The sequence below is a fragment of the Streptomyces sp. NPDC096136 genome (genome assembly GCF_044763325.1).
Taxonomy (GTDB): domain Bacteria; phylum Actinomycetota; class Actinomycetes; order Streptomycetales; family Streptomycetaceae; genus Streptomyces.
In genome coordinates this window covers 503,437-558,336 of record NZ_JBIWFZ010000003.1, presented here as the reverse complement: position 1 = coordinate 558,336, position 54,900 = coordinate 503,437, and the positions used below count along the sequence as shown (strand labels likewise).

54 protein-coding genes, 2 tRNA genes and 1 riboswitch (2 of these 57 cut by a window edge) are annotated in these 54,900 nt (G+C 72.6%); of the genes, 22 read left to right on the top strand and 34 right to left on the bottom strand.

The genetic code is table 11. The features are described 5' to 3' along the window. Nucleotides 1-5 carry the 5' portion of a TetR/AcrR family transcriptional regulator gene (locus ACIRBY_RS08895; protein ID WP_403898051.1) on the bottom strand. It extends 634 nt beyond the left edge of the window, so only the first 5 of its 639 coding nucleotides appear in the window; it begins with the start codon at nt 3-5; the stop codon falls past the left edge of the window. Between the two features lie 86 nt (nt 6-91). Between ACIRBY_RS08895 and ACIRBY_RS08890 the strand changes: the two genes are divergently transcribed. Then, complete coding sequence (locus ACIRBY_RS08890; RefSeq protein WP_403898048.1) at nt 92-853, top strand: SDR family oxidoreductase; 762 nt, start codon at nt 92-94, stop codon at nt 851-853. Nucleotides 854-1,012: 159 nt separating this feature from the next. Then, the gene (gene nagB / locus ACIRBY_RS08885; RefSeq protein WP_403898045.1) at nt 1,013-1,798 is read left to right on the top strand and encodes a glucosamine-6-phosphate deaminase; all 786 of its coding nucleotides are present in this window, start codon (nt 1,013-1,015) and stop codon (nt 1,796-1,798) included. 65 nt (nt 1,799-1,863) lie between these two features. Here nagB and ACIRBY_RS08880 read toward each other — a convergent pair whose 3' ends face one another. The 4 genes from ACIRBY_RS08880 to ACIRBY_RS08865 form a co-directional block, all read right to left on the bottom strand. Next, the gene (locus ACIRBY_RS08880) at nt 1,864-3,348 is read right to left on the bottom strand and encodes a glycoside hydrolase family 3 protein (protein WP_403898042.1); all 1,485 of its coding nucleotides are present in this window, start codon (nt 3,346-3,348) and stop codon (nt 1,864-1,866) included. A 5-nt stretch (nt 3,349-3,353) separates the two neighbouring features. Next, nucleotides 3,354-4,190: a carbohydrate ABC transporter permease gene (locus tag ACIRBY_RS08875; RefSeq protein WP_403898270.1), complete on the bottom strand. Its 837-nt coding sequence runs from the start codon at nt 4,188-4,190 to the stop codon at nt 3,354-3,356. A 35-nt stretch (nt 4,191-4,225) separates the two neighbouring features. Continuing rightward, nucleotides 4,226-5,245 carry a carbohydrate ABC transporter permease gene (locus ACIRBY_RS08870; protein ID WP_403898038.1) on the bottom strand — a complete coding sequence of 340 codons (1,020 nt, stop codon included), beginning with the start codon at nt 5,243-5,245 and terminating at the stop codon, nt 4,226-4,228. A 129-nt stretch (nt 5,246-5,374) separates the two neighbouring features. After that, the gene (locus ACIRBY_RS08865; protein ID WP_403898035.1) at nt 5,375-6,661 is read right to left on the bottom strand and encodes an extracellular solute-binding protein; all 1,287 of its coding nucleotides are present in this window, start codon (nt 6,659-6,661) and stop codon (nt 5,375-5,377) included. Between the two features lie 297 nt (nt 6,662-6,958). On the opposite strand from ACIRBY_RS08865, the gene ACIRBY_RS08860 reads away from it, so the two are divergent. The 6 genes from ACIRBY_RS08860 (at nt 6,959) to ACIRBY_RS08835 (ending at nt 14,718) form a co-directional block, all read left to right on the top strand. Next, on the top strand, nt 6,959-7,723 hold the full coding sequence (locus tag ACIRBY_RS08860; RefSeq protein WP_045945891.1) for a GntR family transcriptional regulator: 765 nt from the start codon (nt 6,959-6,961) through the stop codon (nt 7,721-7,723). Between the two features lie 129 nt (nt 7,724-7,852). After that, complete coding sequence (locus ACIRBY_RS08855; protein WP_403898266.1) at nt 7,853-10,054, top strand: carbon starvation CstA family protein; 2,202 nt, start codon at nt 7,853-7,855, stop codon at nt 10,052-10,054. After that, nucleotides 10,051-10,251, top strand: coding sequence for a CstA-like transporter-associated (seleno)protein (locus ACIRBY_RS08850; protein ID WP_403898032.1), 201 nt, complete (start codon nt 10,051-10,053; stop codon nt 10,249-10,251). Before ACIRBY_RS08855 ends, ACIRBY_RS08850 begins: the two co-directional genes overlap by 4 nt. Nucleotides 10,252-10,475: 224 nt before the next feature. After that, complete coding sequence (locus ACIRBY_RS08845; protein ID WP_403898029.1) at nt 10,476-10,973, top strand: GNAT family N-acetyltransferase; 498 nt, start codon at nt 10,476-10,478, stop codon at nt 10,971-10,973. 55 nt (nt 10,974-11,028) lie between these two features. Beyond that, a riboswitch (cobalamin riboswitch) is annotated at nt 11,029-11,163 on the top strand. A gap of 145 nt (nt 11,164-11,308) precedes the next feature. Further along, a complete protein-coding gene (locus tag ACIRBY_RS08840) occupies nt 11,309-13,702 on the top strand; it encodes a ribonucleoside-diphosphate reductase subunit alpha (protein ID WP_403898026.1) in 2,394 nt (797 codons plus the stop codon). Continuing rightward, nucleotides 13,702-14,718, top strand: coding sequence for a ribonucleotide-diphosphate reductase subunit beta (locus ACIRBY_RS08835; RefSeq protein WP_185117181.1), 1,017 nt, complete (start codon nt 13,702-13,704; stop codon nt 14,716-14,718). Before ACIRBY_RS08840 ends, ACIRBY_RS08835 begins: the two co-directional genes overlap by 1 nt. On the opposite strand, the gene ACIRBY_RS08830 is transcribed toward ACIRBY_RS08835, so the two are convergent. Next, on the bottom strand, nt 14,715-14,969 hold the full coding sequence (locus ACIRBY_RS08830; RefSeq protein ID WP_403898022.1) for a hypothetical protein: 255 nt from the start codon (nt 14,967-14,969) through the stop codon (nt 14,715-14,717). The two genes, ACIRBY_RS08835 and ACIRBY_RS08830, sit on opposite strands and share 4 nt — an antisense overlap. Nucleotides 14,970-15,050: 81 nt before the next feature. Between ACIRBY_RS08830 and ACIRBY_RS08825 the strand changes: the two genes are divergently transcribed. Continuing rightward, on the top strand, nt 15,051-16,019 hold the full coding sequence (locus ACIRBY_RS08825) for a helix-turn-helix domain-containing protein (RefSeq protein WP_403898019.1): 969 nt from the start codon (nt 15,051-15,053) through the stop codon (nt 16,017-16,019). A 194-nt stretch (nt 16,020-16,213) separates the two neighbouring features. Here ACIRBY_RS08825 and def read toward each other — a convergent pair whose 3' ends face one another. The 8 genes from def to ACIRBY_RS08785 all read right to left on the bottom strand — a co-directional run bounded on the left by def (nt 16,214) and on the right by ACIRBY_RS08785 (nt 23,709). Continuing rightward, nucleotides 16,214-16,849 (bottom strand): peptide deformylase, encoded by a 636-nt coding sequence (gene def, locus ACIRBY_RS08820; RefSeq protein ID WP_403898016.1) that lies wholly within the window; start codon nt 16,847-16,849, stop codon nt 16,214-16,216. 58 nt (nt 16,850-16,907) lie between these two features. After that, nucleotides 16,908-17,903 carry a tetratricopeptide repeat protein gene (locus ACIRBY_RS08815; protein WP_403898015.1) on the bottom strand — a complete coding sequence of 332 codons (996 nt, stop codon included), beginning with the start codon at nt 17,901-17,903 and terminating at the stop codon, nt 16,908-16,910. Nucleotides 17,904-18,008: 105 nt separating this feature from the next. Next, complete coding sequence (locus ACIRBY_RS08810; RefSeq protein WP_403898013.1) at nt 18,009-19,265, bottom strand: HD-GYP domain-containing protein; 1,257 nt, start codon at nt 19,263-19,265, stop codon at nt 18,009-18,011. Then, nucleotides 19,262-20,698 (bottom strand): HD-GYP domain-containing protein, encoded by a 1,437-nt coding sequence (locus ACIRBY_RS08805; RefSeq protein WP_403898011.1) that lies wholly within the window; start codon nt 20,696-20,698, stop codon nt 19,262-19,264. Before ACIRBY_RS08805 ends, ACIRBY_RS08810 begins: the two co-directional genes overlap by 4 nt. A 215-nt stretch (nt 20,699-20,913) precedes the next feature. After that, nucleotides 20,914-21,216 (bottom strand): mycothiol system anti-sigma-R factor, encoded by a 303-nt coding sequence (gene rsrA, locus ACIRBY_RS08800; protein WP_042811900.1) that lies wholly within the window; start codon nt 21,214-21,216, stop codon nt 20,914-20,916. Beyond that, complete coding sequence (locus ACIRBY_RS08795; protein ID WP_007266438.1) at nt 21,213-21,857, bottom strand: sigma-70 family RNA polymerase sigma factor; 645 nt, start codon at nt 21,855-21,857, stop codon at nt 21,213-21,215. The genes rsrA and ACIRBY_RS08795 overlap by 4 nt, the downstream gene beginning before the upstream one ends. A gap of 300 nt (nt 21,858-22,157) precedes the next feature. After that, nucleotides 22,158-22,841 (bottom strand): alpha/beta family hydrolase, encoded by a 684-nt coding sequence (locus tag ACIRBY_RS08790; RefSeq protein WP_403898007.1) that lies wholly within the window; start codon nt 22,839-22,841, stop codon nt 22,158-22,160. 52 nt (nt 22,842-22,893) lie between these two features. Beyond that, on the bottom strand, nt 22,894-23,709 hold the full coding sequence (locus ACIRBY_RS08785) for an SOS response-associated peptidase (protein WP_403898004.1): 816 nt from the start codon (nt 23,707-23,709) through the stop codon (nt 22,894-22,896). Between the two features lie 80 nt (nt 23,710-23,789). On the opposite strand from ACIRBY_RS08785, the gene ACIRBY_RS08780 reads away from it, so the two are divergent. The 4 genes from ACIRBY_RS08780 (at nt 23,790) to ACIRBY_RS08765 (ending at nt 27,345) form a co-directional block, all read left to right on the top strand. Further along, on the top strand, nt 23,790-24,503 hold the full coding sequence (locus ACIRBY_RS08780) for a M50 family metallopeptidase (RefSeq protein ID WP_403898002.1): 714 nt from the start codon (nt 23,790-23,792) through the stop codon (nt 24,501-24,503). Nucleotides 24,504-24,556: 53 nt separating this feature from the next. Next, nucleotides 24,557-25,909, top strand: a complete 1,353-nt coding sequence (aroA, locus tag ACIRBY_RS08775; RefSeq protein WP_403897999.1) for a 3-phosphoshikimate 1-carboxyvinyltransferase — start codon at nt 24,557-24,559, stop codon at nt 25,907-25,909. A gap of 10 nt (nt 25,910-25,919) precedes the next feature. After that, nucleotides 25,920-26,930 carry a ribosome small subunit-dependent GTPase A gene (rsgA, locus tag ACIRBY_RS08770; RefSeq protein WP_403897996.1) on the top strand — a complete coding sequence of 337 codons (1,011 nt, stop codon included), beginning with the start codon at nt 25,920-25,922 and terminating at the stop codon, nt 26,928-26,930. Nucleotides 26,931-27,021: 91 nt separating this feature from the next. Continuing rightward, nucleotides 27,022-27,345, top strand: a complete 324-nt coding sequence (locus ACIRBY_RS08765) for a multidrug efflux SMR transporter (protein WP_007266432.1) — start codon at nt 27,022-27,024, stop codon at nt 27,343-27,345. Here ACIRBY_RS08765 and ACIRBY_RS08760 read toward each other — a convergent pair. Next, a complete protein-coding gene (locus ACIRBY_RS08760) occupies nt 27,311-27,871 on the bottom strand; it encodes a TetR/AcrR family transcriptional regulator (protein ID WP_403897993.1) in 561 nt (186 codons plus the stop codon). The genes ACIRBY_RS08765 and ACIRBY_RS08760 overlap by 35 nt on opposite strands. A gap of 151 nt (nt 27,872-28,022) precedes the next feature. On the opposite strand from ACIRBY_RS08760, the gene hisN reads away from it, so the two are divergent. Both hisN and ACIRBY_RS08750 read left to right on the top strand, forming a co-directional pair. Then, nucleotides 28,023-28,829 carry a histidinol-phosphatase gene (hisN, locus tag ACIRBY_RS08755; RefSeq protein ID WP_403897991.1) on the top strand — a complete coding sequence of 269 codons (807 nt, stop codon included), beginning with the start codon at nt 28,023-28,025 and terminating at the stop codon, nt 28,827-28,829. 135 nt (nt 28,830-28,964) lie between these two features. Further along, entirely contained in the window at nt 28,965-29,357 is a 393-nt protein-coding gene (locus tag ACIRBY_RS08750) for a cyclic nucleotide-binding/CBS domain-containing protein (RefSeq protein WP_403897989.1), read from the top strand. Nucleotides 29,358-29,422: 65 nt separating this feature from the next. Here the strand turns inward: ACIRBY_RS08750 and ACIRBY_RS08745 are convergent, their stop codons facing one another. Continuing rightward, nucleotides 29,423-30,892, bottom strand: coding sequence for a catalase (locus tag ACIRBY_RS08745; protein WP_403897986.1), 1,470 nt, complete (start codon nt 30,890-30,892; stop codon nt 29,423-29,425). A 128-nt stretch (nt 30,893-31,020) separates the two neighbouring features. Between ACIRBY_RS08745 and ACIRBY_RS08740 the strand changes: the two genes are divergently transcribed. Beyond that, nucleotides 31,021-31,437 carry a Fur family transcriptional regulator gene (locus ACIRBY_RS08740; protein WP_366452575.1) on the top strand — a complete coding sequence of 139 codons (417 nt, stop codon included), beginning with the start codon at nt 31,021-31,023 and terminating at the stop codon, nt 31,435-31,437. Nucleotides 31,438-31,572: 135 nt separating this feature from the next. Here ACIRBY_RS08740 and ACIRBY_RS08735 read toward each other — a convergent pair. From ACIRBY_RS08735 to ACIRBY_RS08720, 4 genes are all read right to left on the bottom strand, one after another. Further along, nucleotides 31,573-31,646, bottom strand: a tRNA-Met gene (locus tag ACIRBY_RS08735). Nucleotides 31,647-31,733: 87 nt separating this feature from the next. Continuing rightward, nucleotides 31,734-33,590: a tetratricopeptide repeat protein gene (locus tag ACIRBY_RS08730; RefSeq protein WP_403897982.1), complete on the bottom strand. Its 1,857-nt coding sequence runs from the start codon at nt 33,588-33,590 to the stop codon at nt 31,734-31,736. Between the two features lie 236 nt (nt 33,591-33,826). After that, nucleotides 33,827-33,900, bottom strand: a tRNA-Met gene (locus ACIRBY_RS08725). 79 nt (nt 33,901-33,979) lie between these two features. Beyond that, nucleotides 33,980-36,829: a UPF0182 family protein gene (locus tag ACIRBY_RS08720; protein WP_403897979.1), complete on the bottom strand. Its 2,850-nt coding sequence runs from the start codon at nt 36,827-36,829 to the stop codon at nt 33,980-33,982. A 160-nt stretch (nt 36,830-36,989) separates the two neighbouring features. Here ACIRBY_RS08720 and ACIRBY_RS08715 point away from each other — a divergent pair, with 160 nt between their 5' ends. Further along, nucleotides 36,990-37,559 carry a PPA1309 family protein gene (locus tag ACIRBY_RS08715; protein ID WP_403897976.1) on the top strand — a complete coding sequence of 190 codons (570 nt, stop codon included), beginning with the start codon at nt 36,990-36,992 and terminating at the stop codon, nt 37,557-37,559. A gap of 44 nt (nt 37,560-37,603) precedes the next feature. Here the strand turns inward: ACIRBY_RS08715 and ACIRBY_RS08710 are convergent, their stop codons facing one another. The 4 genes from ACIRBY_RS08710 to ACIRBY_RS08695 all read right to left on the bottom strand — a co-directional run bounded on the left by ACIRBY_RS08710 (nt 37,604) and on the right by ACIRBY_RS08695 (nt 41,078). Continuing rightward, nucleotides 37,604-38,692 (bottom strand): PDZ domain-containing protein, encoded by a 1,089-nt coding sequence (locus tag ACIRBY_RS08710; RefSeq protein ID WP_403897973.1) that lies wholly within the window; start codon nt 38,690-38,692, stop codon nt 37,604-37,606. Nucleotides 38,693-38,823: 131 nt separating this feature from the next. Then, nucleotides 38,824-39,021, bottom strand: coding sequence for a hypothetical protein (locus ACIRBY_RS08705; RefSeq protein ID WP_403897970.1), 198 nt, complete (start codon nt 39,019-39,021; stop codon nt 38,824-38,826). 236 nt (nt 39,022-39,257) lie between these two features. Then, the gene (locus tag ACIRBY_RS08700) at nt 39,258-39,719 is read right to left on the bottom strand and encodes a molybdenum cofactor biosynthesis protein MoaE (protein ID WP_403897967.1); all 462 of its coding nucleotides are present in this window, start codon (nt 39,717-39,719) and stop codon (nt 39,258-39,260) included. A 192-nt stretch (nt 39,720-39,911) separates the two neighbouring features. Continuing rightward, nucleotides 39,912-41,078 (bottom strand): SDR family oxidoreductase, encoded by a 1,167-nt coding sequence (locus ACIRBY_RS08695; RefSeq protein WP_403897964.1) that lies wholly within the window; start codon nt 41,076-41,078, stop codon nt 39,912-39,914. 192 nt (nt 41,079-41,270) lie between these two features. Here ACIRBY_RS08695 and ACIRBY_RS08690 point away from each other — a divergent pair, with 192 nt between their 5' ends. Both ACIRBY_RS08690 and ACIRBY_RS08685 read left to right on the top strand, forming a co-directional pair. Continuing rightward, on the top strand, nt 41,271-42,653 hold the full coding sequence (locus ACIRBY_RS08690; RefSeq protein ID WP_403897962.1) for a zinc-dependent metalloprotease: 1,383 nt from the start codon (nt 41,271-41,273) through the stop codon (nt 42,651-42,653). After that, on the top strand, nt 42,650-43,192 hold the full coding sequence (locus tag ACIRBY_RS08685) for an NUDIX hydrolase (RefSeq protein ID WP_403897959.1): 543 nt from the start codon (nt 42,650-42,652) through the stop codon (nt 43,190-43,192). The genes ACIRBY_RS08690 and ACIRBY_RS08685 overlap by 4 nt, the downstream gene beginning before the upstream one ends. 63 nt (nt 43,193-43,255) lie before the next feature. Here the strand turns inward: ACIRBY_RS08685 and ACIRBY_RS08680 are convergent, their stop codons facing one another. The 4 genes from ACIRBY_RS08680 to ACIRBY_RS08665 form a co-directional block, all read right to left on the bottom strand. Further along, nucleotides 43,256-44,011 (bottom strand): AIM24 family protein, encoded by a 756-nt coding sequence (locus ACIRBY_RS08680; protein ID WP_403897957.1) that lies wholly within the window; start codon nt 44,009-44,011, stop codon nt 43,256-43,258. 17 nt (nt 44,012-44,028) lie between these two features. Continuing rightward, nucleotides 44,029-44,709, bottom strand: a complete 681-nt coding sequence (locus ACIRBY_RS08675) for an AIM24 family protein (protein ID WP_403898264.1) — start codon at nt 44,707-44,709, stop codon at nt 44,029-44,031. A gap of 29 nt (nt 44,710-44,738) precedes the next feature. After that, nucleotides 44,739-46,475, bottom strand: coding sequence for a TerD family protein (locus ACIRBY_RS08670; RefSeq protein WP_403897954.1), 1,737 nt, complete (start codon nt 46,473-46,475; stop codon nt 44,739-44,741). 166 nt (nt 46,476-46,641) lie between these two features. Next, nucleotides 46,642-47,277, bottom strand: a complete 636-nt coding sequence (locus ACIRBY_RS08665; protein ID WP_403897952.1) for a M48 family metallopeptidase — start codon at nt 47,275-47,277, stop codon at nt 46,642-46,644. A gap of 140 nt (nt 47,278-47,417) precedes the next feature. On the opposite strand from ACIRBY_RS08665, the gene ACIRBY_RS08660 reads away from it, so the two are divergent. Further along, nucleotides 47,418-48,527 (top strand): ThiF family adenylyltransferase, encoded by a 1,110-nt coding sequence (locus ACIRBY_RS08660; RefSeq protein ID WP_403897949.1) that lies wholly within the window; start codon nt 47,418-47,420, stop codon nt 48,525-48,527. Nucleotides 48,528-48,663: 136 nt separating this feature from the next. Next, complete coding sequence (locus ACIRBY_RS08655; protein ID WP_403897946.1) at nt 48,664-49,992, top strand: ABC1 kinase family protein; 1,329 nt, start codon at nt 48,664-48,666, stop codon at nt 49,990-49,992. A gap of 45 nt (nt 49,993-50,037) precedes the next feature. On the opposite strand, the gene ACIRBY_RS08650 is transcribed toward ACIRBY_RS08655, so the two are convergent. The 5 genes from ACIRBY_RS08650 to ACIRBY_RS08630 all read right to left on the bottom strand — a co-directional run bounded on the left by ACIRBY_RS08650 (nt 50,038) and on the right by ACIRBY_RS08630 (nt 54,024). Beyond that, nucleotides 50,038-50,244, bottom strand: coding sequence for a hypothetical protein (locus ACIRBY_RS08650; RefSeq protein ID WP_042813622.1), 207 nt, complete (start codon nt 50,242-50,244; stop codon nt 50,038-50,040). A gap of 176 nt (nt 50,245-50,420) precedes the next feature. Then, entirely contained in the window at nt 50,421-50,753 is a 333-nt protein-coding gene (locus ACIRBY_RS08645; protein WP_403897942.1) for a hypothetical protein, read from the bottom strand. Next, entirely contained in the window at nt 50,750-51,121 is a 372-nt protein-coding gene (locus ACIRBY_RS08640) for a WhiB family transcriptional regulator (RefSeq protein ID WP_403897940.1), read from the bottom strand. Before ACIRBY_RS08640 ends, ACIRBY_RS08645 begins: the two co-directional genes overlap by 4 nt. A gap of 183 nt (nt 51,122-51,304) precedes the next feature. Further along, nucleotides 51,305-51,640 carry a hypothetical protein gene (locus ACIRBY_RS08635; protein WP_403897938.1) on the bottom strand — a complete coding sequence of 112 codons (336 nt, stop codon included), beginning with the start codon at nt 51,638-51,640 and terminating at the stop codon, nt 51,305-51,307. Nucleotides 51,641-51,807: 167 nt separating this feature from the next. Next, nucleotides 51,808-54,024 (bottom strand): ATP-dependent DNA helicase UvrD2, encoded by a 2,217-nt coding sequence (locus tag ACIRBY_RS08630; RefSeq protein ID WP_403898262.1) that lies wholly within the window; start codon nt 54,022-54,024, stop codon nt 51,808-51,810. Nucleotides 54,025-54,158: 134 nt separating this feature from the next. Between ACIRBY_RS08630 and ACIRBY_RS08625 the strand changes: the two genes are divergently transcribed. Beyond that, entirely contained in the window at nt 54,159-54,419 is a 261-nt protein-coding gene (locus ACIRBY_RS08625; RefSeq protein WP_045949161.1) for a mycoredoxin, read from the top strand. Nucleotides 54,420-54,485: 66 nt separating this feature from the next. Here ACIRBY_RS08625 and nudC read toward each other — a convergent pair whose 3' ends face one another. After that, nucleotides 54,486-54,900, bottom strand: the 3' end of a protein-coding gene (gene nudC / locus ACIRBY_RS08620; protein ID WP_403897935.1) for an NAD(+) diphosphatase. 527 nt of this gene lie beyond the right edge of the window; 415 of the gene's 942 nt are visible here — the last part of the coding sequence; its start codon lies off the right edge, out of view — the gene reads right to left on this strand; it ends in the stop codon at nt 54,486-54,488.

The window sequence follows — 54,900 nt, the reverse complement described above, 5'->3', positions numbered from 1 at the left end:
ACCATGCGGACGATTCTATAGCGGTCGCTAGGGAATCTGGTACGGTCCCTTTCTGTAGCGACCACTATCGAATGACGGAGGGGGGCGCGTCATGGGCGTGCTCAAGGGGAAGACGGCTCTGGTCACGGGCGGCAGCCGGGGCATCGGACGGGCCGTCGCGGAGCGGCTGGCACGGGACGGGGCCCTGGTCGCCGTGCACTACGGGCACAACGCGGCGGCGGCCGCGGAGACCGTCGCGGCCATCGAGGCGGCGGGCGGGCGCGCCTTCGCGATCGGGGCGGAGCTCGGGGTCCCGGGGGACGCGCAGGCCCTGTGGGCCGCGTACGGGGCCCACCCCGCGCACACCGAGCGGGTGGACGTCCTGGTGAACAACGCCGGGGCGGCCGTCTTCGCGGGCATCGGGGAGACCGACGAGGAGACTTTCCAGCGGGTCCAGGCGCTCAACGCCCAGGCGCCCTTCTTCGTGATCCGGCACGGTCTGGACCGGCTCTCGGACGGGGGGCGGATCGTCAACGTGACCGGCACCCCGGACATCGCGCTGCCGGCGATCCTCGCCACGATCATGGCCAAGGGGGCGGTGAACGCACTGACGGTCTCCCTGGCCGCCGCCCTCGCGCCGCGCGGGATCACGGTCAACTCGGTGGGCCCCGGCATCACGGAGACCGACCTGAACGCGGCCTGGCTGGCCGATCCGGCGGCCCGGGCGCACGCCGCCTCGCGGTCCGTCTTCGGCCGGGTGGGCACGGCGGAGGAGGTGGCCGACGTGGTGGCCTTCCTGGCCTCGCCGGATTCGCGCTGGGTCACCGGCCAGCACCTGGACGCGACGGGCGGGCTCCAGCTCGCCCTCCTGTAGCCCCCGCCCCCGCCCCCGCCCCCACCCCACACCGGGCGGGGCGGGGCGGACGGGACGAGCATGGAAGGGGGGCGGAGTACCGCCATCCGGGGGGCACTCTCTGCTAGATTGGTCTATACCACCAGCCCACCCCCTCCCACTCAGATCGGCAGGTCCCGCGTGGAAGTTGTCATCGTCCCGGACGCCAAGGCAGGCGGCGAGCTCATCGCGGAGGCCATGGCCGCCCTGGTCCGCCGCAAGCCCGACGCCCTGCTGGGCGTGGCGACCGGCTCTACCCCGCTGCCCGTCTACGAGGCCCTCGCCGCCAAGGTCCGGGCCGGCGAGGTCGACGCCTCCCGGGCCCGGGTCTGCCAGCTCGACGAGTACGTCGGCCTGCCGGCCGGGCACCCGGAGTCCTACCGCGCGGTCGTGCTCCGCGAGGTGGTCGAGCCCCTGGGCCTGACCGAGGACTCCTTCATGGGCCCCGACGGCTCCGCCGCCGACGTCCACGCGGCCTGCGAGGCCTACGACCAGGCCCTCGCCGACGCGGGCGGGGTGGACCTCCAGCTGCTGGGGATCGGCACCGACGGGCACATCGGCTTCAACGAGCCCTGCTCCTCGCTGGCCTCCCGCACCCGCATCAAGACGCTGACGGAGCAGACCCGCGTCGACAACGCGCGCTTCTTCGAGGACGACATGGAGCAGGTGCCGCACCACGTCATCACCCAGGGCATCGGCACCATCCTCGACGCCCGCCACCTGGTCCTGCTGGCCACCGGCGAGGGCAAGGCCGAGGCGGTCGCCCAGACCGTCGAGGGCCCGCTGTCCGCGCTGGTCCCGGCCTCCGCGCTCCAGCTGCACCGGCACGCGACCGTCGTGGTGGACGAGGCGGCCGCCTCGAAGCTGAAGCTGGCCGACTACTTCCGCCACGCCTACGCGAACAAGCCCTCCTGGCAGGGTCTGTAGGAACGGCACGCGGAAGGGCCGGGCCCCCCTCCTCGGGGGCCCGGCCCTTCCGCGTGCCCGGTGGACTACCGCAGGCCGGCGATGACCTCGGCGGCGGCCCGCCCGCAGACGCGGGAGGCGCCGTGCGTGGCGACGTACAGCGCCCCGCGCGGCTCGGCGCGCGGTACGCCCATCTCCACCACCACGGTGTCCGGCCGCGCGGCGACCAGCGCGTCCAGCGCCTCGGTCATCCACGGGTGGCGGTGCGCGTCGCGGACGACCGCGACGACCGTGCGGTCCCCCGCGGCCGCCAGCACGTCCCCGGCGGCCGAACCCTCGGGGTAGACGCCCGAGGCGGTCCCCGGGACCAGGGCGGCCAGCTCCGCGGCCACCCCCCAGGGCGTCTCGTCGCCGACCGCGATGTTCGCGACGGGCGCGAGCGTGGCGACGTACGGGGCGGCCACGGGAGCCCGTCCGCCCGACACGGCCAGCGCGCGGCGGGCCGCCTCCAGGCCGATGCCGGACGCGCGGCTCCCCTCCGGCTGCGCGTCCGGCCGGGCCTGCCGGGCCCATCCGGCGAGGGCGCGCACCCGGTCGGCGGCGTCGGCGAGCCGCTCCTCGGGCAGCGCGCCCTCGCGTACCGCGGCGACCAGCGCGTCGCGCAGACGCAGCACGGTCGCCTCGTCGGCGAGGCCCCCGCCGACGCAGATGGCGTCGGCGCCGGCCGCGATGGCGAGCACCGAGCCGCGCTCGATGCCGTACGTCCCGGCGATGGCGTTCATCTCCATGCCGTCGGTGACGATGAGGCCCTCGTAGCCGAGTTCCTTGCGCAGCAGACCGGTGAGGATCTGCGGGCTGAGGGTGGCGGGCCGGGTCGGGTCGAGGGCGGACACCAGGATGTGGGCGCTCATGACGGCCAGGGTGCCGGCCTCGATGGCCGCCTTGAAGGGGACCAGCTCGCGGGCGTGGAGGGTGTCCAGGTCCACGTCGATGCGGGGCAGCGCGTGGTGCGAGTCGACGTTGGTGTCGCCGTGGCCCGGGAAGTGCTTGGTGCAGGCGGCGACCCCGGCGGCCTGGAGGCCCTCGACGTACGCGGCCGTGTGCCGGGCGGCGAGCCGGGTGTCGGCACCGAAGGAGCGCACGCCGATGACCGGGTTGTCGGGGTTGGAGTTGACGTCGGCGGACGGGGCCCAGTTGAGGTTGACCCCGCACTCGGCGAGGCGGCGGCCGAGCTCGCGGGCGACCTCGCGGGTGAGCTCCGTGTCGTCGACGGCGCCGAGCGCCAGGTTGCCGGGGAAGGACGAGCCGCCGCGGACCTCCAGGCGGGTGACGTCGCCGCCCTCCTCGTCGATGGCGACGAGGACGTCGTCCCGCTCGCGGCGCAGCTGTGCGGTGAGCGAGGCGAGCTGCCCGGGCGAGGCGATGTTGCGGCCGAAGAGGCCGACGGCGGTGAGCCCCTCGCCGACCTGGCGCAGCAGCCAGGAGGGGGCGGTGGTGCCCTCGAAGCCGGGCTGGAGGACCGCGAGGGCGTCGCGGGTCAGAGTGTCCGTGTGGTGCGCAAGGATGGTCACGGCCGCTATCCCTTCACGGCCCCGGCGGTCATGCCGCCGACGGCCTTGCGCTGGAGGAAGACGAAGATCACCAGGACGGGGATCGCGAAGATCGAGGACGCGGCCATGGTGGCGCCCCAGTCGTTGCCGAAGGCGGTCTTGAACTGGGTCAGCCACAGCGGCAGGGTCTGGGCGGTCTTGTCCTTGTTGAGGATCAGGACCATCGCGAACTCGTTCCAGGCGGTGATGAAGCCGAAGAGCGAGGTGGACATCAGGCCGGGTGCCAGAAGCGGGAAGATCACCTTGCGGAAGGCCTGGCCGCGGGTGCAGCCGTCGATCTGCGCGGCCTCCTCCAGGGTGACCGGGACGGCGGCGATGAAGCCGCGCAGGGTCCAGATGGTGAAGGGGAGGACCATCACGAAGTAGATCGCGGTGAGCACGCCGATGCTGTTCAGCATCTCGGCGTCGCGGACGATCATGTACATCGCGATGACCATGACCTCCCAGGGGGCCATCTGGGCCATCATCACGCCCAGGACGAGGCCCTTGCGGCCCCGGAACTTCATCCGGGCGATGGCGAAGCTCGCGGCGAGGGCCACCAGCAGGGCCAGCAGGACGGCGCCGACGGTGACGACGAGGCTGTTGGTGACGTAGGTCCAGAAGTTCTCGACGCCGGTGGCCTTGGTGAAGTTGTCCAGCGTCGGGGTGAAGACGAAGACCGGGTCCTTGGTGAGGATCTCGCTGTTCGGCTTGAGGGCCGAGGAGAACATCCAGTAGACCGGGAAGACGAAGACCAGGGCCAGGAGCAGCGCGCCGAGGTTCTTGGCGACGGTCGCGGGGCGCAGCGGCGCGCGGGTGCGCAGCTGCTGGGCGGGCTTGTCCGGGGCGGTGGTGGTGCTCACTGCTCCTCCTCCTGCTTCAGGATCAGGCGGAAGTAGAAGGACATGACGACCAGCAGGATCAGGATCGTCAGGACGGAGATCGCGGCGGCGAGGCCGTAGTGGAACTGGCTCTGGCCCTCCACGTAGGCGAAGACCGGGAGGATCTCGGAGGCGCGGTCCGGGCCGCCCTTGTTCATCGCGTAGACCTGGGTGAAGGCCTTGAAGACCCAGATCACCTCGAGGAACGTGGTGACCAGGAAGAAGGGCTTCAGGTTGGGGAAGACGACCTTCCAGAAGGTCTGCCAGCCGTTGGCCCCGTCCATGCGGGCGGCCTCGTACAGCTCGGCGCCGACGGTGGTGAGGCCGGCGTACATGTTGAGGGCGACGAAGGGGATGGAGCCCCAGACCACCAGGAGGGTGACGATCGTCAGGGTGGACAGGCCGGTCTCGAACCAGTTGTGCTGCTCGTAGCCGGAGAAGCCGAGCGTGCGCATGACCCAGTTCATGACGCCGAACTGCTCGTCGAACAGCCAGTAGAAGACCTGGACCGAGGCGACGATGGGCATGGCCCAGGCCATCACCAGCGCCATCGACAGGACCAGGCGCATCCACTTGCCGAGCCGGTTGAGCAGGATGCCGATGAGGCTGCCGATCACCATGATCAGCACGACGTTGGCGAAGGTGAAGGCGAAGCTGCGGACGACGACGGTCCAGAAGCCGGAGTCGCCCAGCAGCTGGGTGTAGTTGGCGAGTCCCGCGAAGGGGTACTTCCGCTGGATGAACTCGATCTTGTTGATGTCCTGGAAGGACAGGACCACGTTCTTGATCAGCGGGTACAGCAGCAGGAGTGCCATGGCGGCCACGGCCGGCAGCACCAGCAGGTACGGAAGCCACCCCGAGGGGAGCGGCTTTCCGCCCCCGCGAGGAGGGGCGGGACGGGGGCCGGCCGCGGGGCTGGGCGCCTTCGGCCGTCCGGCGGACTTCTGTGGTGCGTCCTGTGGAGCGCTGGTCGTCGCTCCCTGGGAGTGCACGGTCATGGCTTGGCTTCCTCGCGGTTGACTGTGGAGTCAAATGCGCGACCGGGGGCGCGGCAGGCGGCCGGGGCCTGCCGCACCCCCCGGTGCGTTCACACTGCTGGGTCGTGCGGGTACTGCGGGGTGCGGCGGCTACTTGTTGATGCGGTTCGCGATTTCCTTGTCCGCGTCCGCGCCCGCCTTGGCGGCGTCCTCACCCTTCAGGACCTTGGTCATGAACTCCTTGACGGGGTTCGGCTCGGTCTCGACGTTCGCCCAGCCCGCGGTCACCGGGGTGATCTTGCCGTTGAGGCCGGCCTTGGCCATGGCCTCGGCGAAGGAGCCGGCGGCGGGGGTGAAGTTGGCGCCGACCTGGTTGGGCAGCAGCGCGCCCTTGACCTCGGCGGCGTACTTGGTCATCTGGTCCTTGCCGGTGGCCAGGGCCAGCCACTCCTTGGCGAGCTCCTTGTTCTTGGAGCGCTCGGCCACGGCGAGGTTCGAGCCGCCGAGGAAGACGGTGCCGGACTTGTCGGCCGTCTTGCCCGGGATCGGGAAGTAGCCGAAGTCGGCGTCCTTGCCCGCGTCCTTCAGGGCCTTCTCGGCACCGCCGGCCTCCCAGCCGAGGCCGATCCAGGAGGAGACGCCGCCCTTGGGGACGATGTCGGTGGACTGCTGCGGGGTGGCCTCGTCCTTGTCCTTGGGGGCCGTGGAGTAGGACTGGAGCTTCTTGTAGAAGTCCATCGCGGCGGCGGCCTGCGGGGTGGCGAGCTGGCCCTTCCACTTGCCGCCGTCCTTGACGGCGAGGTCGCCGCCCTCGTCCCAGATGAAGCCGGCGAGGATGTACCAGCTCTGGCCGGGGAGGTAGATCGGCTGGGCGGAGGGGTCGGACGCCTTCAGCTTCTCCAGGCCGGCGATCCACTCGTCGCGGGTCTTCGGCGGGGTGACGCCGGCCTTCTCGTAGGCCTTCTTGTCGTAGACGACCACGCGGTTGGCGGCGTACCAGGGGGCGGAGTAGAGCTTGCCGTCGACCTCGGCGGAGGCGAGCATGCTCTTCTGCCAGGCGTCGGCGCCGAGCTGGGCCTTGTCCTTGGTGAGGTCGGCGAGGCCGCCGGTGACCGCGTAGCCGGCGGTCTGCGTGTTGCCGAGTTCGAGGACGTCCGGCGGGGTGTCCTCGGAGAGGGCCGTGGTGACCTTCTCCTGGATGCCCGTCCACTTCTGCTCCTCGACCTTCACCGTCACACCGGGGTGCTTGGCCGAGAACTCCTTGTTGACCTGCTCGATCCAGGCCTTCGGGGCGGATCCGTCCATCACCCAGACGGTGATCTCCTTGGCGCCACCCGACGCGTCGGACTTCGGCTTGTCGTCGCCGCCGTTGCCGCACGCGGCGACACCGACCATCATGCCCACGACACCGACCGCCGCAATGAGCTTGCGCTTCACGCCACCCTCCTCAGGGATGCTGCTGCTGTGCACCTTCCCTCGCCCGCCGCGGTGACGTACGTACCGAGTACTGCCCGTGGGGCCGGGATCTGATCCATATTGGTGTAGACCAGTACCGGGAGCTTGGCCTAGACCTTTAGGGGTGTCAAGGGTCTAATGAGCGGGTGCTCGGTCCGTTATCGGACCGACACCTGGGGGAGGGAGGAGGCCTGTCCTCCCGCCCGTGTCACCATGTGACCGCACATATCGGAGGAGCCGGTGACGGCAGCGAAACTGGAGTCGGGAAGGCGGGCGGCGATGTCCACCGAAGGGGCGACCACGGAGCCGGAGGGCGGGCCAGCCACTCGAACGGCGCGTGTGCCCAAGTACTACCGACTCAAGCGGCACTTGCTCGACATGACCGAAACCCTGCCCCCCGGCACCCCGGTGCCGCCGGAGCGGACGCTCGCCGCCGAGTTCGACACCTCCCGGACCACCGTCCGGCAGGCCCTCCAGGAGCTCGTGGTCGAGGGCCGGCTGGAACGCATCCAGGGCAAGGGCACCTTCGTCGCCAAGCCCAAGGTCTCCCAGCCGCTGCAACTCTCCTCCTACACCGAGGACATGCGGGCGCAGGGCCTGGAGCCGACCTCCCAGCTCCTGGACATCGGCTACGTGACCGCCGACGACACCCTCGCCGGACTGCTCAAGATCGCCACCGGCGGGCGGGTGCTGCGCATCGAGCGGCTGCGCCTGGCCAGCGGCGAGCCGATGGCCATCGAGACCACGCACCTGTCGGCCAAGCGCTTCCCCGCGCTGCGCCGCTCGCTGGCGAAGTACACCTCCCTCTACACCGCCCTGGCCGAGGTGTACGACGTCCGCCTCGCGGAGGCCGAGGAGACCATCGAGACCTCCCTCGCCACCCCGCGCGAGGCCGGGCTGCTCGGCACCGACGTGGGCCTGCCGATGCTGATGCTCTCGCGGCACTCGCTGGACGCCGACGGCGAACCGGTCGAATGGGTGCGATCGGTATATCGCGGCGACCGTTACAAGTTCGTTGCCCGTCTCCAGCGACCTGCCGTGTGATCACCTGTTGACTCTCCTTCGAACCCCGGTGGACGCTCGTACCGCTATGCGGACGGGGGCTTACGTCCACCGGTAACCCCCCGTAGATTCCGTGCGCTTACGCAGATGATCAACGAGGGGACGAGGATCATGCCGGAACCGGGAGCAACAGGGACACAGCGGACGCCGGCGGCGAGAGCCACCCCCCGGTCGATCGCCGTATGGGTGGCCGTGGCCCTCGTGGGGGCCGTCGGCTGGGGCGTGCTGGCGCTCTCGCGCGGTGAGGAGATCTCGGCGGCCTGGCTGCTCGCCGCCGCGCTGGGCTCGTACGCCATCGGCTACCGCTTCTACGCGCGGTTCATCGCGAACCGCGTGCTGAAGCTGGACAAGACCCGCGCGACCCCCGCCGAACGCCTCGACAACGGCGTCGACTTCCACCCCACCGACCGGCGCGTGCTCTTCGGCCACCACTTCGCCGCCGTCGCCGGCGCCGGCCCGCTCGTCGGCCCGGTGCTCGCCGCCCAGATGGGCTATCTGCCGGGCACCATCTGGATCGTCGCGGGCGTCATCTTCGCCGGCGCCGTCCAGGACATGGTGACGCTGTTCTTCTCCACCCGGCGCGACGGCCGCTCGCTCGGCCAGATGGCCCGGGACGAGATCGGCCCCGTCGGCGGCGCCGCCGCGCTGCTCGCCGTGTTCACCATCATGATCATCCTGCTGGCGGTGCTCGGCCTGGTCATCGTCAACGCCCTGGGGCACTCCCCCTGGGGCGTCTTCTCCATCGGCATGACCATCCCGATCGCCCTCTTCATGGGCGTCTACCTCCGCTACCTGCGGCCGGGCCGGGTCACCGAGGTCTCCGTCGTCGGCGTCGCGCTGCTGCTCCTCGCGATCGTGGCGGGCGGCTGGGTCGCCGAGTCCTCCTGGGCGGACTTCTTCACCCTGGACAAGGAGACCCTGGTCCTCTGGATGATCGGGTACGGCTTCTTCGCCTCGGTCCTCCCGGTGTGGCTGCTGCTCGCCCCGCGCGACTACCTGTCCACCTTCATGAAGGTCGGCACGATCGCCCTGATGGCGGTCGGCGTGGTCGTCGCGATGCCGACGCTGAAGATGCCGGCGGTGACGGACTTCGCCACGCGCGGCGACGGCCCGGTCTTCGCGGGCTCGATGTTCCCCTTCGTCTTCATCACGATCGCCTGCGGCGCCCTGTCGGGCTTCCACTCGCTGGTCGCCTCGGGCACCACCCCGAAGATGATCCAGAAGGAGACCCAGATCCGGGTCGTCGGCTACGGCGCGATGCTCACCGAGTCCTTCGTCGCCGTCATGGCCGTGATCGCCGCGTGCATCATCGAGCCCGGCCTGTTCTTCGGCGTCAACTCCCCCGCCGGGGTCATCGGCACCACCGTCCAGAGCGCCTCGGCGGCGGTCGGCCACTTCGGCTTCGCCATCTCCCCCGACGCCCTCGCGCAGGCCGCCAAGGACGTGGAGGAGGCCACCCTGCTGTCCCGGACGGGCGGCGCGCCGACGTTCGCGCTCGGAATGTCGGAGATCTTCTCCGCCGTGGTCGGCGGGTCCGGGATGAAGGCGTTCTGGTACCACTTCGCCATCATGTTCGAGGCCCTGTTCATCCTGACGACGGTGGACGCGGGCACCCGCGTGGGCCGCTTCATGCTCCAGGACACCCTGGGCAACGTGCACAAGTCCTTCAAGGACGTCAGCTGGAAGCCGGGCGTCTGGCTGGCCAGCGCGGTCGTCGTCGGCGGCTGGGGCTACTTCCTGTGGGTCGGCGTCAAGGACCCGCTGGGCGGCATCAACCAGCTCTTCCCGCTGTTCGGTATCGCGAACCAGCTGCTCGCGGCGGTCGCGCTGGCCGTGTGCACCACACTGCTCGTCAAGTCGGGCCGGCTCAAGTGGGCCTGGGTCACGGGCGTTCCGCTCGCGTGGGACGTGGCCGTCACCCTGACGGCGAGCTACCAGAAGGTCTTCTCGGAGGACGTGAAGATCGGCTTCTTCGCGCAGCGCGACAAGTACCAGACCGGCATCGACGCCGGAAAGGTGCTGCCGCCCGCCAAGAACATGGACGAGATGCACACCGTGGTCACCAACGCCACGGTCGACGGGGTGCTCTCGGCCCTCTTCGCCGTCCTGATCGTCATCGTCCTGCTGGACGCGGCCCGCACCTGCTTCAAGGCCGTGGCCGACCCGGGCTCCGTCCGCCTCTCCGAGGTGCCGTGGACCGAGTCGAAGATCATCGCCCCGGCCGGGCTGATCGCGACGGCCGAGGAGAAGGCCGAACTCGCGGCGGCCGGCCTCGACGGGGGCGGCGGCCGCGTGAAGGACCCGGTCGGATGAGCGGCGCGGTCCGCGGGGCGCTGGCGAAGGCGCGGTACTACGTCCGGGAGTTCTCCGGCGAGGCCGCCTACGACCACTACGTCGCCCACGCCCGCTCCCACGACCCCGAGGCCGAGGTCCTGACCCGCCGCGCCTTCGAACGCGCCCGCACCGACGCCCGCGAAGCGGACCCCCGCGAGGGCTTCCGCTGCTGCTGAGCGCATGACAGGGCCCCGCCGCCTCCGACCGGAGACGGCGGGGCCCTTCGGCTTCCTCGGCGCACCCGGTCCTTGAGGGCCTCGGTCCGCAGGGTGATGCCGACCGGTTCGGGGAGGGCGATGTCCGTCCCGTACGGCGCCAGAGCCCGGGCCGGTGCTGCATACGGATCCGCGTGAGCCGCTCGATGATCAGCCCCTGGTCTCCGTCCGGCACACTCGGCGGCATGGACTTCGAGATCAGGACGGCGCGGGAAGACGAGTACGCGCGCCTCGGCGAGATCACCGGGCGGGCCTACAGCGGTGACGGGCTGCTCGACCTCGACGAGGACGACCGCTACCTGAACGTGCTCCGCGACGTCGCCGGGCGGGCCGGGGACGGGGACGTGCTCGCCGCCGTGCGGGACGGGCAGGTGCTCGGCGGCGTGACCTTCGCCGCACCCGGGAGCCGGCTCGCGGACATCGCCGGGCCGCACGACGCCGAATTCCGGATGCTCGCGGTCGCCGCCGGGGCCCGCGGGCAGGGGGTCGGGGAGGCCCTCGTACGGGCCTGCGCGGAGCGGGCCCGGGCCCTGGAAGGGGTCACCGCGCTGGTGCTGTCCACCCAGCCCGCCATGCGCGGGGCCCAGCGGATCTACGCCCGGCTCGGCTTCGTCCGCACGCCCGAACGCGACTGGTCGCCCGTACCGGAAGTCCCCCTGCTCACGTACCGACTGGAGCTGTGACGACACGCTCCGCATGCACCCGACACAACATGTGGGGGCTACCGCATCAGGTCGCCCCCACATGTATGCTCATGGCTGCTGCCGCCGCAGGGGAATCCGGTGGGAATCCGGAACTGTCCCGCAACGGTGTGACGTACGCCGAACGGTGTATCCGCGAGTCCGAAGACCTGCCGGCAGTGCCCCCGGATCGACCGAGCCGGGGTGTCGATTCGTCCGGGCCTCGCGGTTGGGCCGGTGGACGCCACGCGGTGGTGAGCGCTCTCGTGCGCGCGCCCGCGTGCGCCCGCTCGCGCCCGCTCCGCCGATGACCGGGCCGAGTGAGGGAGAGCTCCCCCGTGACCATCGCGCCCGCCGCACCGCGCGCCGAGTCCGACCACCCCGAAGCCGAAGGTCCCGGGGCCGCGCTGCTGCGCACCCTCACCGAGCTCACGGCCGACCTCCCCGACACCGACCCCGGCCGGGTCGCCGCCGCCGCCCTGCGCGGCCGCAGCGCCGCCGCCGACGAGGCCGAGCTGCGCGGACTCGCCACCGAGGCCGCGGCCGGCCTGATCTCCGAGGACCCGGCCTACTCCCGCCTCGCCGCCCGCCTGCTGACCCTGGCCGTCGCCGACGAGGCCGCCGGCCAGGGCTCCACCTCCTTCGCCGAGTCCGTAGCCGTCGGCCACCGCGAGGGCCTGATCGCCGACCGCACCGCCGAGTTCGTCGCCGCCCACGCCGCCCGCCTGGACTCCCTCGTCGAGCTCGCGCTCGCCGAGGGCGCGGACGACCGCTTCGGCTTCTTCGGCCTGCGCACCCTGCACAGCCGCTACCTGCTGCGCCACCCGCTGACCCGTCAGGTGATCGAGACCCCGCAGTACTTCATGCTGCGCGTGGCCTGCGGCCTCGCCGAGGACGACAGCATCCGCGCGGTCGAGGAAGTGGCCTCGCTGTACCGCCTGATGAGCCGCCTCGACTACCTGCCGTCCTCCCCGACGCTGTTCAACTCCGGTACGCGCCACCCGCAGATGTCCTCCTGCTACCTCCTCGACTCCCCCCTGGACGAGCTGGACTCCATCTACGACCGCTACCACCAGGTCGCCCGCCTCTCGAAGCACGCCGGCGGCATCGGCCTCTCCTACTCCCGCATCCGCGCCCGCGGCTCGCTGATCCGCGGCACCAACGGCCACTCCAACGGCATCGTCCCGTTCCTGAAGACCCTCGACGCCTCCGTCGCCGCCGTGAACCAGGGCGGCCGCCGCAAGGGCGCCGCCGCCGTCTACCTGGAGACCTGGCACGCCGACATCGAGGAGTTCCTGGAGCTCCGCGACAACACCGGCGAGGACCAGCGCCGCACGCACAACCTCAACCTCGCCCACTGGATCCCGGACGAGTTCATGCGCCGCGTGAACGCCGACGCCGAGTGGTCGCTGTTCTCCCCGTCCGACGTCCCCGAGCTGGTGGACCTGTACGGCGACGAGTTCGACGCCGCCTACGTCAAGGCCGAGGCCTCCGGGCTCGCCAAGAAGACCATGCCGGCCCGCGACCTGTACGGCCGCATGATGCGCACCCTCGCCCAGACCGGCCAGGGCTGGATGACCTTCAAGGACGCCTCCAACCGGACGGCGAACCAGACCGCGCTGCCCGGCACGGTGGTCCACTCCTCCAACCTCTGCACCGAGATCATCGAGGTCACCAACGACGGCGAGACGGCCGTCTGCAACCTCGGCTCCGTCAACCTCGGCGCGTTCGTCGTCGACGGCGAGATGGACTGGGAGCGCCTGGACGAGACCGTCCGCACCGCCGTGACCTTCCTCGACCGCGTCGTCGACATCAACTTCTACCCGACCGAGCAGGCCGGCCGCTCCAACGCCAAGTGGCGTCCGGTGGGCCTGGGCGCGATGGGCCTCCAGGACGTCTTCTTCAAGCTGCGCCTGCCCTTCGACTCCGCCGCGGCGAAGGCCCTCTCCACGAAGATCTCCGAGCGCATCATGCTCGCCGCGTACGAAGCGTCGTGCGACCTCGCCGAGCGCAGCGGCCCGCTCCCGGCCTGGGCCGAGACCCGCACCGCCCAGGGCGTGCTGCACCCGGACCACTACGAGACCGAGCGCCACTGGCCCGAGCGCTGGGACGCCCTGCGCGCCCGGGTCGCGAAGTCCGGCATGCGCAACTCGCTGCTCCTCGCGATCGCCCCGACGGCGACGATCGCCTCGATCGCCGGCGTGTACGAGTGCATCGAGCCGCAGGTCTCCAACCTCTTCAAGCGCGAGACCCTCAGCGGTGAGTTCCTCCAGGTCAACGGCTACCTGGTCGAGGACCTGAAGAAGCTGGGCGTGTGGGACGCGCAGACCCGCGAAGCGCTGCGCGACTCCTCCGGCTCCGTCCAGGGCTTCGGCTGGATCCCCGAGGAGGTCCGCGAGCTGTACCGCACGGCGTGGGAGATCCCGCAGCGCGGCCTGATCGACATGGCGGCGGCCCGTACGCCGTACCTGGACCAGAGCCAGTCGCTGAACCTGTTCCTGGAGACGCCCACCATCGGCAAGCTCAGCTCGATGTACGCGTACGCCTGGAAGCAGGGCCTGAAGACCACGTACTACCTGCGCTCGCGCCCGGCGACGAAGATCGCCCGCGCGGCCTCCGGCGCCGCCGTACCGGCCGCCGCCTCCACCCCCGCCCAGCTGCCGCAGGCCATGGACGCCGAGGCGCTGGCCTGCTCCCTTGAGAACCCCGAGTCCTGCGAGGCCTGCCAGTAATGAGCTCCACCGAGAAGAAGAACCTCCTCGACCCGGGCTTCGAGCTCACGCTCCGCCCGATGCGCTACCCGGACTTCTACGAGCGCTACCGGGACGCGATCAAGAACACCTGGACGGTGGAGGAGGTCGACCTCCACTCCGACGTCGCCGACCTCGCGAAGCTGACGCCGGCCGAGCAGCACATGATCGGCCGCCTGGTCGCGTTCTTCGCGACGGGCGACTCGATCGTGGCGAACAACCTGGTCCTGACGCTGTACAAGCACATCAACTCCCCGGAGGCGCGCCTGTACCTGTCGCGCCAGCTGTTCGAGGAGGCCGTGCACGTCCAGTTCTACCTGACGCTGCTCGACACCTACCTGCCCGACCCGGACGACCGCGCGGCCGCCTTCGCGGCCGTGGAGAACATCCCGTCGATCCGCGAGAAGGCGCAGTTCTGCTTCAAGTGGATGGACTCGGTCGAGAAGATCGACCAGCTGGAGACGGCCGCCGACCGCCGCCGCTTCCTGCTGAACCTGATCTGCTTCGCCGCCTGCATCGAGGGCCTGTTCTTCTACGGCGCCTTCGCGTACGTGTACTGGTTCCGCTCGCGCGGCCTGCTGCACGGCCTGGCGACGGGCACCAACTGGGTCTTCCGCGACGAGACCATGCACATGAACTTCGCCTTCGAGGTCGTGGACACGGTCCGCAAGGAGGAGCCGGAGCTCTTCGACGACGCCCTCCAGCAGCAGGTCACCGACATGCTGAAGGAGGCCGTGGAGGCGGAGCTCCAGTTCGGCCGCGACCTGTGCGGTGACGGCCTGCCGGGCATGAACACCGACTCGATGCGCGAGTACCTGGAGTGCGTCGCCGACCAGCGCCTGGTCCGCCTCGGCTTCCCGCCGGTGTACGGCTCGCAGAACCCGTTCTCGTTCATGGAGCTCCAGGGCGTCCAGGAGCTGACGAACTTCTTCGAGCGCCGCCCGTCGGCCTACCAGGTGGCCGTCGAGGGCACCGTCGACCTGGACGAGGACTTCTAGTCCGAGCAGCGACGATCTCCACGCGCCCCCTCCCGGACCTTGAGGTCCGGGAGGGGGCGTCGTCGTCCGTCGGCGGGGACGGCGACGGGGGCGGCCGGCTTCAGGGTCACCTCCACGAGCCCCGGATCGAACGCGCCCGCGGCCCTGAGCTGACGGTCGACGCGTCGGTCGTGGAGGGCGCCGTGGAAGGAGGGGGCGAGGAGGAGGGCGGCGACGGCGAGGACGGTGAGGTAGTCGAGGAACGTGTTCATGACTCCAAGATCGCCGGGGCGGTGGACACCGGACAGTGGCAGGACTGTCATGGAAGGGCGAATTACTGCCACACTGGCTCCATGCTGAAGAACGTGGCCGTGGCCCTCGTCGACGGTGTGGCCCCCTTCGAGTTCGGAATCTTCTGCGAGGTCTTCGGGATCGACCGGAGCGAGCAGGGGCTGCCGGTGTACGACTTCGCGGTGTGCGCGGCCGAGGAAGGGCCGCTGACCATGGCGGACGTCGGCTTCGCGATCGCGCCGGCGCACGGGCTGGAGCGGCTGGAGGAGGCCGATCTGATCTGTCTGCCCGCCGACCGCGCCGCGCCGGTGCGGGACTATCCCGAGCCCTTCCTCGACGCCCTGCGCCGGGCCGTGGACCGCGGGGCCCGGGTGCTCAGCGTGTGCAGCGGGGCCTTCGTGCTCGGTGCGGCCGGGCTGCTGGACGGGCGGCGCTGCACCACCCACTGGATGCACGCCCCGGCGCTGGTCCGCCGCTATCCGGCCGCCCGGGTCGACCCGGACGTGCTCTACGTCGACGAGGGGCCGGTGGTCACCGCCGCCGGGACGGCCTCGGGCATCGACGCCTGCCTGCACGTGGTCCGCCAGGCGCACGGCGCCGAGGTCGCCAACACCATCGCCCGGCGGATGGTCGTACCGCCCCACCGGGACGGCGGCCAGGCCCAGTTCATCCGGCGGCCGCTCCCGCGCACCGGCTGTGACGCGGTCGGCGAGGTGATCGGCTGGATGGCCCGCCATCTGGACGAGGAGATCACCGTCGAGCAGCTGGCGGAGCGGGCCCACATGTCGCCCCGCACCTTCGCCCGCCGCTTCCTCCAGGAGACGGGGACCACCCCGTACCAGTGGGTGCTGCGCCAGCGGGTGCTGCTGGCGCAGGAGTTGCTGGAGTCCACCGACGACACGGTCGACGCCGTCGCGGGCCGCAGCGGCTTCGGGAACGCGGCGGCCCTGCGCCACCACTTCCTGCGGACCCTGGGCACCACGCCGAACGCCTTCCGACGGGCCTTCCGCGGTCCGCGCGCGGTGGCCTGACAGGAAGCAACGGCCGGTAATCGTGCATGACTTGACATTCAGGGCGCGGATGCCTGGCCGCCGCCCGCCGGCGGTGGTGTGATCCGGGTACGCCGTACCGCGCGACCCACGCGGAGGAACCCCCCACAGGCGAAGGCCCCGCTCCGGAGCGTTCCGGAGCGGGGCCTTCGTGCGGCTGCGGGGCGCGGCCGGGGTCAGTCGTTGGCGACGACGGGGTAGCGCGGGGTGTTCTCCGCCATCTGGCGCAGCGCGTCCTTGCGGTCGCGCTTCGAGAGGCGGTCGATGTACAGGTAGCCGTACAGGTGGTCGGTCTCGTGCTGGAGGCAGCGGGCGAAGTAGCCGGTGCCGCGGACCTTGATCGGGTTGCCCCGGGCGTCCTGGCCGGTGACCTCGGCGTAGTCCGGGCGGGGCAGGGAGGCGTAGGCGGTGGGGACGGAGAGGCAGCCCTCGTTGGAGTCGTCCAGGACGCGGGAGCCGGCCGGGAGCTCGACGAGCCGGGGGTTGACCACGACGCCGGTGTGGCGGACGCCGTCGTCGTCCGGGCAGTCGTAGACGAAGACCTTGGCGTCCACGCCGATCTGGTTGGCGGCCAGGCCCACGCCCTCGGCGGTCTTCTGGCTGGCGAACATGTCGTCGATCAGCTGCGCCAGCTCGTCGCCGAACTCGGTGACGTCCTTGCACTCGCGGTGCAGGACCGGGTTGCCGACGACCGTGATCGGGCGGGACGTACCGCGCTCGCGGTGGGCGAGCTCGCGCGCCTCACAGTCCTCGGTGTCCACGACCCAGCCCTCGTCGTCGATCGGGGTCACCTGGTTCTCCTGCTGCGCCATGTCCGCCGTACGCCTTCCCTCAAGTCCGTGGTGTGCCCGTACAGCCTACGGCCCGGGGTCAGCAGACTTCTTCGAGATCCCGCCACTCCCGGCTGTCGGGGCTGTCCGCGACCCAGCCGTCGAGCAGTCCGCGCACCAGGCCGGCCGGGGCCGCGATGCCGCATTCGCGCTCGGGCACCCACAGCGAGCCGGATCCGGCCGTGCGGTGGCCCAGCGGGCCGGGGTGGCCGGGTTCGCTGTGGTCGTGCGGGTCGAGGTGGTCGCCGGCGCCCTCGCCGCTGGGCATCGAGCTCTCCGAACAGGTCCGGCACAGGAGCCGTACCGACGAGGACCAGTCCTCGGCGGCGAAGCCCGCGTCCGAGGCGAGCTGCTCCAGGGCGTCGCGGTCGGCCTCGGTGGCCGCCTCCAGGAGCACCACCCAGGTCGGCACCGGGGAGGGCGCCCACAGCTCGATCTCGTCGAAGACGGGGTACGAGGGCCCGGCCGCGGTGACCCGCTCGCCGTGCGGGACCCCGTCGTGCAGGACGACCTCGCCCCAGCGCCGTCCCGAGGAGGGCAGCGGGATGGACAGGACCTCCATGCGGGCTGGATCGAGCCTGCGGCCCCATACGACCTCGGCCTCGCCCTCGGGCGACAGCCGTACGGCCGCGCTGCCGAGCTCCATGCCCACCGGTTCACCCGACCCGGCCGTGCTGTGCGGGTCCCCGGGCACCTTGAGCCCGTACGCCTGCCAGGCCCGGCGGGCCAGCGGCCAGTCCTGGAGCGCGGTCGCGGCGATGCCGACGTTCCACCAGTCCGGGGCGCCGGCCTCGCGGTCCAGCAGGGCGACGGCGCGCAGGCCGGCGGCCCGCGCCTGCTCCCAGTCGTGCCGGAACTTGTGGAGGAGGGCCAGGTTGAACCAGGACTCGGACAGCCAGGGCTCCAGGTCCGCCGCCCTGGTCAGCAGTGCACCCGCGTCCTCGTACCGACCGTCGCCGATCAGCGTGAACGCGCGGTCGGTGGCCTGCCGCCACGAGGCGGAGGGCCGATGCCGTACCTTCCCGAAGATCCTCACGATTCCCGCCTGCCGCTCCAACGGTTCAGCCCTGCGGACACCCTCACGGACACCCCTTACTGCATCCAACCATGCCCGCTCGGACGACCGCTCATTACCCATGGGTTACCCCGGCGGGACGGGAACGACTCTGCCGCGTCCGCCCCTGGCCAGAACCCTCGCCAGGGACTCCACGACCTCGGGCTGGTACTCGTGCCCCGTTCCCAGGCGCAGCCGTTCCAGGGCGGCCAGTGAGCCGATCGGGTGACGGCCGGTTCCGGCCAGGTCGTCGTACGCGTTCACCGCGCGCACGATCCGCGCGGCCACGGGCTGCTGCCGGTACGGGTCCGCCTGGCGCTCCACGATCACCGCGACCTCCGCCGGCACCCCGGTCTGCCGGGCCACCTCGCCGCCGAGCCCGGCGATCCGGCGGGCCTCGTCCGGGGGCAGTTCGGCGGTGGCCCCGCCGGGGACGGGGTCGACGAGCGAGAGCTGGCCGATGTCGTGCATCAGGGCCGCGTACTCCAGCACCGTGAGCTCCCGTGCGGAGAGCCCGAGCTCGCGGCCGACGGCGCAGCTCAGTGAGGCGACGCGGCGGGCGTGGCCGGGGGCGGTGCAGCCGGCGATCTCGGTGGCCCGGGCCAGGGAGGTGATGGTCTGGCGGTAGGTGGTGCGGACGGCGTCGATCCGGTGGAAGGACAGCTGGGTCAGCAGCAGCGGCACGCCGAGGACGGGCAGGGCCCACAGGCCCGCCACGGCCACGCCGAGCGCCATCACGACCCCGGTGGCGCAGACGGCCGGGCCGGTGCCGAGCTGTGCGCGCAGTTCGTCGCGCAGCAGCGGCCCGTACGGCCACCCGGTGCGGGCTCCGGCCAGCGCGGCGGCGAGGACGGCGTCGCACAGGGCGGTGAGGCCGAGCAGGAGCAGCAGGAACGGGACGAGGCCGGGGCCCTGGCCGATCCGGTGCGCGAGGGGGCCGGAGCCGTGGAGGGGCTGGAAGCAGGCGGCGGCGAAGGCGACGGTCAGGACCCGGCGGGCCACGTGGTCGAGGGCGGGGCCGTGGCCGCGGGCGATGTGCGGGACGGTCCCGGCCAGGGCGGCCGCGACGACGACGGCGACGACCTGGAGCGCGCCGTGGTGGGTGGGGTGTCCGGCGTCCTGCCCGAGCAGGGCGTAGGCGAGGGCGGCGGCGGAGCCGAGGGGTGCGGGGCGGCGGTCCTCGGCGCTCCGGTCGCGGCGGGCGAGTTCGCCGACGGTGACCAGGGCGGCGAAGGCGAGGGCGGCGGCGGGTTCGGCGACGCCGGTCCACAGGGTGTGCCCCAGCGCTCCGGCGGTGAGCGCGGCGGCGGCTCCCCGTACCGCCCACCCGGCGTACGCCCTCACGGGCCGGCCCTGCCCGGGCCGGACGGCCCGGCCTGGGCGGTGTCGCGGCCCTGGGCCGGCATCCCGGGGAGCCCCTCCCCCGTCGCGCCCGGGGCGGCGGCCTCGGTCGCCACCGTCCGGGGGGCGTCGTCGGAGGTGGCCGCCGGGTGCCAGCCGTGCCGGCCGACGGCGGCGGTCAGGGCCCGCACCATGGCGGGGTCGAACTGGGAGCCCGCGCAGCGTTCGAGCTCCGCCAGGGCGGTCTCCACGGGCCGGGCCCGGCTGTACGAGCGGGTGGAGGTCATCGCGTCGAAGGAGTCGGCCACGGCCACCACCCGGGCCGGCACCGGGATCTGCTCCCCGCGCAGCCCGTACGGGTAGCCGGAGCCGTCGATCCGCTCGTGGTGGTGCAGGATCGCCGAGCGGGCCTCCCCGAGGAAGCCGATGCCGCGGACCATCTCGTGCCCGTACTCGGGATGCAGTTCGATGACGCGGCGCTCCTCGGGCGTCAGCGGGCCGTCCTTGCGCAGCAGCCGCGTCGGCACGCCCAGCTTGCCGACGTCGTGGAGGATCCCGGCGATGCGGACGACCTCGCGGAGGTCGTCGGCCATGCCCAGTTCGCGGGCGATCATCGCGGAGGCCTGGCCCACGCGCTCGCTGTGGCCGCGCGTGTAGCGGTCCTTGATGTCGACGGCCTGGACGAGGGCGCGGACGGTGGCCTGGTGCGCGGTGTGCTCGCGCTGGTACTGGGCGAAGACCCAGCAGGAGACGTACATCGGCAGCAGGACCGGGAGGGCGGCCGGGGGGCCGTAGCGGCTGTGCCACATCACGGCCGCCATCAGGCCGACCAGGCCGTGCAGGCAGTACGCGGCGAGGGCCGGCGTCCGGCGGGCGGCGCTCCGCGGGAGGGCGGGCGGTCCGCGGCGGGCGGTGGCCGCGGGGCGGCCTTCGGCGGCGGCCACGACGGCGGTGTCGAGGGCGGTGAGGACGAGCCCGAAGACGACGGCGGCGACGGCCGCGGGGAGCAGGGCGTACGGCAGGGCGGCGGGCCCGGCCAGCGCTTCCCGGCCGCCGAGGAGCCCGTACGCCCGACCGGCCGTCCAGGCGGCGACGGCCTGCTGGGCGGCGTGCCAGACCCGGCGGACGGCGACGGGCCGCCGGGCGGCGGGCTGGGCGAGTCCCCCGGGCAGGGCCACGAGCGCGGCGGCGGCGGGCGGCAGCAGGAAGACGGCGGCCAGGACCACCGGGTGGAAGGGGCCGATCCCCTCGGGCATCCCGCGCCCGCGGAAGGGCAGGACCCGGGCGGCCTCGCAGCCGAGGCAGAGGGCGGCCAGCAGTCCCACGGCCGGCCAGGGCACGGCGGAGCAGGGGAGCAGGGCGGGGGCGGCGCACGCGGCGGCGGTGAGCACGACGCCCAGGACGCAGGCGCGCGCCGCGGGCGGAAGGACCCGCATGGCGCTCTCCTCCCCTGGGGCGGGCAATCCGGGTACCGCATCGGAAAGGGGTACCGCGAGGGGAGAATAAGTCGACCCCCGCGCGAAGCGGGGGACATTTTCACATTGCCCCGTACGGGCGCCTCCGGATTAGCACCTTCGAGTGAATGAACGGTGCTTCCGGAGGCGTTGTCGGCCGTGCGGGTGGAGGCGCTCCGGCGCGAACGGGCGGCGGATCAGCCGCCCGTGGGGCCCGCCGTGACGTCGTGGTCGGGAACGGCCTGGCCCGAGCGGATCAGCTCGATCCGCCCCATGACCTTGGACCGCAGGTCGGTCGGTACGTCGTCCGAGCCGCAGCAGCGCTTGACCAGCTTCTTCACGGCCTGTTCCAGGCCGTACTTCTCCAGACAGGGATTGCATTCGCCGAAGTGCGTCTCGAACTTCGTGCAGTCGCTGTCGGGCATCTCGTGGTCCAGGAACTCGTAAAGGTGGTCCAGGACCTCGGCGCACTCCGTCTCGTGCGGCTCTCCGCAGCTCATGACCCCGAGCCTTTCAGGTCGTTCGACTCTCCCGCGCCCGCGGGGACCAGCCCGCGCTCGCGGGCGTAGTCCTCCAGCATTCCGCGGAGTTGACGGCGGCCACGGTGCAGCCGGGACATGACCGTACCGATGGGTGTACCCATGATGTCCGCGATCTCCTTGTACGCAAAGCCCTCTACGTCGGCAAGATAGACCGCGATGCGGAACTCCTCGGGAATGGCCTGGAGGGCCTCCTTCACGTCGGAATCCGGCAGGTGGTCGAGCGCCTGCGATTCGGCCGAACGCAGTCCGGTCGACATGTGCGACTCGGCGCGCGCCAGCTGCCAGTCCTCGATCTCCTCCGCGGCGCTGCGCTGGGGCTCGCGCTGCTTCTTGCGGTAGGAGTTGATGAAGGTGTTGGTCAGAATGCGGTACAGCCACGCCTTGAGGTTGGTGCCCTCGCGGAACTGGTGGAAGGACGCGTAGGCCTTCGCGTACGTCTCCTGGACCAGGTCCTCGGCGTCGGCCGGGTTGCGCGTCATGCGCAGTGCGGCGGAGTACATCTGGTCGAGGTAGCCGAGGGCGTCCCGCTCGAACCGCGCGTTGCGCTCGGCGGTCGTCTCCTGCGCCTGGCCTTCGTCGGTCCCAGCGACAGGACCCACCTCCTCCGACAGCGTGGCGGCTCCGAAAGCGGATCCACTCGAATCGGAGAATAGTCGACCATCCCGGCCTTCCGCCGCCTGAACCGAGCGGCGCTTGGGCGCGGGCAGGACCGTCCAGTCCAGGTCAGCGGCCTGCCGACGGTTCTGGCTGATGACCTGGGTCATGCGCTCCCTCTCCTCCGACGTCTTTTCCCTGCGTACCGACACTCCCCACAACAGGAGCCCCGGCCCCCGCATTCCCGGGCGGGGCAAGGGATTCGGCGCGTCCGCGGGGGTCGGCGGGGCGTCGGGTGAGCGGGATCACGCGCCCGCCGGCCGCGAATCTGTCAGGTCGGCGCCGCCGGGTCGGCCGAGGGTCCGGGCGAGCCAGGGGGCGACCGCCCCGGTGATCACCGCGAGGGCCTCGTCCTGCGTCAGGGCGGCCTTCTTGGGCACCGCGAAGCCGTGGTCGCCGTGGGGGACCTCCACCAGCTCGTACTCCCCCGCGGGGAACTCCCCGGGGCGCCCGAAGGAGTCCCGCCCGCCCTGGAGCACCAGGGTGGGCCGGCCGGCCTCCAGCAGCTCGTCGGCCCGGGACTTCTCGGGCTTGCCCGGCGGGTGCAGCGGGAAGGCCAGGGCGAGCACGCCGGCCGCGCCGAGCGCGGCGGCGGTCCGGCAGGCCACACGGGCCCCGGCGCTGCGCCCGCCGGCCACGACGGGCAGCCCGGGCCGGGTCAGGGCGGGCCACAGGCCCCGCCAGCCCTCGTCGAGGACCTTGGGGGCGGCCGCGACCTTCTTCCCGGCGACCCGCCAGGGCTGCTCGACCAAGGCGACGGTGAAGCCCCGCGCGGGCAGGTCGGCGGCCAGGGCCTGGAGGTCGCGGGCCTCGATGCCGCCGCCGGCGCCGTGGCCGAGGGCCAGTACGGCCCTGGCCCCGGGGGCGGTGTGCCAGGTGACGCGGGCCTGTCCGGCCGGGGTGTCGACGGTCTCGCTGCGCGGGGTCATGCCCCCATCGTGCCGGGCGGGGGCCGCCGCGCCGCGCAGGCCGGGGCCGGGGCTAGAAGAGCGTGCCCTCCTCGGGGGCCTCCAGCTCGCCCAGCAGCTCGGGCCCGTTGTTGCGGACGTTGCTCACGGCGGTGGAGACCGGGTAGGCCCGCATCAGCCCGCCCGGCGGCGGGGCCAGGAGCGCCCGCAGCCCGGTCCCGTCGGTGCGGGCCGGGTCCAGCCAGGCGTCCCAGCGGTCCGGGGTCAGCATCAGCGGCATCCGGGGGTGGATGTCGGAGAGCGAGCGCGGGCCCTCGGCGGGGGCCACGCCCAGCGGGGTGGTCTCGGCCTCGGCGGTGATCACCGAACAGGTGGCCCACCAGGCCTGCGGGTGGTCGGGGGGCAGGGCGGCGTCGCGCCAGAACTCGTAGATCCCGGCCATCGCGAAGACGGACCCGTCGGCGGGGAGGACGAAGTAGGGCTGCTTGCGGGCCCGCTTCCTCTTCCCCTCCACCTCCAGCTGCCGCTCGTCGTGCGCCGTGACCCACTCGTAGTAGCCGTCGGCGGGGACGATGCAGCGGCGCTGGGCGAAGGGGCGCCGGAAGGACGGCTTCTCGTGCAGGGTCTCCGACCGGGCGTTGATCATCCGGGCGGCGCCCTCGGGGTTCTCGGCCCAGGAGGGGACCAGGCCCCACTTCAGGGTCCGCAGCTGGCGAACCGGGCGCGGGTCCCGCGCGTCTTTGAGGGGACGGTCGAGGACGACGTGGACCTCCTTGGTCGGCGCCACGTTGAAGTCGGGGGCCAGGGTCTCCTCGGGCTCCCACCGCTCGATGCCGAATATCCCCGCCAGTTCCTGTGGCGTCCTACCGGCCGCAAACCTTCCGCACATGGCTGACACACTGCCACGACCGCCCCGGCCGCCGCCGGGGTGTCCGCGCAAGCCCACCACCGCGAGGAGTCCGCCCCTCCATGGACAGCAGCACGACCGCCGGTCTCTGGGACCGGCTGACCGGCATACAGACCGCACCGGACTGGTGGCTGGTGGCCGCCACCGGCCTGGCCGCCCTGGCCGTCGTGGCGTGGCGGCCGCTGTGGCTGCCGGCCCGCAACGCGATCACCATCGCGCACGAGGGCGGCCACGGGCTGGTGGCCCGGCTGACCGGGCGCAGGCTGGAGGGGATCCGGCTGCACTCGGACACCAGCGGGGTCACGGTCAGCTGGGGCAAGCCGACCGGGGTCGGCATGGTCCTGACGGCCGCCGCCGGGTACACGGCGCCCTCGCTGCTGGGCCTGGGCGGCGCGGCCCTGCTGTCGGCGCACCGGATCACGGTGCTGCTGTGGGCGGCCACCCTGCTGCTGGTGCTGCTGCTGGTGCGGATCCGCAACGCCTACGGGCTGCTGACGGTGGTGCTGGCCGGCGCGGCGTTCGTCCTGGTGTCCTGGCTGGCCTCGGCCGCGGTGCAGGCGGTGTTCGCGTACGCGGTGGTCTGGTTCCTGCTGGTGGGCGGGGTGCGGCCGGTCTTCGAGCTCCAGCGCAAGCGGCGCGGGGGCGCCGCGCCGGACTCGGACGCCGACCAACTGGGGCGGCTCACGCACCTGCATCCGGTGGTGTGGCTGGCCTTCTTCCACACGGTCACCCTGTGCTGCCTCGTGGGCGGGGGGCGCTGGCTGCTCGGCCTGTGAGACGCGGGAGCGATCAAGATCCGGGGTGGCGGGGAGCCACTAAAGTGGGGGCCATGACCGAGACCCCCGCGCTCCACCCCCTCTGGCCCGCTCCGCTCGCCGAGGGCGCCGTCCACGCCACCGTCACCGTGCCGGGGTCCAAATCGGTCACCAACCGCGCCCTCGTGCTCGCCGCCCTGGCCGCCGAGCCGGGCTGGGTGCGCCGCCCGCTGCGCTCGCGCGACTCGCAGCTGATGTCGGACGCGCTGCGGGCCCTGGGCGTGGGCATCGAGGAGACGGTCTCCTCCAGCTCCGCCGGGGACGGCGCGGGCGGCGAGGCCTGGCGGATCATCCCGGCCGCCCTGCACGGCCCGGCCACGGTCGACGTCGGCAACGCGGGCACGGTCATGCGCTTCCTGCCGCCCGTCGCCGCCCTGGCCGCCGGCGCCATCCGCTTCGACGGCGACCCGCGCTCCTACGAGCGCCCCCTCGGCGAGGTCATCAACGCCCTGCGCGCCCTGGGCGCCCGGATCGACGACGACGGCCGCGGCGCGCTGCCGATGACCGTCCACGGCGGCGGCGCCCTGGAGGGCGGCACGGTCGAGATCGACGCCTCCAACTCCTCGCAGTTCGTCTCGGCGCTGCTGCTGTCGGCCCCGCGCTTCAACCAGGGCGTCGAGGTCCGGCACACGGGCGCGAACCTGCCGTCGATGCCGCACATCCGGATGACGGTGGAGATGCTGCGCGCGGCGGGCGCCCAGGTCGACACGCCCGAGGCCGGGGGCGAGAAGAACGTGTGGCGGGTCGCGCCCGGCGCGCTCCTCGGCCGCGACCTGGTCGTCGAGCCGGACCTGTCCAACGCCCAGCCCTTCCTGGCGGCGGCCCTGATCACCGGCGGTACGGTCACCATCCCGGACTGGCCGCGCCGCACCACGCAGCCCGGCGACGAGCTGCGCCGCATCTTCACGGAGATGGGCGGCTCCTGCGAGCTGACCGACGCGGGCCTGGTCTTCACCGGCAGCGGCACCGTTCACGGCATCGACGTGGACCTCGGCGAGGTCGGCGAGCTGACCCCGGGCATCGCGGCGGTGGCGGCGCTGGCCGACTCCCCGTCCACCCTGCGCGGGGTGGCCCACCTGCGGCTGCACGAGACGGACCGGCTGGCCGCGCTCACCAAGGAGATCAACGGGCTCGGCGGCGACGTCACCGAGACGGCGGACGGGCTGCACATCCGTCCGCGCACGCTGCGCGGCGGGGTCTTCCACACCTACGACGACCACCGCATGGCCACCGCGGGTGCGGTGATCGGCCTGGCCGTGAAGGGCGTGGAGGTCGAGAACGTGGCCACGACCGCGAAGACGCTGCCCGACTTCCCGAAGATGTGGTCGGACATGCTCTCGGGGGCACGAGCGGGAGCGGGAGCGTAGGGGCCCGGTCATGCGCAGGTACGGCAAGCACACCGACGAGGACGACATCCGCCAGCGCCCGAACCCCAAGGGCAACCGGGCGCGGACGAACATCCGGCCCAAGCACGAGGACGCCTCCGAGGGCTTCGTCCTCACCGTCGACCGGGGACGGCTGACCTGCCTGGTCGAAGACCGCACGGTCACCGCGATGAAGGCCCGCGAACTGGGCCGCAAGGCGGCGGTGGTCGGCGACCGGGTCTCCCTCGTCGGTGACCTGTCCGGCAGGAAGGACACCCTCGCCCGCATCGTGCGGATCGAGGAGCGCAGGTCCGTGCTGCGGCGCACCGCCGACGACGACGACCCGTACGAGCGGGTGGTCGTCGCCAACGCCGACCAGCTGGCCATCGTCACGGCCCTGGCCGACCCGGAGCCCCGGCCCCGGATGATCGACCGCTGCCTGGTGGCGGCGTACGACGCCGGGCTGGAGCCCCTGCTGGTGCTCACCAAGTCCGATCTGACCTCCCCCGACAAGATCCTGGAGGTCTACTCGACCTTCGGCCTGAACTACGTGGTGACCAACCGCGAGGAGCTGGAGACGGGCGGCGCCGCCGACCGGGTCCGCGAGCGCCTCGACGGCCGGATCACCGCCTTCGTCGGCCACTCGGGCGTGGGCAAGACGACGCTGGTGAACTCGCTGGTCGCCGAGGGCCGCCAGCGGGCCACGGGCCACGTCAACAAGGTGACCGGCCGCGGCCGGCACACCACCACCTCGGCGCTGGCCCTGCCCCTGCCCTCCGGGGACGGCTGGGTCATCGACACCCCGGGCGTGCGCTCCTTCGGCCTGCACCACGTGGACCCCTCGCGGGTGGTGCTGGCCTTCCCGGACCTGGTGCCGGGTACCGAGGAGTGCCCGCGCGCGTGCAGCCACGACGAGCCGGACTGCGCGCTCGACCAGTGGGTGGAGGACGGCCACGCGGACCCGGCGCGGCTGTACTCGCTGCGCCGGCTGCTGGGGACGCGCGAGCGCCGCGAAGGCGACTGATCGCCGGTCGGGGTTTGCACCGCGCCTTGTCTGGTAAATGCATCATCGCACCAAGTGACGCGATGTCACCTGACGCGGGGAGGCATTCGACATGGCGTGGCTGCTGGTCGTGGTCGCGGGAATCCTGGAGACCGGTTTCGCGGTCTGCCTCAAGCTGTCCCACGGGTTCACCCGGCTGTGGCCGACGATCGCCTTCGCGTGCTTCGCGCTCGGCAGCTTCGGCCTGCTGACCCTGGCGCTGAAGAAGCTGGACGTGGGCCCGGCGTACGCGGTGTGGACGGGCATCGGGGCGGCCGGGACCGCCATCTACGGCATGGTCTTCCTCGGGGACCTGGTCTCCACCCTGAAGCTGGTCTCGATCACGCTGGTGATCCTGGGCGTCATCGGCCTCCAGCTCTCCGGCTCGGCCCACTGAGCAGCCTCATCAGCTCCCGCTCGCCGGGTTCCTCCCCGGGCGCCACCACGTAGGACAGCGCCAGCCGCACGGCGAGCTCGCAGCGGCGCGCCGGCTCCTGCGGGAGCGCGGCGGCGGCCCGGTCGCGGGCGGCCCGGGCCAGCTCCCCCGGCCCGACCGCGTGCCGGCTCCCGGCCGGGGGCGGCGCGGGCAGCGCCGGGTCCCAGGCGCCGGTCAGCAGGGCCCGTACGAGCGCCTGTGCGCGGGCGGCCCGGACGGTCCACTCGGCGACCGCCGCGAGCCGTTCGGCGGCGGTGCGCCCGGGCGGGGCGGCGGCCAGCGCCCGGTCCACCCCGTCGAGGTACCGGTCGGCGGCGCGCCGCACGAGGGCCCTTCCCAGGCCGTCCTTGCCGCCGAACTCGTTGTAGAGGGTCTGCCGCGAGACCCCCGCGGAGGTCGCGACCTCCACCATCCGCACGGCCGGCCAGGGGCGGGCGCTCAGCGCCGCTTCGGCCGCTTCCAGCAAGGACTCCCGGGCCGCCGACATCGTCGCCTCCCCCGCCGTCGCGCCGGCCGGCGGACACCGGGCCTGGCTCACCCGCCAGAGTTGACGGACCGCCAGATCCTGTCAAGGGCGCGTCCCGGCCGTACCGTGGACGGCGTTCGCCGGGCCGGTGGAGTCTCGGTACTGTTCGGTCATGCCCACGTATGACGACGATCTGCGCCTCGCCCTCGAACTCGCCGACGCGGCGGACGCCGCCACCATGCAGCGGTTCCGCGCCCTGGACCTGAAGGTCGAGACGAAGCCGGACATGACTCCGGTGAGCGAGGCCGACCAGGCCGCAGAGAGGATCATCCGGGCCGGCATCCTGGCCGCCCGCCCGGCCGACGCGATCCTCGGCGAGGAGTACGGGCTCAAGGGCGAGGGGCCGCGCCGCTGGGTCGTGGACCCGATCGACGGCACGAAGAACTACGTCCGCGGCGTCCCGGTGTGGGCGACCCTGATCTCCCTCATGGAGGAGGGCGCGGACGGGGTGTTCCGTCCGGTCGTCGGCGTGGTCTCGGCGCCGGCGCTGGGCCGCCGCTGGTGGGCCTCGCAGGGCGGGGGCGCCTTCGCGGGCGGGGCGCTGGGCGAGCCCGCGGGCCCGATCGGGGTCTCGAAGGTGGCCTCCCTGGGCGACGCCTCGTTCGCCTTCTCCTCGCTGACCGGCTGGGAGGAGAAGGGCCGCCTCCCCGGGTTCCTGGAGCTGACCCGCGCCTGCTGGCGCACCCGGGGCTACGGGGACTTCTGGCCGTACATGATGGTCGCCGAGGGCTCCCTGGACCTGTGCGCCGAGCCGGATCTGAGCCTGTGGGACATGGCGGCCCTCGCGGTCGTGGTCGAGGAGGCGGGCGGCCGGTTCACGAGCGTCGACGGCGCGGACGGGGTGCACGGCGGCAACGCGGCGGCCTCGAACGGCCTGCTCCACGACGAGATGCTGGGCTTCCTGCGCCCCTCCGCCTGATCCCGGCGCGCGGGGGCGTGCGCTCAGCGCGCCCCCTTGATGACGCTGCGTGCTCGTGGGAATCTGGGACTCCCCCGCTTGTGCGCTTGTGAAGCGGTTCTCGAAGCGGGACACACCCAGGAGGTGGTTCTCTTCATGCTCGTCCGTGACGCCATGAGCACCGTGATCCTGACCCTCGGACCCGCCCACACCCTCCGTCAGGCGGCCTGCCTGATGTCCGGCCGGCGCGTCGGCGCGGCCGTCGTCCTCGATCCCGACCACAGCGGCATCGGCATCCTGACCGAGCGCGACATCCTCAACTCGATCGGCGCGGGCCACGATCCCGACCGGGAGCCGGTGGGCGCGCACACCACGAACAACGTCGTCTTCTGCACCCCCGAGGCCACCGTGGCGGAGGCCGCCGAGGCGATGGCCGTCGGCGGTTTCCGGCACCTGATCGTGCTGGAGGACGGCGGCCCGGTGGGCATCGTCTCCGTCCGGGACGTCATCCGCTCCTGGGTGCGCACGCGGCGCACCATCGCGGCGTAGAACGGCGGCGGGCCGGAACCCCGAGGGGTGCCGGCCCGCCGTCCCGCTACGGCAAGCGGTCCGTACTAGCCGCGCAGGGCCTGGACCGCGGCTTCCAGCCGCTTGCCGAAGTCGGCGTCCGCCTGGCGGAAGTTGTCGATCGCGCGCTCGGCGATGTCGTCACGGGAGACCTTGGCGATGAAGCCGGAGAGGTTCTCGATCAGGCGCGCCTTCTCGCCCTCGGAGAACAGGCGGTAGAGGTTGCCCGCCTGGACGAAGTCGTCGTCCTCGGAGTGCGAGGGGGTGGCGTGGTTGCCCGTGCCGCCGGTGACCGGGGTGGACTGCCACAGGGGGCGGTCCGTCTGGGAGGGGCCGCCGAAGCTGTTGGGCTCGTAGTTCTTCGCGCCCTTGTGGCGGCCGTCGTACAGGTAGCCGTCACGGGAGTTGGTGCGCGCCTCGGTGGCGTGCGGGCGGTTCACCGGCAGGTGGTCGGCGTTGATGCCGACGCGGTAGCGGTGGGCGTCGCCGTAGGCGAAGAGGCGGCCCTGGAGCATCTTGTCCGGGGACGGGCCGATGCCGGGGACGAAGTGCGCCGGGGAGAAGATGGACTGCTCGACCTCGGCGAAGACGTTCTCCGGGTTGCGGTTGAGCTCCAGCTTGCCGATCTCGATCGGCGGGTAGTCCTCGTGCGGCCACACCTTGGTGAGGTCGAACGGGTTGAAGCGGTAGTTCGCCGCGTCGGCGTCCGGCATGATCTGGACCTGCACGGTCCAGGTCGGGAACTCGCCGCGCTCGATGGACTCGCGCAGGTCGCGCTGGTGGGAGTCCGGGTCCTCGCCGGCGAGCCGGTTGGCCTCGGCCTGGGTGAGGTTCTTGATGCCCTGGTCGGTCTTGAAGTGGTACTTGACCCAGAAGACCTCGCCGGCCTCGTTGTTCCACTGGAACGTGTGCGAGCCGTAGCCGTTCATGTGGCGGTAGGAGGCCGGGATGCCGCGGTCGCCGAACAGCCAGGTCACCTGGTGCGTGGACTCGGGCGACAGGCCCCAGAAGTCCCAGACGTTGTCCGCCTCCTGCGAGCCCGTGTACGGGTCGCGCTTCTGGGTGTGGATGAAGTCGGGGAACTTGATGGCGTCGCGTATGAAGAACACCGGCGTGTTGTTGCCGACGAGGTCGTAGTTGCCCTCTTCGGTGTAGAACTTCAGCGCCCAGCCGCGCGGGTCGCGGCGGGCGTCGGCGCCGCCGAGGCTGTCCGCGACGGTGGAGAAGCGCAGGAAGGTCTCGGTCTGCTTGCCGACCTCGGAGAGGAACTTGGCGCGGGTGTACTGCGTGACGTCCGCGGTCACGGTGAAGGTGCCGTAGGCGCCGGCGCCGCGGGCGTGCACCACGCGCTCCGGGATGCGCTCGCGGTTGAAGTGGGCGAGCTTCTCCAGGAGGAGCTGGTCCTGGACGAGGACCGGCCCGCCGACCCCAGCGGTCTCGCTGTTCTGGTTGTCGGCGACCGGTGCCCCGGCCTCCGTGGTGAGCGGTCCCTGCGTCACGTGCGCCTCCTGCGTCATTCCTGCCAGTCCTGTCCTTGGCGTTTGCCGTATCCGATCCTACGATGGACTTTGTCTAAGTCAAGTAAGCATCCAAGTCCACATCGGTTCGGGATCTGCACCGAATCCCCACTGTTAGGCTGGCGTGTATGAGTGACCTGCTGGAACGACTTCGCGGACGCGGCTGGCGCATGACGGCCCAGCGGCGTGTCGTGGCCGAAGTACTCGACGGTGACCACGTTCACCTGACGGCAGACGAAGTCCACGCACGCGCCGTGATCAAACTGCCCGAGATTTCTCGAGCGACGGTGTACAACACCTTGGGCGAGCTGGTCTCGCTCGGCGAGGTGCTGGAAGTCTCGACGGACCGCCGGGCCAAGCGGTACGACCCGAACGCGCACCGCCCGCACCACCACCTGGTCTGCGCCCAGTGCGGCGCCATACGGGACGTGCACCCGTCGGGCGATCCGCTGGCCGACCTGCCCGCCGGCGAGCGCTTCGGCTTCACGGTCTCCGCGGTCGAGGTGACCTACCGCGGGGTGTGCCCGAGCTGCGCCGCCGCCTGATCCGAGACAGCCGCCCGATCCGAGCAGAAGGGGAAGGGCCGGGGAGTACGTCCCCGGCCCTTCCCCCGCGCCCGCGTTCACGGCCAGAAACGACTCGAGGCCCGGATCCATGGGATCCGGGCCTCGGGCCTTCAGTAGCGGGGACAGGATTTGAACCTGCGACCTCTGGGTTATGAGCCCAGCGAGCTACCGAGCTGCTCCACCCCGCGTCGGTAAACACGACTCTACGGGAGTCCACCCGGCAGATGCAAATCAGTGAACCTCTGCCCCGTCCGGCCCGTCCGGCCCATCCGGCCTCAGACGGAGAGCTCCTCCGCAAGCGCGTCGCGCAGCCGCGCCGCCCGCTCGGCGACCTCCGCCGGACCGAGCTCCATGGCCCGCACGCACCACTTCTGCCCCTCCGCGAGGTCCCCGTGCCGGGCCGCGAGCAGCCCGAGCCGCAGGGCGGCCCGGCCGTGCCCGGCCACCGCCGCCCGGGTCCACCACAGGGCCGCCTCCGGCTCGTCCCCCTCGCGGGCGAGCAGCAGCCCGAGGTTGAAGGCGCCGTTGCGGGAGCCGGCCTCGGCCGCCTCCCGGTACCAGCGGGCGGCCACGGCCAGGTCGCCCCGGGCCGCGGCCAGCATCCCGACCCGCACCTGGGCCCGGCGGTGGCCCTGCTCGGCGGCGCGCTCGTACCAGTCCTCGCTCTCGCTGCGCGCGCTGCCGCCCACGGGCTCGCCCAGCGCCACCGGCTCCGGCGGCGGGGCCAGCGACTCCAGCAGGGAGGCCAGCCGGAAGGCGGCCTCCGCGCTGCCGCCGCTCGCCGCGCAGCGCAGGTGCCGCTCGGCGGCGCGCTCCTCGCCGTCGCGCACCAGGGCGATCCCGACCTGGAGGGCGGCGTCGGTGTGCCCGGCCGCGGCGGCGCGCTCGTACCACTTCAGGGCGGAGCGGTCCTCGTCGCGGCTGGCGAAGAGGATCCCGAGGTTGAAGGCGGCGTCCACGCTGCCGGCCTCCGCCGCCTTGGAGAACCAGGGCTCGGCGCCCGCCGCGTCCCCGGCCTGGAGCAGCATGATCGCCAGCGCGTTGGCGGCCTCGCGGTGCCCCGCGTAGGCGGCGCGGCGGTACCACTGCTCGGCCTGGGCGGTGCGCTCCTGGGCCGCGCAGAGCAGGGCGAGGTTGTAGGCGCCGTTGTGGTCGCCGGCGTCCATCGCGACCCGGTACCACTTCTCGGCCGTCTCGGTCTCGCCGCGGGCGGCGTGCAGCGCGCCGAGGGCGTTCGCCGCGTTCCCGTCGCCGTCCTGGGCCGCGCGGTGCCACCAGGCGGCCGCGCTCTCCTCGTCCCCGGCGTCGCGCAGCAGGAAGCCGAGCGCGCAGGCTGCCCGGGCCTCGCCCTGCTTGGCCGAGCTCAGGTACCAGCGGCCGGCCTCCTTCAGCTCGCCGCGCGCCTCCAGGAGGGCGCCCAGGTGCAGCCCGGCGCGCCGGTGGCCCCGGGCCGCGGCCTGCCGGTACCACTGCTCGGCCTCGGCGGGGTCGCCCTTGCGCAGGTGCCGGGCCAGCCGGTAGGCGGCCTCGCGGTGGCCCTGCTCGGCGGCGGCCCGGAACCAGCGCTCGATGCCCTTGTCCCCGCGGTGCTCCAGGAGGTCGGCCAGGCCGTAGGCGCCCAGGGCGTGGCCGGACTCGGCCGCCTGGCGCAGCCAGTACTCGGCGGCCGGCTCGTCGCCGCGCTCGCGGTAGTGGCGGCCCAGGGCGTGCGCGGCGGGGGCGGAGCCGGCGACGGCGGCGACCCGCCACCAGCCGGCGGCCTCGTCGGGGTAGCCGCGCTGGAGGAGGAGGACGCCGAGGTTGTTGGCGGCGGCGCGGTCCCCCGCGCCGGTGGCGCCGCGCAGGTAGGGCTCGGCCCCGGCCAGGTCGCCGCGGCGCAGCAGCAGGGCGCCGAGCACGCTCATGGCACCGGCGTCGCCCTTGTCGGCGGCCACCCGGTGGCGCGCCTCCAGTTCGGCGTCGGTGGCCCCCTCGGCGTCGCCGAAAGCCTCTTCCGCGAAATCCGCATCGGTCAGTGCGGTCTGCGCGTTGACAGCGGGAGCCGCCTTACCGGCCTCCGTGCCCGACTCGGCCTCCGCCCTCACAAACCGCCCTGTCTCCAGCAGAGTTGACCTGTCCCCCATAAATCCCATCGTCGCATCACCTGCTACCCGCGTACACCTGGTATGTCGCAGCCAGTGAGGTCACTACAGCGTTTTGTCGACATGCCCACAGAGAGACAAGTCAAACACGCTCACGCCCCAACTCACCCGCCCCGGTGACCCCATGTCGCCCAGCGGCCCGCCACCGGCCTCCAGGCCGGTGCCTGCGCACCGTTTCCGGGCATGACGAAGGCCCGGATCCATGGGATCCGGGCCTTCGTCTTCAGTAGCGGGGACAGGATTTGAACCTGCGACCTCTGGGTTATGAGCCCAGCGAGCTACCGAGCTGCTCCACCCCGCGTCGGTGAGACCACAGTATCACGACGCGGGACGGAGCCATGACCGCCTTCCGGCCGGGCGGACACGCCCGGCCGGGCCGCCTAGCCCGCCGGCTTGGGTGCCGTCAGCTTCGCCTCGGCGTCGATCGCCCGCTTCAGCGCCGCCTGGAGGTCGCTCTGCGCCTTGCCGTAGGCGGACCAGTCGCCGGCCTTCATGGCCTTGTCGGCCTCCTCGACCGCCTTCTGGGCGTCGGTAAGGGCCGCCTTGACCGTCGGGTCCTGCGCGGCGGGCGGGTTGCCCGTGCCCTCGCCCGGCTTGGTCGGCGGGTTCTCCGGGGGTACCGGCGTGGTCGGGGCCTCGGCTCCGAACACCACGTTCAGCGCCTTCTCCAGGGTGTCCTCGAAGGCCGTCTGGCCGCCGTAGGTCACGAGCACCTTGCGCAGCAGCGGGTACTTCAGGCCGGAGCTGCGGACGTAGACCGGCTCCACGTAGAGCATCCCGCCGTCCATCGGCACCGCGAGCAGGTTGCCGTACTCGATCTCCGAGTCACCGCCGCGCAGCAGCCGGATCGACTCGGCGATCTTCGGCTCCGACTGGAACTTGCTCTGCACCTGGCCCGGGCCGTCCGGCGGCTTGCTGGTCGGCATCTTCAGGATCCGGATCTTGCCGTAGTCCGGGGTGCCCGGATCGGCGTTCACCGCCATGAAGGCGCTCAGGTTGGGCCGCTCGTTGGGCGTGAAGGTGGTGGTGAGCGAGAAGACCTGGTCCTTCTCCGTCTGTCCCGGCATCTTCATCGACAGGTAGTACGGCGGAACGGCCGTACCGGCCTTGGTCGTCGGGTCGTCCGGGACGGCCCACGCCTCGCTGCCGCTGAGGAAGGTCTGCGGGTCGGTGACGTGGTAGCGGGTCAGGAGCTCGCGCTGGACCTTGAACAGGTCCTGCGGGTAGCGCATGTGGTCCATGAGCGGCTTGGAGATCTCGCTCTTGGGCTTCACCGTGCCGGGGAAGGCCTTCATCCAGGTCTTCAGGACCGGGTCCTGGGTGTCCCACTGGTAGAGGTCCACCGTGCCGTCGTAGGCGTCGACGGTGGCCTTCACCGAGTTGCGGATGTAGTTGACCCGGTTCTCCTGGGCCACCACCGCGCGCTGGCTGTTGGTCAGCGAGTCCGCCGTGCTCTGGCCGAGCGTGGTGCGCGAGGCGTACGGGTAGCCGTTCGTCGTCGTGTAGGCGTCGACGATCCACTTGATCCGGCCGTCGACGACGGCCGGGTACGGGGCGCCGTCGATGGTGAGCCAGGGCGCGACGGCCTCGACGCGGTCCTTGGGCGTGCGGTTGTAGAGGATCCGCGAGCCGTCGCCGATGGCTCCCGAGTACAGGATCTGCGGCTCGCTGAAGGCGAGCGCGTACGCGGCGCGGTTCACCGGGTTGTTCAGGTTGACGCCGGAGCCGCCCTTGTAGCTCGTCTCCTTCTCGCCCTTGTCGTCCGAGTAGTCGAGCTCCTTCTGCGGTCCGCCGACGATCGAGTACTGCTTCGTCTGCTCGCCGTAGTAGATGCGCTGCTCGAAGTCCGTGCCGAACATGCCCTTGGAGGGCAGGTCGGACTGCGTGAAGTCGGGGGCGCCGTCCTTGACGGTCGTGCCCTTGGCGGCGACGACGCCGTAGCCGTGCGTGTACTTGAAGTGGTCGTTGATCCAGTTGTTCTTCGGGATGCCGCCGATGTTCAGCTCACGCAGCCCGATGACCGTGTCCTGGCCGTTGTACCGGTCGACCGCCAGCGTGGACGGGAATCCGTAGTAGCCCTTGACCTGCTGGAGCTGCTGGAAGGCCGGCGAGACGATGTTCGGGTCGAGCAGGCGCAGGCTCGCGGTGGTGTCGGCCACCGGCCGCAGCTTCGTCCGGTCGTCCGTCTTCGGGACGCCCGGGTAGTCCTTGACCTCGGCTCCGTCGATCCCGTAGGCGTCGCGCGTGGCCTTGATGTTCTTCTCGACGTACGGGGATTCCTTGGCCTGCTCGTTCGGCTGGACCTGGAACTTCTGCACGATCGCCGGGTAGAGCCCGCCGATGAGGATCGCCGAGAGGACCATCAGGCCGAACCCGATGACCGGCAGCTGCCAGGTCCGCCGCCACAGGGTGGCGAAGAACAGCACCGCGCAGATCGCCGCGATGGCGACGAGGATCGTCTTGGCCGGCAGGTAGGCGTTCGCGTCGACGTAGCGCAGGCCGGTCCAGTTGTCGGAGGCCTTGAAGTCGCTGGACTTCACGGCGAGGCCGTACCGGTCGAGCCAGTACGCGATCGCCTTGAAGGTGACGAACAGCCCGAGCAGCACCGACAGGTGGCCGGTGGCCGCGGCGGTGGCCCGGGCGCCCGGGCTGGTCACGCGCAGTCCGCCGTACAGGTAGTGGACGACGACCGCCGCTATCACCGACAGCACGACCGCGGCGAAGCCGAAGCCGAGCAGGAAGCGGTACCAGGGCAGGTCGAAGGTGTAGAAGGACACGTCGAGGTGGAACTGGGGGTCCTTCTTCCCGAAGGGCACCCCGTTCACGTACATCAGCCAGGTCTTCCACTGGCCGGCCGCCGACGCACCCGCGATCAGCCCGACGATCGCGGCGATGCCCAGGAGCAGCCACTTCTTGTACGGGGCGACGCTCATCCGGTAGCGGTCGAGGCTCTGCTGCTCCATCGACATCGCGCTGAGCGGCGGCCGCAGCCGGTGGGCCAGCCAGACGTTCAGCCCGACGGCTCCGGCCATCAGCAGGCCGAAGACGGCGAAGAGGCCGACCTTGGTCCACAGGGTGGTGGTGAAGACCGAGGAGTACCTGACGGAGCGGAACCAGAGCCAGTCCGTCCAGAACCCGGCGAACATGATGAACGCCATGGCCAGGACGGCCAGGACGCCCAGGGTCAGCAGAAGGGTCCGGGCACGCCGGGAGGGGCGGCCGACTCTCATCCGTGGCCCGGAGGGGCCTCCGCCGCGGTCCGGCATCTGGAAAGCCAAGGTGCGCACCTCGAAAGTCGCTGTGTGGTCGTGGGCCCACGATCGTAGGTCCCACTCTTGCAACTTACTGAGGCTTTAGTCAGTTCCCGGTATCGGGGAGAAAGGAGGCAGGATGTTTCCCATGTCCAACCTTTCGCCCTCCCCCGGCACCCCCATGGCGGCCAGTCCGCTGACCCGCGCCGTCCTCGAGATCGACGAGTACGCCTCCACCCTCGGCTGGGACAAGCCGGCCCGCCTCTTCGCCCTGGTCGACACCGCCCGCCTGCGCCGCCAGGAACCGGGCCTCGCCGGCCAGCTCGGCCTCGACACCGACGACGCCGGCAAGGCCCAGCTCACCCCGATCGAGCAGGACGAGGTGCCGGCCGGGACCCCGCTGGACAAGTTCCTGGGGACCATCGCCTGGCCCGACGCGGTCGTCGGGTGCGCCCTGACCGTGGAGCGGCTGATGCTGCCGCCGTCCGCCGAGGCCTCCGTACCGGAGGGGCTGAACGAGAAGCAGCTGGCCAAGTGGGTCGCCGGCCACCCCGAGCGGCAGGAGGTGCGGCTGACCGTCGGCGTCCTGCGGGACGGCTCGCGGGAGTCTGCCGTACGGCTGCGGGACAAGGACTCCTCCAGCGAGGTGCTGACCGGCGCGGGCCTGGTGCCGGGTCTGGCCGACGCGCTGGCGGCCACCTTCGCCTGAGGCCCCGCGCAGGCGGGGCCGGGGGCGCGGCCGGAGCCGCGGGATCAGGACTTCGCGCACCGCGGCAGTCCGGCCGCGTCCCCCTTGCTGATCTTCTGCAGGGCCTTGGCGGCGTCGTCGATGGTGGAGACCTTCACCAGGGTCAGGCCGTCGGGGACCTGTGCGGCGGCCGCGGCGCAGTTCTCGGCCGGGGTCAGGAAGTACTCGGCCCCGGCCTGGCGGGCGCCGATGGTCTTCATCTGGATGCCGCCGATCGGTCCGACCTTGCCCGTGTCGTCGATGGTGCCGGTGCCCGCGATGAACTTCCCGCCGGTCAGGTCCTCGGGGGTGAGCTTGTCGACGATGCCCAGGGCGAACATCAGGCCGGCGCTGGGGCCGCCGACGTCGGCGAGCTTGATGTCGATCGGGAACGGGAAGGTGTGGTCGGTCCCGGCCCGGATGCCGACGACGGCGTGGCCGTCGTCCGGCGCCTTGCCCGCGGTGATGGTCACCTTGGCGGTGTCGGTGGGCTCGCGGCCCGCCTTCTCGGCCTCGGCCGCCGCGGCGGCGGGCACGATGGTGAACTCGACGGGCTCGCCCGGCTTGTGCTTGGTGACGAGCTTGGCGACGTCGCCGGGCTGGGTGACCGGGCTGCCGTCGACCTCCTTGATCACGTCGCCGGCGTGCAGCCTGCCCTCGGCGGGGCTGCCCTTGACCACGGTGGAGACGACGACGCGGGCGCTGACCGGGATGCCGAGCTGCTTGAGGGCGGCCACCTTGGCGCTCTCCTGCGACTGGCTGAACTCCTCGGCGTTCTCCTGCGTGGACTCCTTGTCCGTCTTGCCGTCCGGGTAGAGGTTCTCGTGCGGGACGACGATGTTGTCGCCCGCGAGCCAGCCGTAGACCGCTTCGAGCAGGTTCATGTCGTAGTCGGCGCCGGTGACGCGGACCGTGGTCATGTTGAGGTGCCCGGTGGTCGGGTAGGTCTTGTGCCCGGAGATGTTCAGGACCGGCTCCCCGTGCGACTCGCCCAGCGTGTTCACGGTCGGGCCGGGGCTCATCTCGGAGTACGGGACCTTGAGGAACACCCCCGCGCAGAGCAGCGCGAACAGCACGAGGGAGGAGGCGAGCATCGTCGCGGGACGGCGTGGCATGGATCGACAGTACGGGACGGTCCCTGCGCGCGACCCGTGGGGCCGGTCCGTACGGGGCCCGCGGACGGAACTCTCAGGCGATTCTCAGCGGGGGCCCGCCCGGCCCGCCCGGCGCCGGCCTCCGGGACGCGTCAGACGGCGTCGGAACCGGAGTGCGCCTTCTCCCTCTGCCTCTCCCCGTCGGCCCGGTCCATGGCCTCGCGGAACCGCGCGTAGCCGGCGAGCTCGGATATGTCCCCCTGGGTGCGGTCGCGTGCCGCCCAGCTGCCCCATATCGCCGCCCCGATCGCGGCGAACAGCGGAATCAGCAACCACGCCAGTGACGCCATGGACGTGCCTCCCTGCCCAGAAAGTACGTGTCGTCGGTGTTCTCAACGCTCGTGCCCGCAGGGGGGTTACGCAAATCGAGGGCGTGTTGCGCGGCCGAACGGGTGTGAGGCTACTCCCGCCCGGCGGCGCCTCCGCGACCGGGGGGCCGTGGTGTGCTCGCGGGGCGGCCGACGGCACGGGCCCGGGTTCAGCAGGCGGCGCGGGCCCGGGGTCAGCAGGCGGCGCGGGCCCGGGGTCAGCAGGCGCCGACCCACTCCTCCGTGCCGTCCGAGAAGGTCTGGTGCTTCCAGATCGGCACCTCGTGCTTGAGGTCGTCGATCAGCATCCGGCAGGCCTCGAAGGCCTCGCCGCGGTGCGGGCAGGAGACGGCGACGACCACGGCCAGGTCACCGACGGCCAGGTCGCCGATGCGGTGGACGGCCGCCAGGGCGCGGACCGGGTACTTCTCCACGACGCGCTCGGCGACGCGGCGCATCTCCGCCTCCGCCGTGGGGTGGCAGGAGTAGCCGAGGGAGTCGACGTCCGCGCCGCCGTCGTGGTTGCGCACCGTGCCGACGAAGAGGGTCGTGCCGCCCGTCGCGTCGTCGCCGACGGCCTGGAAGACCTCGTCGATCGAGAGCGGGGTCTCGCGGATCTCGAGCAGCCGGATCGGGTCCTGGGCGGCCTGCTCGCCGGGGTGGTCGAAGTGCGGTGCCATGCCATCCATCGTGCCCTAGCGGCTGACGTGGCGGAATAGCCGTTTCGACCGTGCCGTGACCGGCCGGTTGGGAGTCTCCTACAGGAGGAGCGGGGGCGGGGGGACCGGTACGGGCCGGGTACGGGGCCCGCGCTCCGGCCGGGCCCGGACCCCCGGGGGGTCCGGGCCCGCGGCGGGGTGCGCGTCCCGGGGTCAGAGGCCGCGGCGCCTGCGGGCCCGACGGACGGCGGCGGCGGCGCCCAGCAGGGCCACCGTCGCGCCCGCGGCCCCGGCGGCCGTGGCGGCGTCCTTGCGGCCCAGGCGGCGGCCCGCGACGGTGTGCCGGCCCGACACCTCCCGGAGCAGCTCGGCCAGCACCTCCTCGTTGGTCCAGCGGGGCCGCCAGCCGGCCGCGTGCAGCCCGCTCACGCTGACCACCCAGGGGTGCATGGTGTACGCGAGGTCCCCGGCCGGGGAGGGGGTCAGGCCGATCCGGTGCAGCCGGGCCGCGGCGCCCAGGGCGACGGCCGAGGGCAGCTCCATGCGGCGGATGCCGCTGAGCTCCTCGACCTCCTCCTGCTCCAGCCAGCCCTCGCAGCCGACGGCCAGCTCGCCCTCCACCTTCTCCAGGGCGGCGTACTCCAGGGCGCTGACCAGGTCCTCGACGTGGCAGAACTGCCAGGTGGGACGGGAGCCCGCGACGACGAGCAGGCGCGGGGACTCGAAGTACCGGGTCAGGGCGGTGTCCGTGCCGCCGACGAGCACGGCCGGGCGGAGCACCGTCACGTTCAGGCCGGGGTGGGCGCGCGGGGCGCGGCGGCCCAGGCGCTCGATCTCCAGCAGGTCGCCGACGCCGGTCGCCTCGGCGGTGGCCCGCAGCTCGGAGTCCTCCGAGAGCGGGATGTCGTTGTCGGGCAGGGCCCCGTAGACCATCGCGGAGGTGCACAGCACGACCCGGTGCACCCCGGCCGCCGCAGCGGCCGTCAGCACGGTCTGGGTCCCGCGTACGTTGTACGCCGTACGGGCCGCGGGGTCGGTCTCCAGGTCGAGGTCGAGCGCGAGGTGCACGACCACGTCCGCCCCGCGCAGCCGGTCGGCGATGGCGGGGTCGCGGACGTCGAGGACGTGCCACTGGGCGTCGGCGCAGTCGCCGCGCCGCTCGTCGATGGCGATGACCTGCTTGACCTCGTCGGACTCGGCGAGCCGGGCCACGAGGGCGGCGCCGACGCCGGAGGCGGCCCCGGTGACCGCGATCACGGGGCTGCGTCGGCGGGGGCCCGCCTCGTTTCGCGGCTGGCGAACGCCGGGGGCGCTGTCGCCGTGGTCAGGGCGGTTTTCGGCGTCGTGCGGCGCGCGAGCCTTCGGATCTGGGGAACTCACCGGGCGTCTCCAGCGGTTGTCTTCAGTGGGGGCGCGCCGTGACGCGTACCCACCAGGTGATGTCCATCCTGCCGCAGCCCAGGAGTCGGCGGAGCACCGAGCCCGGAAGCGGGAGTGGTGTCTAGGCTGGGTGGTGTTGTCGGACCATTGCCCGTCGGCGTCCGCCGGCGGCCCTACGAGCCGAGGAAACCCGTGAGCGACACCCCATTCGGATTCGGCCTTCCGCCGGAGGAGCCGGAGGACGGCGACAAGGGCAAGAAGGGGGGCCAGGGCGGCCCCGCGAATCCGTTCGGGTTCGGCCCCGGTGGCCTTCCCGGCGGAGCGGACAACCCGTTCGCCGCGATGTTCGGTTCGATGAACCCCAATGACCTGGGCGCCGCCTTCCAGCAGCTCGGCCAGATGCTGAGCTACGAGGGCGGTCCCGTGAACTGGGACATGGCCAAGGACATCGCCCGCCAGACCGTGGCGCAGGGCACGGCGGACGGCGTCAAGGACGCCAGCGTCGGCCTCGCCGAGAAGTCGGCGGTCGAGGAGGCGGTGCGCCTCGCCGACCTGTGGCTGGACGGCGTGACCTCGCTGCCGTCGGGCGCCAACGCGGCCGTCGCGTGGAGCCGCGCCGAGTGGGTCGAGGCGACCCTCCCGGTGTGGAAGGAGCTGGTGGACCCGGTCGCCGAGCGCGTCGGCGCGGCCATGGGCAGCGTGCTGCCCGAGGAGATGCAGGCCATGGCGGGCCCGCTGCTCGGCATGATGCGCTCCATGGGCGGGGCCATGTTCGGCCAGCAGATCGGCCAGGCCGTGGGCGTGCTCGCGGGCGAGGTCGTCGGCTCCACCGACATCGGCCTGCCGCTGGGCCCGGCCGGGCGGGCGGCGCTGCTGCCGCTGAACATCGAGAGCTTCGGCAAGGACCTGGGCGTCCCCTCGGACGAGGTGCGGCTCTACCTGGCCCTGCGCGAGGCGGCGCACGCCCGCCTCTTCGCGCACGTGCCGTGGCTGCGCTCGCACCTGTTCGGCGCGGTCGAGGGCTACGCGCGCGGCATCAAGGTGGACACCTCGAAGCTGGAGGACGTGGTCGGCCAGCTCGACCCGTCCAACCCGGAGCAGCTCCAGGAGGCGCTCCAGGGCGGTATGTTCCAGCCGCAGGACACCCCGGAGCAGAAGGCCGCGCTGGCCCGGCTGGAGACGGCGCTCGCGCTGGTCGAGGGCTGGGTGGACGCCGTGGTGCACGAGGCGGCCAAGCCCCGGCTGGCCTCGGCCGACGCCATGCGCGAGACGATGCGCCGCCGGCGCGCCTCGGGCGGCCCGGCGGAGCAGACCTTCGCCACGCTGATCGGGCTGGAGCTGCGGCCGCGCCGGCTGCGCGACGCCTCGCGGCTGTGGGCCTCGCTCACGGACGCGCGCGGGGTGGACGGCCGCGACGGGCTGTGGGAGCACCCGGACATGCTGCCGACGGCCTCCGACCTGGACGACCCGGACGGGTTCGTGCACCGCGAGCAGCTGGACTTCTCGGAGATCGACAAGATGCTCGGCGAGGCCGCCGAGAAGCGCGACCAGGGCGAGGGTGACGAGAAGAAGTGAGCCTGCACGAAGACGCCGTCCTGGTCCTGAAGGCCTACGAGGGCCGGGACGAGCAGCAGCGCGCCCTGCGGGAGGTGTACCTGGAGCACCTGGCGGAGCACCCGGACGCGATGTACAAGCCCTGCGGGGCGGGGCACGTCACGGGCAGCGCGCTGGTGATCGACCCGGAGGGCGGCCGGGTCCTGCTGACCCTGCACAAGAAGCTCGGGCTGTGGCTGCAGATGGGCGGGCACTGCGAGCCCGGTGACGCCACGCTCGCCGGGGCGGCGATGCGCGAGGCGGTCGAGGAGTCGGGGATCGCCTCCGGGCTGACGCTGCTGGAGGGCGGGCCGGTGCGGCTGGACCGGCATCCCATCCCGGCGCCGTGCAACTGGCACCTGGACGTGCAGTACGCGGCGCTGGCCCCGGCCGGCGCGGTGGCGGAGATCAGCGAGGAGTCGCTGGACCTGCGCTGGTTCGCCTACGAGGAGGTCGCCGCGGTGGCCGACACCTCGGTGGTGGAGCTGCTGGAGGCGACCCGGGCCCGCCTGGGCGCCTGAGGACGCGGCGAAGGGGCGGACCTGGTGGGTCCGCCCCTTCGCCGTGCCGGTGCGGGCGCCGGGTCAGTTCCAGACGTTGTTCTGGTTCTGGGCGTGGGCGCCGTGCTGGCCCATGCCGTACTGGGCGGCGATGCCCTGGCCGAGCTGGGCGTTCTGCGGGGGGAGCACCTCGCTGGGCTGCACCAGGGCGAAGCCGGTGCCGAGGAAGCTCAGCTCCCAGCCCTCGCCGGTGTTGCCGCGGCGCCGCCAGACGCCGGAGGAGTGCGTCTGGGCCTGCATCTGCACGCGCAGGGAGGTGGACCAGGCGACGATCGCGTCGGCGTCGGCGTTGACGTACTTGTCCGGGGTGACCTGCATCATCAGCGGCTGCCCGGAGGTCATCAGGGCGACCTTGCCGCGGCCGGTGATGTTGAGCTGGTACTTGCCGGAGCCGGAGATCCCGTACTGGCTGTCCACGGCGATGACCTCGGTGTGCAGGGTGGAGTCCATGGCGAGGACGTAGCTGCTGTCGACGGTCAGGCCGTCCTGGTCGACATCGAGGACGTGGACGTGCTGGGCGAGGTTGGCGAAGTAGACCGTGCCCTGCCCGGAGCAGCGCATCAGGTCGAGGCCCTCGCCGGTGCGCAGGCGGGCGCCGCGCTGGTTGCCGCTCTGGTACTCGCCGTCGAAGTCGACGATGCCCTGGTAGGCGACCATCGAGCCCTTGCGGGCGAGGACGTCGTCGGAGCCGGCCAGGGTGACCCGCAGCAGCTGCGGGTTCTGGACGGCGTACCGCTCCTGGGACTGCTGCTCGGCGTGGCCGAAAAGTGAGCTCTGCATGGTGTGTCCGCTCCCCCTCAGCCCCGGGTCCGGAGCCGGTCGGTGCTGTCCTCGCTGGGCTGTACGACGACGATGCCCTGGCCGGAGAAGGCCATCTGGTAGGCCTCTCCGCTGCCCCGGCCGATCAGTGACGAGGCCTTGAAGCTGCTCTTGCCCTTGACCTTGAGGTTCGGGGACCAGGCGACGAGCGCGTCGGGGTCGACGTACGTCTCGTCCTCGCCGCGTCCGCAGTCGACCACGATGGGGGTGCCGCGCGAGGTGATCGCGACCCAGCCGGTACCGGAGATCTGGACGTTGAACAGGCCCTGGCCGGCGAACTTCGCCATGCCCTTGACCCGCTCGACGCCCCACTGGAGGTGGGCGTCGAAGGCGAGCAGGTTGGTTCCGTTGACGGAGAGGGCGTCGTTGTTGAGGTTGATGCAGACGACGTTCGCGCCGTAGTCGGCGAGGTAGAGCAGGCCGTCGCCGGTGCACTTCATCAGCGGGGCGCCCTCGCCGGTGAGCCACTGCGAGGCCATCTGGCGCAGGGCCGGCGGGTTGGGCTCGTACTGGACGAAGCCCTCGTAGGCGACCATCGAGCCGGTGCGCGCGAAGAGGTCCTGGCCGCTCTGCATGGCGACCTTGAGCATGGCCGAACCGTGGTTCTCCATGCGGGCCGTGACGGGGGTCGGGGCGTAGCCCGCGAGCTGCTGGTTCATGGGGTTCATGGCGTTCATGTCGGGCTCCCTCAGACCTCGTACGGCTGGACGACGATGAAGTTGCCGGGGGCGCCGCGGAACTGGAGGTTCACGGTCTCCCCGCTGTGGCCGGGGTAGGCGTTGCGGCGCAGCCGGACCTGGCTGGAAACGATCACCTGGGAGGCTGCCGACCAGGCCACGATGGCGTTGCTGTCGGCGAAGGTGGTCGGGGTGACGGGCAGGACGACGGGGGTGCCGTGCGTCTTGACGATCACGGTGCCGGTGCCCTGGAAGAGCATGGTGAACAGGGCTCCGCCGGGGATGCCGTGGCCCTCGATGCGGCGCACCTCGTGCTGGAGGGACTCGTCGAAGGCGAGGACGCTCTCGGAGGAGACGCAGATGCCGTCGCCCTGGAGCTCGATGGCGTGCAGGTGGGCGCCGTTCTCGGCGAGGAAGAGCTGGCCGCGGCCGGTGCAGCGCATCAGCTGCATCTCCTGGCCGGTGGCGTTGCCGACGATGCGGCCGGCGAAGCCCGCGCCCTTGTAGCTGAAGTCGACCTTGCCCTGGTAGAGGACCATGCTGCCCTGGCGGGCGAGGACGGGCTGGCCGCCGCCCGCCGCGAGGTCGACCCGCATGAGCTGGTGGTTCTGCGCGGTCCAGCGGGCGCCCGTGGGGGCCTCCTTGTACAGCTGGAGCGCGGCGGCGAGGCCCGGTCCGGCCTGCGGGGCGGCCGGGTGGCCGTAGGGGGCCGGGGGCTGCTGGCCGTAGGGGGCCTGCTGGCCGTACGGGGGCTGGCCGGGCTGGGCGTAGCCCTGCTGCTGGGGGTAGCCCTGCTGCTGGGGCGGGACCTGGCCGCCGTGGGAGGGCTGCGGCGGCTGGCCGTAGGGGGCGGGGGCCGGTCCCGGGGGCGGGACCTGGGCGCCGTACCCGTGCTGCTGCTGCGGGCGGCCGCCGTACGAGGGCGGGCCGGGCTGCTGCGGCGGGTGGGGCGGCTGGCCGTACGGGGCCGCGGGGGCGGGCGGGGTCAGCGGGCCGACCATGGTCGGGGCCGAGTGCACGGGCGCCGGGGGCTGCTGCTGGGGCTGCTGCTGGGGCGGGGTGTACGGCGCGGGGGCCTGCGGCGGCTGCTGCTGGTGGACCGGGGCGCCGTAGGAGGGGGTGGGGGCCGGGGCCGGCGCGGCCGCCTGGGCCGGCGGAGCGAAGCCCGGGGCGGCGGACTGCGGCTGGGCCGGGGCCTGCTGCTGCGGCTGCCCGTCCTCCTCGGCGACCTCGCCGCCGAAGTTCTCCAGGAGCGCGGCGAGCCCGCCGTCGAAGCCCTGGCCGACGGCGGCGAAGCGCCACACGTCCTTGCGGTAGAAGTCGCCGATCATCAGGGCGCGCTCGGTGCTGAACTCCGCGCCCGTGAAGGAGTAGCGGACGACTTCCTCGCCGCCGGCCACGATCCGGATGTAGCCGGGGCCGATCTGCGACATCTGTCCGTCGCCGTCGAGGGTGGCGGTGAAGGAGAGCTTGTGGATGGACGCGGGCACGTGGTCGAGGGTCACCCGGAACGACTCGGTGTCCCCGGCCTGCGCGCCGAGCTGCTGGATGGACTCCTCGGGCGACTTCGGCTGGTTGTAGAAGACGAAGTAGCGGTCGTCCGACAGGCGCTCGTCGGCGTCGAGGCCGAAGCAGCTGATGTCGAAGGTGAGTCCGGGCCCGGCGATCTGGACGCCCACGTACAGATCGGTACCCGCCGTCAGGTCACTGATCCTGGCCTTGTGGCCGCGTTGGAATTCCCTGGCCATACGTCCGACCGTCCCCCGTCCCGAGTGTGCGTGTGCGGCTGCTCGCCCGCGTGATCGTGTGCCGCCGGATGCGTACCCGCGGTTGTGTGCCGCTCAGGCTAACGGCTCCGGACGACATCCGGGCAAGCCGGTACCGACCCGGTACAAATCGCTTGCCCGCGGGAGGTCACTCCTCCCGGGCGGCCGGGATCCGGGGCAGCCGCTCGGCCGCGACCACTCCCTCCAGGAAGCCGCGGGCCCGCTCGGTCCTCGGGTACGCCTCCAGCAGCTCCCAGAAGCGGGGGCCGTGTCCCGGGACGAGGAGGTGCGCCAGCTCGTGCAGCAGCACGTACTCGACGACGTACTCCGGCATCCCCTGGAGCCGGTGGGAGAGCCGGATGCTGCCTTCGGCGGGGGTGCAGGAACCCCAGCGGGTGTTCTGGTTGGTGACCCAGCGGACCGAACGGGGGCGGGCGCGTCCGCCGAGGTACTGCTCGGACAAACGCCCGGCGCGCTCGGTGAGTTCCGTGTCGCCGAGGGTCCGTCTGCTCTCCTGGGCGGCGAGCTTGTCCAGCATGACGCCCACCCAGCGCCGCTCCTCCGCCTCGGACATGCGGGCGGGGATCAGGACGACCGTCCGGTCGCCCTCGCGGTAGGCGGACACGGTCCTGCGGCGGCGGGCGCTCCGGCGTACTTCGACGGCGCGCTGGGAGGGGTCGGCGGGCACGCCCCGACGGTACCCGGTCGCCGCGGCGGGCGTCCCGCACGTCCGCGGTTCGAACAGGATCCCCCCGCGGACGCCCCCCGCCCCCCCCGCACGCATCCCTCTCGCATTCATCTCATACGACCGATACCCCCTGCCTGTGGACAAAGCTCCGCACCCGTCGCGGCGGGCGGGCATCGTGACGGAGGAACACCGGGGAACGGCGGCGGACGGTGCGGGGACAGAAGGAGGAGGCGGCGATGTATCCGAGGGTGAAGCCGGCGCTTGCGCGGGCGTGGCGGGAACTGCAGACGGTCCAGTTCGGGGTGACGCCGGCGCATGCGGTGGTGCTCGGCCCGGTGGACACGGCCACGGGCTCGCTCATCGACCGGATCGACGGGACGCGCGGCATGGAGCTGCTGCGTGCGGAGGCCCGGGGCATGGGACTGCCGGAGGGTCTGGCGGACGGGCTGGTCCGCCGGCTCGCGGGGGCCGGGCTGATCGACGACGCCACGGCGGGGGGCGCGCCGGCGCAGGCCGTGCGGAGCCGGCCCGAGGCACTGGAGCGGCTGGGGCCCGATCTGGGCTCGCTCTCCCTGGTGCACCCGGAGCCCGGGGGCGACCTGCGCGGGGTCGCGGCCCGCCGGGCGATACGGGTCCGGGTGCGCGGGAGCGGCCGGGTGGGGGCGCTGATCGCCGCCGTGCTGGCGGGGGCCGGGGTGGGCCGGGTCGAGGTGCTCGACGGGGGGCGGGTGGAGGCGGCCGATGTGGCTCCGGGCGGGCTGGGCCCGGGGAGCGTGGGCCGGCTGCGGGCGGAGGCCGCCCGAGCGCTCGTCCGCGACGCGGCCCCGGGGCGGGCTCCGCGCGAGGGCGAGGCCGGGGGGCCCGGGCCGGAGGTCGCGCTGGTGGTGGTCGCGCCCCGGGACGGCCTGCGGGCATGGGCGCCCGATCCGGCCACGGCCGCCGACTGGGTGGCGACGGGCGTCCCGCACCTGTACGCGGGGGTGCTGGAGGGGACGGGGCTGGTCGGTCCGCTGGTGCTGCCGGGGGTGACGGCCTGCGCCGGGTGCATGGAGCGCGAGCGCGTCGACCGGGATCCGGCCTGGCCGCGGATGCTGGTCCAGTGGCGGTCGGCGCACCGGCGCCGGGAGCGGGCCGCCTGCGATCTGGGGCTGTCCACGGCGGTGGCCGGCCTGGCCGCGGCCCACGCCCTGGCCTTCCTAGACGGCCGGCTCCCCGCCTCCACCGGCTCCCGCTGGGAGGCCGCCCTGCCCGCCCTGCACTGGGAGCGCTCGGGGCTGGACCCGCACCCGGACTGCCCGTGCGCGGCGGCGGTGCCGGCGGCGGAGCCCGGGGCGGTGCGGTCGTGAGCGGCCTGACTCCCGCCGGAGCCCCGGGAGGAGCCCCGGTCCGGTGGGCGGGACGGCCATGGCAGGATGCGTCGGGGGCCGAGGGGCGCCCCGAACCGCCGCTCGCGGCACAGCAGTCTGGGAACTGGAGGGGCGTATGTCTGATCTTCCCCGGAAGGCGGTCACCCGTACGGTCAAGCTGGCCGCACTGCCGCTCGGCATCGCGGGACGGGCCACCTGGGGGCTGGGGAAGCGGATCGGCGGGAAGTCCGCCGAGATCGTGGCCCGGGAGCTCCAGCAGCGCACCGCCGAACAGCTGTTCCGTACGCTCGGCGAGCTCAAGGGGGGTGCCATGAAGTTCGGGCAGGCCCTCTCGGTGTTCGAGTCGGCGCTCCCCGAGGAGGTCGTCGGGCCCTACCGGGCGGCGCTGACCAAGCTGCAGGAGGCGGCCCCTCCGCTGCCGGCCGCGCGGGTGCACCAGGTGCTCGCGGAGCGGCTCGGCGAGGACTGGCGGGAGCTGTTCGAGGAGTTCGAGGACAAGCCGGCCGCGGCCGCCTCGATCGGACAGGTGCACCGGGCGGTGTGGCACGACGGGCGGCAGGTGGCGGTCAAGGTCCAGTACCCGGGGGCCGGGGAGGCACTGCTGTCGGACCTCAAGCAGCTGGGCCGGTTCGCCGGGCTGCTGGGCCCGCTCATCCCGGGCATGGACGTCAAGCCGCTGATCACCGAGCTGCGCGACCGGGTCGCGGAAGAGCTGGACTACGAGCTGGAGGCCGAGGCGCAGCGCACCCACGCGGACGCCTTCGACGGGGACGACGACGTGGTCGTCCCGGACGTGGTGCACCAGGGCGACCAGGTGCTGGTGACCGGGTGGCTGGAGGGGACGCCGCTGTCGGAGGTCATCGCCGACGGCACGCGGGAGGAGCGCGACCGGGCCGGCCAGTTGCTGACCCGCTTCCTCTTCTCCGGTCCCGCGCGCACCGGGCTGCTGCACGCCGATCCGCACCCGGGGAACTTCCGGCTCATATCCGGGGCGGACGGCCGGATGCGGCTGGGCGTGCTGGACTTCGGCACGGTGGACCGGCTGCCGGGCGGCTGGCCCAAGCCGATCGGCCGGTCGCTGCGGATGACCCTGGAGGGGGACGCCGAGGGGGTCTACGGGCACCTGTGCGCCGAGGGGTTCGTGAAGGAGTCCATCGAACTCGACCCGGACGCCGTGCTCGACTACCTCAAGCCGATCATCGAGCCCGCCGAGGCGGAGGAGTTCACCTTCACCCGGTCGTGGCTGCGCGGGCAGGCGGCGCGGATCGCCGATCCCCGCTCCCCCGCCCACCAGTTGGGGCGGCAGATCAACCTGCCGCCGTCCTACCTGCTGATCCACCGGGTGACGCTCAGCACCATCGGGGTGCTGTGCCAGCTGGGTGCGACGGTGCGGCTGCGGGACGAACTCGACGCCTGGCTGCCCGGGTTCACTGCCGAGGACTGAGCGCCCGTCCGGGCGGTGGGGCGGGGGCGGCCGGCTGAGCGGGCGTCACCACCAGGAGGAGTCGAGCCGGCCCTCGATCGCCCGGAGGTTGGCGCGCGCGCAGTCGACGCAGAAGTACTGTCTGGTCCCGTTCTCCACGGAGCAGGTCCAGGTGGGCGGGGCCCCGTTCGGGGAGCGGGCGCCGCAGCGCGCGCAGACGACGGGCTGGTCCTCGGGTCCCCGCTGGGCGGGGTGGGGATTCGGCTGGTCCACCACCAGACGATATCCCCGGCGGGCCGCGCCGGGCCCCGCAACGCACCGGAGGGACCGGTCCGTTCGGACCGGTCCCTCCGGGGAGTGCCGCAGCCTGCCGGGTTCGGCCGGCTGCGGCGGTGCTCAAGCCGTCTTCATGCCGCCTTCGAGCCGGTTTCCGGCCCGGTGCGGGACGGTCAGTGCATGACGGCCATGGCGAGCGCACGCCGGGCGCGCAGGGAAACGCGCTCGGCCTTGCGCTGCATGCGCCGGGCGGTGACCAGGCGCACGGCGTGACGCTGGGCGTCCACCTCGCGCAGCCGGTCGTCCATATGCGCACGGGCCAGGGCTTCTGGGATGAGTTGCATTTCGCGGGTCCTGTTCTGACGCGAGGTGATCGCGCCGGTGGTGATGAAGTCTGCGGTGGCGGAGCCGTTCGGCTGCTCGCTCGTGGTGGCGTGAGGGGACATGGGGGCCTGCTTCAAGGGGTCGTGCGTCAGAGGGCGGTCGATGGTTCCGAGGGCGGTCATGCCGCAGCAACCGGGTTCTTGCGCGGGCGGCCGCGGGGACGCTTGCGGGCCACGACCACGCCCTGGACGAAGAGCTCTCCGCCCCAGACGCCCCAGGGCTCGCGGCGCTCCTTCGCGCCGGCGAGGCAGGCCTCGACCAGCGGGCAGGTGCCGCAGAGGGACTTGGCGTACTCGACGTCCGCCGGGGACTCGGCGAAGAAGACCTCGGGGTCGAAGGTGCGGCAGGGTACCGGGACGCCGAGGTTCTCGATGGCGTCGTCGAGCGCGGTGAGCGCGGTGAGGGGGGTCAAGGCGGGGTCCTCCGGGACTGCGGGCGGGGAGATCGTTCGGGTCTGGGTCGTGGACGGGGCGTGCGCTTCGAGTTGCACGGTTGTCTCTTCCTCGTCTTGTTCGGCTAGTCGTTCCGGCCGGTCGGCCGGGTGGCGGCTGCTACCTGGTCCTGCCAGTCCCGAGGCCCCTTCGCTCCGTCGTCCCCGGTCGGGGACAAACAGAAGGGCCGCGGATCCCGGGTGGGGTTCCGCGGCCCTGAAGGCGCCGGCCTGATCATGCGATCAGGCTGGATCACTCCAGGGTTCGAGCCCGCGGAAGGCCCACATCAGGTGGTGCTGCTGCTTCGTCTTCGTCTGCTGCGTCGTGGATCCGGCATTGGCGGCACCGGCTGCGGCCGCGAAGCCATAGGCGCCATGCGCCTGCCGGGCTTCCGCTACTGCCACCAGTGCCTTGGTCGGTCGCTCGTTGCGCTCGCTGACCGGAAGGGTCGCCAGCAGGGCGGGCTTGCCGGCGGAAATCGCGGACAGACCGGTGCCCCGGAGGGAGACGGAACCGAGCAGGCAGGAAGCGTCGACCGAGCGATCGGTCATTTTGGTGAAGGTCATGAAGCTGGTCACTGGTCTCGCCTCCTCTCGGCGTCTCGGGGACCGGGCCCGAGGGCCTGTCCCATGCGTATTCGGATAAGTACAGCACGGATCCGGGGCTTCGGAGAAGCCACCGTTTCCGTTGCTAAGAACCTATGGGGATCCGTGCGGCATGTGCAAACTATTTTTCCGACGAGTTTCTACGCGTCGTCAGGATCCTCGCCCTCAGGCTCCTGGCCTGCGCAGATCGCCAGGACGTCGGCCCCGTACCGGTCGAGCTTGCGGCCGCCGACTCCAGGGATCATCGAGAGCTCGCCCGGCTCGGAGGGCGCGGCCTCCGCGATGGCCATCAGCGTCTTGTCCGTGAAGACGCAGTACGCGGGCAGCCCCTGGAGCTTCGACTGGCCGGCCCGCCACTCGCGCAGCCGCAAGTAGAGGCCCTCGTCCATGTCGGACGGGCAGTCCCCGCAGCGCATCAGCTTCATGTCCCCGGCCTCGGTCAGGGTCCTGCCGCAGACCCGGCACAGCGCCGGCCCCCGGCTGCCGCGCTTGCGGGCCCCGCGCTCGGCCGGGGCACCCGTCCGCGCCGCGGGGGCCGCCGAGCCCGGCCGCAGGCCGTTCAGGAAGCGGCTGGGGCGGCGGGAGGCCCTGCCCCCCGGAGCCCGCGAGAGCGCCCAGGAGAGCGTCAGGTGCAGCCGCGCACGGGTGACCCCGACGTACAGCAGCCGGCGCTCCTCCTCGACCTGCTCGTCGGTCTTGGCGTAGGTGATCGGGACCATGCCGTCGGTGAGGCCGACGAGGAAGACCGCGTCCCACTCCAGGCCCTTCGCGGCGTGCAGCGAGGCGAGGGTGACGCCCTGGACGGTCGGGGCGTGCTGGGCGGCCCTGCGCTCGTCCAGCTCGACGGTGAGCTCGGCCAGGCCGGCGCCGGGCCTGCTGCGGGCGAAGTCCTCGGCCAGGCGGACCAGCGCGGCCAGCGACTCCCACTGGTCGCGCGCGGCGCCCGAGCCGGTGGGGGGCTCGGCGGTCCAGCCCGTGGAGCTGAGCACGGCCCGGACCTGGGAGCCGAGCTCCACGACGTCGTCGAGCAGCGGGTCGTTGCCGGCGGAGCGGGCGGCTCCGCGCAGGGCGAGGACCGCCTTCTGGACCTCGGCCCGCTCGAAGAAGCGCTCGGCGCCGCGCAGCTGGTAGGGGACCCCGGCGTCGGCGAGGGCCTGCTCGTAGACCTCGGACTGGGCGTTGATGCGGTAGAGCACGGCGATCTCTCCGGCCGGGACCCCCGCGGCGATCAGGTCGCGGACCCGGCGGGCGACGCCCTCGGCCTCGGCGGGCTCGTCGGGGTACTCGGCGTAGACCGGGTCGGGGCCGGGCTCGCGCTGGGAGAGCAGCTCCAGCCGGTGCTCGGCGGCCCGCCCCCGCGCCTGGGCCAGCAGGCCGTTGGCGAGGTGGACCACCTGGGGGGTGGAACGGTAGTCGCGGACCAGCTTGACGACGGTCGCGCGGGGGTAGCGGGTGCGGAAGTCGAGCAGGTGGTCGGGGGTGGCGCCGGTGAAGGAGTAGATGGTCTGGCTGGCGTCGCCGACGACGCAGAGGCTGTCGCGCTCGCCGAGCCACAGCTCCAGCAGCCGCTGCTGGAGCGGGCTGACGTCCTGGTACTCGTCGACCACGAAGTGCTGGTACTGGGCGCGGATCTGCTCGGCGATGTCGTGCCGGTCCTGGAGGATGCCGACGGTGAGGAGCAGCACGTCCTCGAAGTCGATCATCCCGCGGTCGCGCTTGAGCTGCTCGTAGGTGCTGTAGATCTGGGCGATCTCGGCCGTGTCCCGGGGGGCCTCGCGGCCCGCCTTGAGGGCGGCGGCCGGGTAGTCGGCGGGGACGGTCTGGGTGACCTTGGCCCACTCGATCTCGCCGGTGACGTCGCGCAGCTCGCCCCGGTCGAGGCGGACGCGGCAGCGCGCGCCGGCCTCGGCCACGAACTGGATCTTGCGTTCGAGGAGCCGGGGGAGGTCGCCGCCGACGGCCTTGGGCCAGAAGTACTGGAGCTGGCGCAGGGCGGCGGAGTGGAAGGTCCGCGCCTGGACACCGCCGGCGCCGAGGGCGCGCAGCCGGCCGCGCATCTCCCCGGCGGCGCGGTTGGTGAAGGTGACGGCGAGCACGCTGGCGGGCATGAGCTGCCCGGAGCGGACCCCGTACGCGATCCGGTGGGTGATCGCGCGGGTCTTGCCGGTACCGGCTCCGGCCAGCACGCACACCGGGCCGCGCAGGGTCGTGGCGACCTCGCGCTGCTCCGGGTCGAGGCCCAGGAGCACGGCGTCGGCGTCGGCCGCGCCGGTGCCCGGGCCGGCCGGGAACGAGGGGAAGTGCGTTGCTGCTGTCACCCCAACATGCTGCCAGGTCGGGTGGGGCGGCCGGGAAATCCGTCCACAGGACCGGGCAGGTTGTCGGATGGGTCATACCGGGCGGCGGCCGGGAATGGCCCGGGGGCGGCGTACGTTCGAGTACTCGGACCGGGCGGGGCTCCGGTTCCCCCAGACCTCACAGAGGAGCGAGCATGCAGGACACGGGCACGGTCACGATGTACAGCACCACCTGGTGCGGCTACTGCCGTCGGCTGAAGACGCAGCTGGACCGCGAGGGCATCGCGTACAACGAGATCAACATCGAGCTCGACCCCGAGTCCGCCAAGTTCGTGGAGCAGGCCAACGGCGGCAACCAGACCGTCCCGACCGTGCTCGTGAAGTCCTCCGCCGGCAACGAGTCCGTCATGACGAACCCGAGCCTCGCCCAGGTCAAGCAGGCCCTGGCGGTCTGACGGCCGCCCGGCCCGCGGTAGCGGAAGGCCCCCGCCGAGGCGGGGGCCTTCCGCGTGTGACGGACGTTACGGCGCGGGCTTGGGCAGCGGCCGGCCGTACCAGAGCTCGACGAGCCGGGCCGCGATCGAGATCCCCGACGGCGGGACGACCGCGCCGGACTCGAACGCCTCGGCCAGCTCCTCGCGGGAGAACCAGCGGGCCTCCTGGATCTCCTCGCCGTCGACCGTGATCTCGGAGCTGACGGCGCGGGCGTTGAAGCCCAGCATCAGGCTGTACGGGAAGGGCCAGGGCTGGCTGGCGACGTACTCGACCTCGCCGATCCGCACGCCCGCCTCCTCCCACACCTCGCGGACGACGGCCTGCTCGATCGACTCCCCGGGCTCCACGAACCCGGCCAGCGTGGAGAAGCGGCCCTCGGGCCAGTGCACCTGGCGGCCCAGCAGCGCGCGGTCCTGCTCGTCGGTGACCAGCATGATCACC

Bases quoted from the DNA above. Each gene is read 5' to 3' on its own strand.
- ACIRBY_RS08890 (WP_403898048.1), top strand. From the start codon at position 92: ATGGGCGTGCTCAAGGGGAAGACGGCTCTGGTCACGGGCGGCAGCCGG.
- ACIRBY_RS08870 (WP_403898038.1), bottom strand. From the start codon at position 5,245: ATGACCGTGCACTCCCAGGGAGCGACGACCAGCGCTCCACAGGACGCA.
- ACIRBY_RS08860 (WP_045945891.1), top strand. From the start codon at position 6,959: ATGTCCACCGAAGGGGCGACCACGGAGCCGGAGGGCGGGCCAGCCACT.
- ACIRBY_RS08855 (WP_403898266.1), top strand. From the start codon at position 7,853: ATGCCGGAACCGGGAGCAACAGGGACACAGCGGACGCCGGCGGCGAGA.
- ACIRBY_RS08850 (WP_403898032.1), top strand. From the start codon at position 10,051: ATGAGCGGCGCGGTCCGCGGGGCGCTGGCGAAGGCGCGGTACTACGTC.
- ACIRBY_RS08845 (WP_403898029.1), top strand. From the start codon at position 10,476: ATGGACTTCGAGATCAGGACGGCGCGGGAAGACGAGTACGCGCGCCTC.
- ACIRBY_RS08835 (WP_185117181.1), top strand. From the start codon at position 13,702: ATGAGCTCCACCGAGAAGAAGAACCTCCTCGACCCGGGCTTCGAGCTC.
- ACIRBY_RS08830 (WP_403898022.1), bottom strand. From the start codon at position 14,969: ATGAACACGTTCCTCGACTACCTCACCGTCCTCGCCGTCGCCGCCCTC.
- ACIRBY_RS08825 (WP_403898019.1), top strand. From the start codon at position 15,051: ATGCTGAAGAACGTGGCCGTGGCCCTCGTCGACGGTGTGGCCCCCTTC.
- def (WP_403898016.1), bottom strand. From the start codon at position 16,849: ATGGCGCAGCAGGAGAACCAGGTGACCCCGATCGACGACGAGGGCTGG.
- ACIRBY_RS08805 (WP_403898011.1), bottom strand. From the start codon at position 20,698: ATGCGGGTCCTTCCGCCCGCGGCGCGCGCCTGCGTCCTGGGCGTCGTG.
- rsrA (WP_042811900.1), bottom strand. From the start codon at position 21,216: ATGAGCTGCGGAGAGCCGCACGAGACGGAGTGCGCCGAGGTCCTGGAC.
- ACIRBY_RS08790 (WP_403898007.1), bottom strand. From the start codon at position 22,841: ATGACCCCGCGCAGCGAGACCGTCGACACCCCGGCCGGACAGGCCCGC.
- ACIRBY_RS08785 (WP_403898004.1), bottom strand. From the start codon at position 23,709: ATGTGCGGAAGGTTTGCGGCCGGTAGGACGCCACAGGAACTGGCGGGG.
- ACIRBY_RS08780 (WP_403898002.1), top strand. From the start codon at position 23,790: ATGGACAGCAGCACGACCGCCGGTCTCTGGGACCGGCTGACCGGCATA.
- aroA (WP_403897999.1), top strand. From the start codon at position 24,557: ATGACCGAGACCCCCGCGCTCCACCCCCTCTGGCCCGCTCCGCTCGCC.
- rsgA (WP_403897996.1), top strand. From the start codon at position 25,920: ATGCGCAGGTACGGCAAGCACACCGACGAGGACGACATCCGCCAGCGC.
- ACIRBY_RS08765 (WP_007266432.1), top strand. From the start codon at position 27,022: ATGGCGTGGCTGCTGGTCGTGGTCGCGGGAATCCTGGAGACCGGTTTC.
- ACIRBY_RS08760 (WP_403897993.1), bottom strand. From the start codon at position 27,871: ATGTCGGCGGCCCGGGAGTCCTTGCTGGAAGCGGCCGAAGCGGCGCTG.
- hisN (WP_403897991.1), top strand. From the start codon at position 28,023: ATGCCCACGTATGACGACGATCTGCGCCTCGCCCTCGAACTCGCCGAC.
- ACIRBY_RS08750 (WP_403897989.1), top strand. From the start codon at position 28,965: ATGCTCGTCCGTGACGCCATGAGCACCGTGATCCTGACCCTCGGACCC.
- ACIRBY_RS08745 (WP_403897986.1), bottom strand. From the start codon at position 30,892: ATGACGCAGGAGGCGCACGTGACGCAGGGACCGCTCACCACGGAGGCC.
- ACIRBY_RS08740 (WP_366452575.1), top strand. From the start codon at position 31,021: ATGAGTGACCTGCTGGAACGACTTCGCGGACGCGGCTGGCGCATGACG.
- ACIRBY_RS08730 (WP_403897982.1), bottom strand. From the start codon at position 33,590: ATGGGATTTATGGGGGACAGGTCAACTCTGCTGGAGACAGGGCGGTTT.
- ACIRBY_RS08720 (WP_403897979.1), bottom strand. From the start codon at position 36,829: ATGAGAGTCGGCCGCCCCTCCCGGCGTGCCCGGACCCTTCTGCTGACC.
- ACIRBY_RS08715 (WP_403897976.1), top strand. From the start codon at position 36,990: ATGTTTCCCATGTCCAACCTTTCGCCCTCCCCCGGCACCCCCATGGCG.
- ACIRBY_RS08710 (WP_403897973.1), bottom strand. From the start codon at position 38,692: ATGCCACGCCGTCCCGCGACGATGCTCGCCTCCTCCCTCGTGCTGTTC.
- ACIRBY_RS08705 (WP_403897970.1), bottom strand. From the start codon at position 39,021: ATGGCGTCACTGGCGTGGTTGCTGATTCCGCTGTTCGCCGCGATCGGG.
- ACIRBY_RS08700 (WP_403897967.1), bottom strand. From the start codon at position 39,719: ATGGCACCGCACTTCGACCACCCCGGCGAGCAGGCCGCCCAGGACCCG.
- ACIRBY_RS08680 (WP_403897957.1), bottom strand. From the start codon at position 44,011: ATGCAGAGCTCACTTTTCGGCCACGCCGAGCAGCAGTCCCAGGAGCGG.
- ACIRBY_RS08675 (WP_403898264.1), bottom strand. From the start codon at position 44,709: ATGAACCAGCAGCTCGCGGGCTACGCCCCGACCCCCGTCACGGCCCGC.
- ACIRBY_RS08670 (WP_403897954.1), bottom strand. From the start codon at position 46,475: ATGGCCAGGGAATTCCAACGCGGCCACAAGGCCAGGATCAGTGACCTG.
- ACIRBY_RS08665 (WP_403897952.1), bottom strand. From the start codon at position 47,277: ATGCGTGCGGGGGGGGCGGGGGGCGTCCGCGGGGGGATCCTGTTCGAA.
- ACIRBY_RS08660 (WP_403897949.1), top strand. From the start codon at position 47,418: ATGTATCCGAGGGTGAAGCCGGCGCTTGCGCGGGCGTGGCGGGAACTG.
- ACIRBY_RS08655 (WP_403897946.1), top strand. From the start codon at position 48,664: ATGTCTGATCTTCCCCGGAAGGCGGTCACCCGTACGGTCAAGCTGGCC.
- ACIRBY_RS08645 (WP_403897942.1), bottom strand. From the start codon at position 50,753: ATGACCGCCCTCGGAACCATCGACCGCCCTCTGACGCACGACCCCTTG.
- ACIRBY_RS08625 (WP_045949161.1), top strand. From the start codon at position 54,159: ATGCAGGACACGGGCACGGTCACGATGTACAGCACCACCTGGTGCGGC.